48 protein-coding genes and 3 pseudogenes (1 of these 51 cut by a window edge) are annotated in these 56587 nt (G+C 63.2%); 25 read left to right on the top strand and 26 right to left on the bottom strand.

Translation table 11 applies throughout. From position 1 onward, the window contains the following. The 4 genes from DM872_RS10535 to DM872_RS10520 form a co-directional block, all read left to right on the top strand. Nucleotides 1–655: the 3' portion of a LysR family transcriptional regulator gene (locus DM872_RS10535; protein WP_179059442.1), read on the top strand. It extends 254 nt beyond the left edge of the window; only the last 655 of its 909 coding nucleotides appear in the window; the start codon falls outside the window, past its left edge; its stop codon occupies nucleotides 653–655. A 149-nt stretch (nucleotides 656–804) separates the two neighbouring features. Beyond that, nucleotides 805–1176: a hypothetical protein gene (locus DM872_RS10530; protein WP_179059441.1), complete on the top strand. Its 372-nt coding sequence runs from the start codon at nucleotides 805–807 to the stop codon at nucleotides 1174–1176. An 11-nt stretch (nucleotides 1177–1187) separates the two neighbouring features. Continuing rightward, nucleotides 1188–1415, top strand: coding sequence for a YMGG-like glycine zipper-containing protein (locus DM872_RS10525; RefSeq protein WP_179059440.1), 228 nt, complete (start codon nucleotides 1188–1190; stop codon nucleotides 1413–1415). Nucleotides 1416–1711: 296 nt separating this feature from the next. Next, nucleotides 1712–2209 carry a hypothetical protein gene (locus DM872_RS10520; RefSeq protein WP_179059439.1) on the top strand — a complete coding sequence of 166 codons (498 nt, stop codon included), beginning with the start codon at nucleotides 1712–1714 and terminating at the stop codon, nucleotides 2207–2209. Between the two features lie 335 nt (nucleotides 2210–2544). Here the strand turns inward: DM872_RS10520 and DM872_RS10515 are convergent, their stop codons facing one another. Further along, nucleotides 2545–3333: a helix-turn-helix transcriptional regulator gene (locus DM872_RS10515; RefSeq protein ID WP_179059438.1), complete on the bottom strand. Its 789-nt coding sequence runs from the start codon at nucleotides 3331–3333 to the stop codon at nucleotides 2545–2547. A gap of 135 nt (nucleotides 3334–3468) precedes the next feature. On the opposite strand from DM872_RS10515, the gene DM872_RS10510 reads away from it, so the two are divergent. Beyond that, nucleotides 3469–3738, top strand: coding sequence for a helix-turn-helix domain-containing protein (locus DM872_RS10510; RefSeq protein WP_179059437.1), 270 nt, complete (start codon nucleotides 3469–3471; stop codon nucleotides 3736–3738). A 576-nt stretch (nucleotides 3739–4314) separates the two neighbouring features. Continuing rightward, nucleotides 4315–4554, top strand: coding sequence for a hypothetical protein (locus tag DM872_RS10505; protein ID WP_179059436.1), 240 nt, complete (start codon nucleotides 4315–4317; stop codon nucleotides 4552–4554). A gap of 485 nt (nucleotides 4555–5039) precedes the next feature. On the opposite strand, the gene DM872_RS10500 is transcribed toward DM872_RS10505, so the two are convergent. Further along, nucleotides 5040–5273 (bottom strand): hypothetical protein, encoded by a 234-nt coding sequence (locus DM872_RS10500; RefSeq protein WP_179059435.1) that lies wholly within the window; start codon nucleotides 5271–5273, stop codon nucleotides 5040–5042. 364 nt (nucleotides 5274–5637) lie between these two features. Here DM872_RS10500 and DM872_RS10495 point away from each other — a divergent pair, with 364 nt between their 5' ends. Then, complete coding sequence (locus DM872_RS10495) at nucleotides 5638–7710, top strand: FG-GAP repeat domain-containing protein (protein WP_179059434.1); 2073 nt, start codon at nucleotides 5638–5640, stop codon at nucleotides 7708–7710. Nucleotides 7711–7912: 202 nt separating this feature from the next. Further along, complete coding sequence (locus DM872_RS10490) at nucleotides 7913–8854, top strand: GlxA family transcriptional regulator (RefSeq protein ID WP_179059433.1); 942 nt, start codon at nucleotides 7913–7915, stop codon at nucleotides 8852–8854. Nucleotides 8855–8929: 75 nt separating this feature from the next. Here DM872_RS10490 and DM872_RS10485 read toward each other — a convergent pair whose 3' ends face one another. The 8 genes from DM872_RS10485 to DM872_RS10450 form a co-directional block, all read right to left on the bottom strand. After that, nucleotides 8930–10372 (bottom strand): amidase family protein, encoded by a 1443-nt coding sequence (locus DM872_RS10485; protein WP_179059432.1) that lies wholly within the window; start codon nucleotides 10370–10372, stop codon nucleotides 8930–8932. Nucleotides 10373–10583: 211 nt separating this feature from the next. Next, nucleotides 10584–11030 (bottom strand): HvfA family oxazolone/thioamide-modified RiPP metallophore, encoded by a 447-nt coding sequence (locus DM872_RS10480; protein ID WP_179059431.1) that lies wholly within the window; start codon nucleotides 11028–11030, stop codon nucleotides 10584–10586. Between the two features lie 137 nt (nucleotides 11031–11167). Beyond that, complete coding sequence (locus DM872_RS10475) at nucleotides 11168–11986, bottom strand: SDR family NAD(P)-dependent oxidoreductase (protein WP_179059430.1); 819 nt, start codon at nucleotides 11984–11986, stop codon at nucleotides 11168–11170. Between the two features lie 410 nt (nucleotides 11987–12396). After that, nucleotides 12397–12759, bottom strand: coding sequence for a copper-binding protein (locus DM872_RS10470; protein ID WP_179059429.1), 363 nt, complete (start codon nucleotides 12757–12759; stop codon nucleotides 12397–12399). Beyond that, the gene (locus DM872_RS10465) at nucleotides 12756–15914 is read right to left on the bottom strand and encodes an efflux RND transporter permease subunit (protein ID WP_179059428.1); all 3159 of its coding nucleotides are present in this window, start codon (nucleotides 15912–15914) and stop codon (nucleotides 12756–12758) included. The genes DM872_RS10470 and DM872_RS10465 overlap by 4 nt, the downstream gene beginning before the upstream one ends. Beyond that, complete coding sequence (locus tag DM872_RS10460; protein WP_179059427.1) at nucleotides 15911–17389, bottom strand: efflux RND transporter periplasmic adaptor subunit; 1479 nt, start codon at nucleotides 17387–17389, stop codon at nucleotides 15911–15913. The genes DM872_RS10465 and DM872_RS10460 overlap by 4 nt, the downstream gene beginning before the upstream one ends. Next, nucleotides 17386–18642 (bottom strand): TolC family protein, encoded by a 1257-nt coding sequence (locus tag DM872_RS10455; RefSeq protein WP_179059426.1) that lies wholly within the window; start codon nucleotides 18640–18642, stop codon nucleotides 17386–17388. Before DM872_RS10455 ends, DM872_RS10460 begins: the two co-directional genes overlap by 4 nt. Nucleotides 18643–18731: 89 nt before the next feature. Further along, nucleotides 18732–19076 carry a hypothetical protein gene (locus DM872_RS10450; protein WP_179059425.1) on the bottom strand — a complete coding sequence of 115 codons (345 nt, stop codon included), beginning with the start codon at nucleotides 19074–19076 and terminating at the stop codon, nucleotides 18732–18734. Between the two features lie 342 nt (nucleotides 19077–19418). On the opposite strand from DM872_RS10450, the gene DM872_RS10445 reads away from it, so the two are divergent. Beyond that, entirely contained in the window at nucleotides 19419–20372 is a 954-nt protein-coding gene (locus tag DM872_RS10445; RefSeq protein ID WP_218649220.1) for a hypothetical protein, read from the top strand. Between the two features lie 238 nt (nucleotides 20373–20610). Here DM872_RS10445 and DM872_RS10440 read toward each other — a convergent pair whose 3' ends face one another. Together DM872_RS10440 and DM872_RS10435 are read right to left on the bottom strand one after the other, a co-directional pair. Continuing rightward, a complete protein-coding gene (locus tag DM872_RS10440) occupies nucleotides 20611–22104 on the bottom strand; it encodes a Ppx/GppA phosphatase family protein (RefSeq protein ID WP_179059424.1) in 1494 nt (497 codons plus the stop codon). Nucleotides 22105–22191: 87 nt separating this feature from the next. After that, complete coding sequence (locus tag DM872_RS10435; protein ID WP_179059423.1) at nucleotides 22192–22959, bottom strand: hypothetical protein; 768 nt, start codon at nucleotides 22957–22959, stop codon at nucleotides 22192–22194. Between the two features lie 574 nt (nucleotides 22960–23533). Here DM872_RS10435 and DM872_RS10430 point away from each other — a divergent pair. From DM872_RS10430 to DM872_RS10410, 6 genes and pseudogenes are all read left to right on the top strand, one after another. Continuing rightward, nucleotides 23534–24433: a hypothetical protein gene (locus tag DM872_RS10430; RefSeq protein WP_179059422.1), complete on the top strand. Its 900-nt coding sequence runs from the start codon at nucleotides 23534–23536 to the stop codon at nucleotides 24431–24433. A gap of 239 nt (nucleotides 24434–24672) precedes the next feature. Further along, nucleotides 24673–25425: a helix-turn-helix domain-containing protein gene (locus tag DM872_RS10425; protein WP_179059421.1), complete on the top strand. Its 753-nt coding sequence runs from the start codon at nucleotides 24673–24675 to the stop codon at nucleotides 25423–25425. 170 nt (nucleotides 25426–25595) lie between these two features. Next, nucleotides 25596–26369, top strand: coding sequence for an SDR family NAD(P)-dependent oxidoreductase (locus tag DM872_RS10420; protein ID WP_179059420.1), 774 nt, complete (start codon nucleotides 25596–25598; stop codon nucleotides 26367–26369). Between the two features lie 33 nt (nucleotides 26370–26402). Beyond that, nucleotides 26403–26498: pseudogene (locus DM872_RS30700) on the top strand (short-chain dehydrogenase); the annotation flags it as partial. A gap of 37 nt (nucleotides 26499–26535) precedes the next feature. Further along, nucleotides 26536–27372: an SDR family NAD(P)-dependent oxidoreductase gene (locus DM872_RS10415; RefSeq protein ID WP_179059419.1), complete on the top strand. Its 837-nt coding sequence runs from the start codon at nucleotides 26536–26538 to the stop codon at nucleotides 27370–27372. A gap of 73 nt (nucleotides 27373–27445) precedes the next feature. Continuing rightward, entirely contained in the window at nucleotides 27446–28354 is a 909-nt protein-coding gene (locus DM872_RS10410) for an NAD-dependent epimerase/dehydratase family protein (RefSeq protein WP_179059418.1), read from the top strand. Nucleotides 28355–28389: 35 nt separating this feature from the next. On the opposite strand, the gene DM872_RS10405 is transcribed toward DM872_RS10410, so the two are convergent. Then, the gene (locus tag DM872_RS10405; RefSeq protein ID WP_179059417.1) at nucleotides 28390–29292 is read right to left on the bottom strand and encodes a LysR family transcriptional regulator; all 903 of its coding nucleotides are present in this window, start codon (nucleotides 29290–29292) and stop codon (nucleotides 28390–28392) included. 125 nt (nucleotides 29293–29417) lie between these two features. Here DM872_RS10405 and DM872_RS10400 point away from each other — a divergent pair, with 125 nt between their 5' ends. Together DM872_RS10400 and DM872_RS10395 are read left to right on the top strand one after the other, a co-directional pair. After that, nucleotides 29418–30626, top strand: coding sequence for an MFS transporter (locus DM872_RS10400; RefSeq protein WP_179059416.1), 1209 nt, complete (start codon nucleotides 29418–29420; stop codon nucleotides 30624–30626). A 327-nt stretch (nucleotides 30627–30953) separates the two neighbouring features. Beyond that, the gene (locus tag DM872_RS10395) at nucleotides 30954–31835 is read left to right on the top strand and encodes a serine hydrolase domain-containing protein (RefSeq protein WP_179059415.1); all 882 of its coding nucleotides are present in this window, start codon (nucleotides 30954–30956) and stop codon (nucleotides 31833–31835) included. Between the two features lie 162 nt (nucleotides 31836–31997). Here the strand turns inward: DM872_RS10395 and DM872_RS10390 are convergent, their stop codons facing one another. The 7 genes from DM872_RS10390 to DM872_RS10360 all read right to left on the bottom strand — a co-directional run bounded on the left by DM872_RS10390 (nucleotide 31998) and on the right by DM872_RS10360 (nucleotide 37833). Beyond that, nucleotides 31998–32525, bottom strand: a complete 528-nt coding sequence (locus tag DM872_RS10390) for a cytochrome C (protein ID WP_179059414.1) — start codon at nucleotides 32523–32525, stop codon at nucleotides 31998–32000. A 17-nt stretch (nucleotides 32526–32542) separates the two neighbouring features. Continuing rightward, nucleotides 32543–33064: a methylamine dehydrogenase light chain gene (locus tag DM872_RS10385; RefSeq protein ID WP_077524623.1), complete on the bottom strand. Its 522-nt coding sequence runs from the start codon at nucleotides 33062–33064 to the stop codon at nucleotides 32543–32545. Between the two features lie 15 nt (nucleotides 33065–33079). Further along, nucleotides 33080–33691: a methylamine dehydrogenase accessory protein MauD gene (mauD, locus tag DM872_RS10380; RefSeq protein ID WP_179059413.1), complete on the bottom strand. Its 612-nt coding sequence runs from the start codon at nucleotides 33689–33691 to the stop codon at nucleotides 33080–33082. A 3-nt stretch (nucleotides 33692–33694) separates the two neighbouring features. Continuing rightward, nucleotides 33695–34234, bottom strand: a complete 540-nt coding sequence (locus DM872_RS10375) for a MauE/DoxX family redox-associated membrane protein (protein WP_179059412.1) — start codon at nucleotides 34232–34234, stop codon at nucleotides 33695–33697. A 12-nt stretch (nucleotides 34235–34246) separates the two neighbouring features. Further along, nucleotides 34247–35401, bottom strand: coding sequence for an amine dehydrogenase large subunit (locus tag DM872_RS10370; protein ID WP_179059411.1), 1155 nt, complete (start codon nucleotides 35399–35401; stop codon nucleotides 34247–34249). Between the two features lie 417 nt (nucleotides 35402–35818). After that, nucleotides 35819–36919 (bottom strand): polyamine ABC transporter substrate-binding protein, encoded by a 1101-nt coding sequence (locus DM872_RS10365; RefSeq protein ID WP_373273698.1) that lies wholly within the window; start codon nucleotides 36917–36919, stop codon nucleotides 35819–35821. A gap of 293 nt (nucleotides 36920–37212) precedes the next feature. After that, nucleotides 37213–37833, bottom strand: coding sequence for a LysE family translocator (locus tag DM872_RS10360; protein ID WP_179059409.1), 621 nt, complete (start codon nucleotides 37831–37833; stop codon nucleotides 37213–37215). Nucleotides 37834–37966: 133 nt separating this feature from the next. Here DM872_RS10360 and DM872_RS10355 point away from each other — a divergent pair, with 133 nt between their 5' ends. The 3 genes from DM872_RS10355 (at nucleotide 37967) to DM872_RS10345 (ending at nucleotide 41919) form a co-directional block, all read left to right on the top strand. Continuing rightward, nucleotides 37967–38413 (top strand): Lrp/AsnC family transcriptional regulator, encoded by a 447-nt coding sequence (locus tag DM872_RS10355; RefSeq protein WP_179059408.1) that lies wholly within the window; start codon nucleotides 37967–37969, stop codon nucleotides 38411–38413. 290 nt (nucleotides 38414–38703) lie between these two features. Next, on the top strand, nucleotides 38704–40773 hold the full coding sequence (locus DM872_RS10350; protein WP_179059407.1) for a putative bifunctional diguanylate cyclase/phosphodiesterase: 2070 nt from the start codon (nucleotides 38704–38706) through the stop codon (nucleotides 40771–40773). A 282-nt stretch (nucleotides 40774–41055) separates the two neighbouring features. Continuing rightward, nucleotides 41056–41919, top strand: coding sequence for an MBL fold metallo-hydrolase (locus tag DM872_RS10345; protein WP_179059406.1), 864 nt, complete (start codon nucleotides 41056–41058; stop codon nucleotides 41917–41919). Nucleotides 41920–41953: 34 nt separating this feature from the next. Here the strand turns inward: DM872_RS10345 and DM872_RS31050 are convergent. The 4 genes and pseudogenes from DM872_RS31050 to DM872_RS10330 all read right to left on the bottom strand — a co-directional run. Further along, nucleotides 41954–42148: pseudogene (locus DM872_RS31050) on the bottom strand (response regulator transcription factor); the annotation flags it as partial. Nucleotides 42149–42253: 105 nt separating this feature from the next. After that, nucleotides 42254–44464: pseudogene (locus DM872_RS10340) on the bottom strand (AAA family ATPase); the annotation flags it as partial. A gap of 133 nt (nucleotides 44465–44597) precedes the next feature. Beyond that, nucleotides 44598–45968, bottom strand: coding sequence for a DUF1329 domain-containing protein (locus DM872_RS10335; RefSeq protein ID WP_179059404.1), 1371 nt, complete (start codon nucleotides 45966–45968; stop codon nucleotides 44598–44600). 20 nt (nucleotides 45969–45988) lie between these two features. Beyond that, nucleotides 45989–47890: a DUF1302 domain-containing protein gene (locus tag DM872_RS10330; protein ID WP_077524610.1), complete on the bottom strand. Its 1902-nt coding sequence runs from the start codon at nucleotides 47888–47890 to the stop codon at nucleotides 45989–45991. A 281-nt stretch (nucleotides 47891–48171) separates the two neighbouring features. Between DM872_RS10330 and DM872_RS10325 the strand changes: the two genes are divergently transcribed. The 5 genes from DM872_RS10325 (at nucleotide 48172) to DM872_RS10305 (ending at nucleotide 53276) form a co-directional block, all read left to right on the top strand. Then, complete coding sequence (locus DM872_RS10325) at nucleotides 48172–48555, top strand: DUF2946 domain-containing protein (RefSeq protein ID WP_179059403.1); 384 nt, start codon at nucleotides 48172–48174, stop codon at nucleotides 48553–48555. Between the two features lie 100 nt (nucleotides 48556–48655). Continuing rightward, nucleotides 48656–49075 carry a DUF2946 domain-containing protein gene (locus DM872_RS10320; RefSeq protein WP_179059402.1) on the top strand — a complete coding sequence of 140 codons (420 nt, stop codon included), beginning with the start codon at nucleotides 48656–48658 and terminating at the stop codon, nucleotides 49073–49075. A gap of 54 nt (nucleotides 49076–49129) precedes the next feature. Next, nucleotides 49130–51256 (top strand): TonB-dependent copper receptor, encoded by a 2127-nt coding sequence (locus DM872_RS10315; protein ID WP_179059401.1) that lies wholly within the window; start codon nucleotides 49130–49132, stop codon nucleotides 51254–51256. A gap of 705 nt (nucleotides 51257–51961) precedes the next feature. After that, nucleotides 51962–52528, top strand: a complete 567-nt coding sequence (locus tag DM872_RS10310; RefSeq protein WP_179059400.1) for a hypothetical protein — start codon at nucleotides 51962–51964, stop codon at nucleotides 52526–52528. 130 nt (nucleotides 52529–52658) lie between these two features. Then, nucleotides 52659–53276: a LysE family transporter gene (locus tag DM872_RS10305; protein ID WP_179059399.1), complete on the top strand. Its 618-nt coding sequence runs from the start codon at nucleotides 52659–52661 to the stop codon at nucleotides 53274–53276. A gap of 297 nt (nucleotides 53277–53573) precedes the next feature. Here the strand turns inward: DM872_RS10305 and DM872_RS10300 are convergent, their stop codons facing one another. After that, nucleotides 53574–54986 (bottom strand): homospermidine synthase, encoded by a 1413-nt coding sequence (locus DM872_RS10300; RefSeq protein ID WP_179059398.1) that lies wholly within the window; start codon nucleotides 54984–54986, stop codon nucleotides 53574–53576. Beyond that, entirely contained in the window at nucleotides 54983–55639 is a 657-nt protein-coding gene (locus DM872_RS10295; protein ID WP_179059397.1) for a phosphoribosyltransferase, read from the bottom strand. Before DM872_RS10295 ends, DM872_RS10300 begins: the two co-directional genes overlap by 4 nt. Between the last annotated feature and the right edge of the window lie 948 nt (nucleotides 55640–56587).

Genomic DNA, 56587 nt, shown 5'->3' with positions numbered 1-56587 from the left:
TCACCAGCGGGTGGTGATGCTGAATGAGCAGTACCCGGAATTCCTGCAAATCGGCAGCGCCGATAACCTGCTTTCACATCCCGAGGCACCGCTACCGCGGGCCCTCAATCTGTTCCGCAAAGCGTCGCCGCGCACGCGGATAGACCTGCAGATATTGCGCGCCGATGAACTTGAGCAGGCGGTGCTCGAAGGGCGTCTGCACCTGGCAATCGGTTGTTTCAACCACCAGCTATCGGGCCTGCACTATCGGTCGTTGTTCGAAGAGGAACAGAACCTGTATTGCGGGCGCGGGCATGCGTTCTTCGAACGCCCGGATGAACACCTCAGCAATCAGGAAATCGAAACCGCAGACTATGTGGATCGCGGCTACATGCTCGAAAGCCGCAGGCCTTACGACTTGCGTTTTGGCCATTGCGTGAGCGCATTTTCAATGGAAGCGATTGCCACCTTGATAGCGTCCGGCACCTGCATCGGCTATCTACCGACGCACTACGCCGACATCTGGGTCGCCCGCGCAATGCTCCGTCCGATCGCGCCGCAGCGACTGGCGTACAGGGCAGCGTTCCATTGCATAACCCGCCAAGGTCAAACGCCAACAAACGCGTTGGCGAGGCTGCTTCAAGCTTTGGACGCCGTGCGGAAAACCACGTCCTGAGGGCGTGGCAGGCTGAAGCCGATCCGGGCTGCGGCGATTTGCATCCCGCCACCTACACTTACTGAGTCATCGATACGGCCTCCCTGTCAGCGGTCGGGCAGGGAGGCCGTGCCACGACGTGAGGTTCAGCCTGACGAGGAGAGGAGACGATGAAGACAGTTCGAATGGGCATGCTGGCATTGGCGCTGAGCGTGACCCTGGCGACGGCTTGGGGGGCTGACGAAGTGCCCATGATTACCGGCGAGCAATGGATGCAGTCATCGCCGGAACTCAAGAAAGCCTATCTCATCGGTATTGCCAACGCGTTCCAGGTGGAGGCGGCCTACCACGCAGCCAAACCGCCGTCCGATGAGCAGAGCCTGATTCCCCGTTTCGGCAGGGGCCTGAAGGGCCACACGCTCGACAGCGTGCGCGAAGGGCTCAACCAGTGGTACGCCGCCAATCCCGACCGCATGAAACGGCCCGTCATCGAGACGATCTGGTTCGAGATGGTCGTACCCGGTCTGCAGCAGAACAAGTAGCGGAGGTGAACATGAAACGGTCCCTATTGTTTGCCGCACTCCTCACCGCAGCGGGCGTGATCGGCTGCACCTCGATGAGCCCCCAGCAGCAGGGGACGATGAGCGGCGCGGCCATTGGTGCCGCGGCGGGCGCCGGCATTGCCGCGATCGCCGGTGGCAGTGGATGGACCGGCGCGGCGGTCGGCGCCGTCGCCGGTGGGGTTGTCGGCAACATCAGAGGCAGTAAGCAGCAGAAGTAGGCGGCCCAGTCCGCGCCATGGCACGGGCCTCCCGGTGACGAGGATTATCGGCAGGTCTGTTCAGCTTCGGTTTTTCGATGATCGCGATCAAAGGGAGCAACAATCTGCCGCGATCACCATTCCGGCGCAGTGATGAGTGTGGCAGCAGGGCGGGCGCTTTTTTGGCCGAAAGCAAGCGTTGAGAACACGAAAAATCTACCCTTTTGGCCGACGAACCTAACCAGGACTGAATACAATTCGTGCCCGATTACCCTCGGCCATGAACATGGCTGTATTCGAACAAGGAACTCGCCACCATGGCTTCCCCAACCAAACAGCAAAAACGTGCCCAGCGAGCCAAAGCCAAGGCCAAGCAGAACCGCTCGGGCAAAGCCAAAGCCAACGTCGTACATCCGCTGCTAGCCAATCCGCTGGTCAACGAGCCATTCGATGATGTCGAAATTGACCTGAGCACCTTCGACTTCAAAGACATCGAAGAGAACGGTTTCGACCCGGCACATTTTGACGACCTGTTCCAGGCGATGAGGGCCGGCGAAGGCATCAGCCTACTGGCGATGTGTTTGGTATTCCTGCAATACCCGGTATTGGAGCTGGTGATCGCGGAGGAATCGCAAGAGTCGGCCATCGACTTCATGATGGGGTTGCTGATTGTCTACCGCGGGATCTTCCATGATGAAGACGAAGACACGGCAGTGAATTGGATCGGTGGCGACGCTTTCCAGAAGGCCTACAACGAAGCCGCGGTGATCCTGGAAAAGAAAAACGCTCGCGGCATTCCGAACGCCCGTGTTTGAACCGGGTGCAGAGCAAGCGTAATCGGGTTGTAGCTTGCTGACAGAGCAGCTGCATCTGACTGGAAGCTGTCGTTGGTGAGAGGCAGCTACCGGCCAAACATGCCTGTTGGCCCCGGCTTGACCAATCCAAGGCTGCCGTCAGGGGGGCAGCTGTTTAGAGGAGAAGAAATAAATCTGTCCCCAATTTTGAACAAGTACATACCTCCCTCAGCTGCTGCCCCCTCGATCACGGCTTCGTTACACTGGATGGCGGCTACGATATCTGCAAGACGCTGCCATCAGCGGAATCTAGCTCGGTTCTTCCTGGGCCAGCGCAGTCAACGGGGTCGGGGTGATTACCCGCCCTTGAGCTCCCTGATAAACACCGCCAGCAACCCCGCCTGGCCGCCTATCTCCAGCTTGTCGTAAAGGTTCTTGCGGTGGACCTTCACTGTACCTCGCTGGATGCCCAGCAACTCCGCAATCGAGCAATTGGTGTACCCCTGCAACACCAAGCGGGCGACCTGACGTTCACGCGGGCTCAACACCTCCTGCCCAAACTGGTCGAACGCGTTGCGAACCCTCTCATCCAGATCTTCGACAACCCGCTGGTTCTTCGGCCGATGCACCTGCCAAGCCGTACGCACCACCTCATCCACCACCGGCACCGCACTACGCAGCCATCTCCTCTCCTCCTCACCGAACACGCCACTGCCCTGTCGCCGCGTCAGCGACAAAACTGCCCTGCACTGCTCACCTAGCGTCGTGATGAAGCCCAGCTCATCACACTGCTCCAAGTTGCAGTAATAAGTGCGAAAGTACTCAGAGAGGTGGAAGCGCTCAGGTGCCAGCCGACGCAAGCTGTACAGCCCATCGGCCTGTCCAAACTGGCAGGCGAGATAGAACGGATCCAGCTGATAGGCCTCTGCCTGGTATGTGTCTACGAACAAAGGTCGCAGGTTCAACGGGACAGTGTCGAACAGTGGCAACGGAGGGTTACAGCCCTCGTGGATGAAGAGCAGGAAGTGGTCGGCACAGCCGAGGCGTTGCAGCCAGTTGGTCAGCGCACGCAGTTGAGGGGGACCAGGAGGTTGCGCGAAGACGGCAGCAATGTGGCGAGTCCAGTCGGTGAGTTGTCCATGCATACATTGCCCTCACTGTCCGTAGCCAGTACATCCGTCGGAATGTCGGAAAAACTGTTAAGAACCAATAATACTCTTTCGAGTATAGATAAATGAAGCAGCGAAAGGCTTCATCGTTCCTTTTAGCGAGTGGGCGAAATGGAACTGAAGCAAGCATTCGGGTTGGCCTTTAAACAACTTAGGACCAGCAAGGGGCTTTCGCAGGAAGCAGTAGGAGCCAGCCAGAGCTACATTAGCGACGTCGAACGCGGCATCAAAAGTCCGACAATCGACAAACTGGCAGAGCTTGCCACGAACATGGGTGTTCACCCGCTGACGATTCTTGCGAAGAGCTACTTAATCGCAGGTAACCCAAAGACTACTGATGAGCTAATTGGCCAACTTCGGCAAGAGCTTGAAAGAGGTTAGAGCGAAGCGCCTCCTGAATGTAGGGATTGGGAATATGCTAGTAAGCGCAGGCGCTACTTCTCTTCGAAATAACCGAAGTACCCTCGAAAACTCGTTCTGGATCCGGCGGCAACAGAAATAGCCGGCTCGACGGATTCTCGAGCACAGCTGAGCTGCGACACGTCCCTTGGCCGAAGCTGAAAAATGCCTGTTTGGTGCGTTGCTACGCGAAATCTGAGGCAATCCAGTACCTGCATGGCTCAGATTCCAACGTAGGCCGCCTACTTTCGCAGGCAGAAATCGCAGAGAGACTTTTTCAACACAATCGGCCAGAAGGGAACAATAGAGTTGGAAGAAATAATTTGCCGCGCCTGCGAGATTCCCTCACTGCCCAGCGCGGCCAACCGAAGACAGGCGGACTGACAGGGTGTAGTGGGAGGGCCTGCGAAATCGTCTATGGCCTTCTCGTCATTGGCGGCGATTAGATGCCATTGGTCGATGTGACAAACGGAGAGTGCACAGCGTGGTGGGAGGGCTATACCGGTTAAGCCGTACTCGTCCTCCACTGCTGGCCGGGCGCCAACTAAGGATCTGCTAATGAATCAGGGCATTGCACAAAGCCTGCAAACGAAGCTTTGCAAGGTGCTGCCTCGCTGCCTGATTCAATGCTCGGCTGACCCCACGGGAGATCTGACGGTTGTGGCGAAACCGTTAGAGGGGGACGCGGGCTGGGTCATCACCGGCTTTAATGCCAAAGACCTTGATACGCCGGAAGCGCTCGATCAGGCCGTCTGGGAAATCTTCTGGGAGATTCGTGAAGGACTCCATGAGCAGTGAGGCCACCACGGTAAAGGGGACAACCGTGGCGGCCCCTGAGGCGTTCAGGATGATGCCCACTGAAGTGGTCCTGAATGCCCACAGAATTTGATGCTGACCCGCCCTGAGTGTTGGTTGATCGACCGGAATCGGCATAGAAAAGCCGCCATGTCGATGGGGAGGGGGCATGGCGGCAGTCGTGTTTTTGTTCTCGATGGGGCAGCCGCGCTTGGGGCATCTTTTGCCAGAACCTGCGCAGCCTTTGTCCCTCTGTGGGGACGCCTTCAGGATACTCCTCTCGACGAACTATGTTCGCTGACGCAGGCAAGAAAACGCCGCGGTAGCGAGCAGGTACCACGGCGAAAGTACTTCCAGCAAGGTAAGCCGTCCGGCTTCGCGCAGACCTGCGCCGAAGTACTTTGGCCAGTGCCCCATTGAATGGGAGGGCACAAGGTGAGCATAGGTCTGTATGTATACCAGCACGTATGTAGGTGACCGGCGGGCCGTCACTTCAATCCCGTCCTGGCGTACAAGCGTTCTCGTTTCGCCTGTGATTCAAAGTAAGCCGTGTATTCGTCAAGCGCAGCTGCACGAACAGCCGCAAGGCGTGCGAATTCGAATGCCTGCGCCTCTGACCAGGGCACCTCGTTTACCTCCAGGAAAGCGACCATAGAGATGTGCGCGGCGACGAGACTCTGTGCCAGTCGCTGCAGCTCGGGCCAGTCGCAAGCATCGACCATTGGTCACTCCCGGTACACTCGTTCAATAACGCGTAGAGCTAACCAATAGACCGGGCAGATGGTGACCGCTAGGCCCAAATGTGGGGGGGGAAGGCTCAATTTTCCGAGGGGCATCTACGGGCGTCAGCAACGTCGGTAGCCACCGGGAGGGCAGTAAAGTCCTCGCGACTTCGACCCCATGCCAACGGTCACAAGTACCTACGAACCCTGTGCGATTCAAGTGACGATTCGTTTGCCTCAAGGGCTCTAGCTGACCTTCTTGTCGACCGCACTCCTGCTACGCTGAGAAGGGATTGCCGTTGTTTTTTCAATCTGCAAACAACGTTCGACAGCCTAAGACATCCGCCTCTTTGGAGATAAATTCATGTCCAAATTTGCCTGTCTGGTTGTGACGCGGGAGCAGATCCATCTTGCGTTCCTGCTGATGCTCATCCTTGGGGCGAGTCTTGTTGGCGGCACTCTCGCCGTCGCTTCAACGCAGGCGCCGAGCTTCACCCGAACGGACTACCCGTTCATCGGAAACAATCACGTCGTCGGCGACTTCAATGGCGACGGAAAGCTTGATCTGGCGGGGATAGGGGCAATGTCCGCGAAGGTCCAATTGGCCAATGGCGATGGGACTTTTGGCGCGGCAGCCGAATACCCCGTAGCCAGTTGGTCCCAAGATATCGCGGCTGGAGACTTCAACGGCGACGGGAGATTGGATCTGGTCGCCACCATCAACGATCCGGATATCAGCCTCTCTTTGCTCACTGGCAGGGGCGACGGTACGTTCAACCCGGCGGTGAACTTCTCCAATACCTCCGGGTTCGACTCGCCTGCGGTCGTCGCCACTGACCTCAACAACGACGGCAGGCTCGATATCGTGATCGGCCATCAAATCGCCTGCTTTGCCGCACCTTGCCTCGTCGCGCGGACCATTACCGTGATCCTCGGCAATGGCAACGCCACCTTCCAACCCGCAGTCGAAGTCGATATCGGGACGGAGACGGCGAAGATAGCTGTCGGTGATTTCAATCGTGATGGCATCAAAGACTTGGCAATGGCCAGCTCCCTTGCGCGAGTCTGTCTCCTGCTGGGGCTGGGTAATGGCACGTTCAATCAGCTGCCAACGCTCACGCTGATCGGCGGAAACAATCTCGGCATGGATGCAACGGATATCGATGTCGCCGACTTCAACGGCGACACATTCCAGGATCTGGTAGTCGCGTTAGCCCTCAACTCGAACAGGACGGCCATTTTGACTGGCAACGGCGACGGCACGTTCCGGCAACCGCCTTTGCTGATTACCGACCCGAACGGCAATGTTCCTCATCTGCAAGCCGTCGGCGACTACAACGGTGACGGTTTCCTGGACCTTGCGCTCAGCATGGCTAATGGCAACCAAGGTCTGATGAACATACGGAACGGCAACGGCGACGGCACGTTTCAACCACGGGTGGCCTACCTGGTACCGGCCCCAGGATCGAGCGCTGGCGGTGCTGCCATCATTTCAGCGGATATCAACAACGACAACAAAGCAGACATCGTGCTGGGCCAATCGGGCGCCTTCCCCGGCCTGCGGGTATTGATCAATGCGACTGGCGTGACACCCCCTCCAACGCCCGCGGCGCCGACGCTGCTCCTTCCCGCCGCCGGCGCGACGCCGGCGCAACCCGTGGCCTTCGACTGGACCGACGTGGCAAACGCGACGAGCTATGAGATCCAGGTGGACGATTCCTCGACCATCGCAGCGCCCTTGAGGGCCAGCCAGATCGTCAACGTCTCGCAGGCGAGTGTCGGCGGCCTGCCAGCGCAAAGCTTGTGGTGGAGGGTGAGGGGGCGGAACTCGGACGGCCTCTTTGGTCCGTTCTCCGCCACGCGGCGCTTCACGCCGCAGGCCCCGGCGCCAGCCTTGGCGCTTTCGGCGATCACAGTCAGCCCGACCCTCGTTGTGGGCGGCAGCAACGCGCAGGGAACTGCAACGCTGACAGGCGCCGCGCCCTCGGGCGGCGCACTTGTGACACTGTCGAGCAGCAATCCGAGCGCGGCCACGGTTCCCGCGAGCGTCACCGTGGCGGCTGGCGCCACTAGCGCGTCGTTCATCGTCAACACGGCGTTGGTCACCACGGCGACACCCGTGACCATCGGTGGCACCTTCGCTGGGACCGCCCGCAGCGCAACGCTGACCGTGACCTCTTCGGCGCAAACAGCCGCGCTGAGCGTGACAGCGACCGGCCGCAGCGGCGAGCGGGTCTTGTCGAGCCCGGCCGGCATCAGCGTCACCGTCGGCAACAGCGGCTCTGCGTCCTTTACCACGGGGACGGCGATCACACTGAGCGCCTCGAACAGTCGCGATGTCATTTGGTCCGGTGCGTGCTCGAGCGGCGGCAACAAAAGGAAAACCTGCACATTCACGCTAAACGGAACGGCCTCGGTCACCGCTAACGTGCAGTAGGAAAGATCGCGGGCGCCTCGGTTACCGAATCGGAGCCCGCCTTACCCACACAGACCTCGACCTTCATGGTCCAGTCCGCTTGGGTGACCTCTTGGCTAATCAAGGGATCGGCGTTCTCTCTGGGGACGGAGTGGGATGCAAGATAATTGACCATGTCCTGAAATGCCGGTATAGCGCGTATCAGGTCGCAGAGGTTGGTCCCATGATTACGATTGGTTTTGTTTTGCCCCACGGCTTCCAAATCATGGGATTGGCAGCCGTGTCAGCATTCGAGCTCGCCAACGGCGCGGCGGACGAGCCGTTGTATGGCATCCGACTCCTTTCGGAGAGCGGTGGCGCAGTTCCCAACTCGTTTGGTTTTGCTGTTGAAACCAGTCGGCTGTCGAGGAGCAAGGTGGACACGCTGATCGTCACTGGGGTGATGCATCCGGCACCCTCTCCGGCTGGTTTGATCAAGCAGCTGCGTAGGGCATCCGAGACCACCCGGCGCACTGCATCAGTCTGCACGGGGGCCTTCATACTGGGTGAAGCCGGATTGCTCGATGGTCGACGAGTCACCACGCACTGGTTTCATGCGCGCGACCTTCAGAAGCAGTTTCCGCACGCACTGGTAGAGGACGATCGGATTTTCATCATCGATGGTCCCGTCTGGACCTCCGCCGGGATGAGCGCCAGCATTGATTTGGCGCTGGGCATGATCGAGAAGGATTTTGGCCCGGAATTGTCCCGCAAGGTTGCCCAGGACTTGGTCGTCTATCATCGACGCGCCGGCGGACAGTCTCAGCACTCGGCGCTGTTGGGGTTGGACGCCAAATCCGATCGCATCCAACGTGCACTGGCACACGCCCGCCAGAATCTGCGCGCCCCGCTTACCGTCGAGGAACTAGCAACGGCTGCGCACCTGAGTCCAAGGCAGTTCAGTCGAGCCTTTCGCGCCGAAACCGGGCAATCGCCCGCCAAAGCTGTCGAACACCTTCGTCTGGAGGCGGCGAGGGTGATGGTGGAGCAAAGCCGTCATTCAATGGATGAAGTCGCCGCCGAAACCGGCTTTATCGATACCGAGCGAATGCGCCGCGCATTCTTGCGTGCATTCGGGCAGCCCCCGCAGGTTCTGCGACGCAATTCGCGCTTGCGCGATGAATAGCCGGCCCGGACCGCTCAGGCCCGGGCCATGATTAACTGTCAGCCCCGTTCACACACGTGATGCATGTCCGAGCGTTCAAACCGAGCGCGCCACCAAACCTATTGCCGCCTCCACCCGACGAGCCAATACAAGGAGGTTTTGGTCGTCACCATTCTTGCCGTCCATTTCCAGTCCCAGAGGAAGCCCGTTGCTGGACATCCCCATCGGAATACTGATGCCCGGCAATCCTGCGATGCTGGCCGCGACGGTATGCCGCGCGAGAGCCAGGTCGTTGACCTCCTGCCCAGCGACCGTGAACTTCGTCTGTTGCTCAATGGTGGGGGCAGGGCAAGGTGTGGTTGGCATGAGGAGCGCCTGAGCCCCATGCCTGGAAAATGCCCTGTTGAATCGGCTCTGGATTTCCGGGCGATCATGATCAAGCGCGGCCTGATAGGTCTCATGGGAAATAAATCCAGCACCACTGGGCAATACAAGGTGGCCCCAGGTTTCTTTCAGGCCAGACTTCAACTCCTGGTAGATATCTTCGAATGAACTCGGCATCCGATTCTTTCGAAGGAAGCCTGCGACCGAGTCCATCGTTTCATGGAGGAAAACACCCCACGTCGACCTTTCGGTCAAGGTGAGGAAATCTTCACCGAGGTCTACTTCGACGACTTCCGCACCGGCGTCACGCAGCCGACGAATCGTCTCCCTGAAATGTGCCTCCACTTCATGGTCGATATGATCAAGATGTTGCCGGGGCGCATAAGCCAGTCGGATTCCGCTGAGGTCCGCCCAGTTACCCTGAAATGTCGCGGTGGTTTTCGTGACGACCTGATCGATCACTGCGCAATCCTCGACTGTGCGCGCGAAGACACCAGTGGTATCGAGCGTATGGGAGATGGGAGCAACCCCATCACCGGACCATCGCCCTGGGCTGGGCTTGAATCCCACGACACCACAAAGCGACGCCGGCACTCGGATAGAGCCAACGGTGTCGCCGCCAAGTGCCGCAGGAACGATTTGAGCGCCTACCGATGCTCCCGCGCCACTCGAAGAGCCTCCGGTCACGTGTTTGGGATTGTGCGGATTTTTCGCCTGACCGAAGTGGCTGTTGTGTCCGGTCAAGCCATATGACATTTCCACAAGATTGTTCTTGCCGAACACTATGCCCCCGGCATCCTTGATCGCTCTAACGACCTCTGCGTCTCGATCTGGCACGAAGTTCTCCAGATTGCGGATGCCGAGCGTGGTCCGCAGACCTTGGGTCAGATAGCTGTCCTTCACCGCAACCGGAACGCCCAGCAACGGCGCGGTAGAACCAGCAGCGCGAGCGGTATCAGAAGCTCTCGCTGCGGCAAGCACCGCGGTTTCATCGATCGTGATAAAGGCGCTCAGGCCAGAGAAGGCGCGCGCCCGCCGAAGTAGCGCCGCCGCATAGGATTCTGACGAAATGTCGCCTCTACGGATGGCGGCGGCCGCAGTAGCAACACCCAGCTCGTGGAACCCATCAGGTGATGTTCCAGTGTCAGTGCCCATAAGTATGTGAGCCTCGCGGTAGGTTGGATTGAGACGAGGGATGGTTCCTTCGCGACTAGAATCTACTCACACCGCGCAGCGTCTTAAATGTCGTATATACCTCGTTTAAGGACACTGTCGTCCGCCGGCCCAGCATACGGGCGGGCAGGGCGGTAGCCATAAAAAAACGCCCCTGCGTAAAGCAGGGGCGCATGCCGATGAAGTGAATGGCTCACTCCTTGGTAGAGAACAGGCCATCGGGCAGTTCCTTGCCGTTTTCGTTATAGGCCGCCTTGACGCTCAGGTACGACTCCATTTCATCAATGTACCCGTCGGTGTTGGTGTCCTTCTTCGCGAACACGGCTTGCCCCTTCGGCTCAACGACGAGGAACTCGGCCTGCGAGATTCGCGCATCATCGTCAGTATCGATCGCGTTGAAGATCGCATCACCGCACTGACCTTCACCGCACTTTCCTTCGGCAGTCTTTGCCTGTGTCTTGGTTTCCGTGCCACCGCACTTACCTTCACCACACTTCCCTTCGGCTCCGGTGTGCGATGCGGCAAGCATGTAGCCTTGCGGCAGCTGTTGTACGGCAAAAGCCGATCCACTCAGAACGATCCCGGCCAGCGCGACGCTCATCAGTCCAATGCTCTTGTTACGGACGGTTTTGTCAGGCATTACATTTTCTCCAGGTGGGGTGCGGCGTGGCCGCGGGGTAGCACTGCGAGATGCAGTAGCAATTCAGGATTTGGAAAGCGGTATGTGATCGGAGCCGGGTTGGCGGATTGGCGCCGTCCGCCTCTCCGGGCCGCTGTTCAGTCGTCTGCCATCGATCCGGCATCGAGATATCGCGGTGCCGGGACGGAGCGGGACAGCTGCGGTGAAAGCGCCTTGCGCGCGTTCTCGAGCGTTGTCCAGTCATCCAGCTCAGCCAGCGCCGGAATGGTGACAATCTCCCCCTGCGCCAGGCCCGCCAGCGCGGCATCAACCAGTGCGTCTACCGGCATGACAATCTCTGGCGGCAAATGACTGACCGGGAGCCCCGCGACGTTCCAGAAGTCGGTTTCTGTTGCGCCTGGCAGGACCACTTGAACCCGCACACCCTTGTCCGCCAGCTCGTGCTGAAGGGACTGGGAAAACGCCAGGACGTATGCCTTGCTGCCGCCGTAAACACCATTCAGCAACTCCGGCGCCAGAGCGACGATTGAGGCGATGTTGATGATCGTGCCGGTTCCGCGCGCAACAAACGCGGGCGCGGCGGCGTAGGCCAGACGAGTCAGCACCTTCACGTTGAGCGCGATCATCTGCTCCATGTCCGCCACATTCGATTGCAGTAGCGGGCCGGTTGCGCCGATGCCGGCATTGTTGACGAGCAGGGTGATACTGGCATCGGTTCGAAGGACGCCCTCGACACGGGCCAGATCGTCAGCGTCGGTGAGATCGGCTGCGATGGTCTCGACTGAGCGGCCGCTGCGGGTGGTAATCGTGCGCGCCAGTTCGCGAAGCTTTTCGGCGCGGCGAGCAACCAGGATCAGGTCGTAGCCTGCGCGGGCAAGCCGCTCGGCGTAAACAGCGCCAATGCCAGAAGATGCGCCAGTTACCAGCGCGGTGCCTTGGTGGGTGCGAGAGTTCATGGCAGTTTCCTTTAACCGGCGGGGTACCGGGTTCGGAAGCAAATCTACGCTGACGGGCTTCTGACCTAAATGACGTATATCCCTCCTTTTGTGTCGTGGCTTCGGCCGCATTTTCCGTTGCAGTCCGCTCGTTTTAGCTCGCAATGAACCCCGGGGCCGCAAGCTGAGGCATCCCGCGCCAGACTCTGGCGAGCTAAGCGAGGCGTCGTTCGTGTCCACCGACAAAAATTGCCGGTTCTGCCACCTCCCGCCGGCGGCCGATAGCTGCCGTTCACGGTGGGGCAGTTTCCGGCCAGGTGCAGCCTTTCCCTTTTTGACAACGGATTCGGATGGCAGCGAAAGCGCTTAGGTTGCGTCTGAGGCGGGGTCGACATCCCTTGCGGACACATCGTCCCCTGCTGTTCTTGCCGTTACTCCTGAGCCGGCTTGATCGACACAATCGTCGCATTCATACCGTTAGCCCGGAATTCGAAGGTCACTCGGTCGCCAACCTTCAGCCCCTTGAGCTGGTCGGTTGTGGCCTTGAAGCCCATGGTCATCGGCGGCCACTGAAGGGATGGCACGGCGCTGTGGGCGAGGGTCACGATCTGCTTCTGGTTGTCGATGGCTTTGACCGTTCCGGTGGCCTGGGCAACTGGAGCCTCCGCTGCATGCTGCTGCGGCATTCCTGCCGTGGGCTTGGCATCCATGTTCATGTTGGGCATGTCCTCGGCCTGTGCAGCGGAGGACAGGGCAGCGAACAGGCTGGCGAGGGCAATCAGGGTAGTCTTCATACAGCTTCTCCTTGGCGGATAGTGGATACAGCAGAAAGGTGGCGGCGCCGCATCAGTCGGTAGGCGGCCGGCAGTACGAATAGGGACAGTAGAGGCGCGGTGACCATGCCGCCGACCATGGGGGCGGCGATGCGGCTCATGATCTCGCTGCCGGTGCCGCTGCCCCAGAGGATTGGCAGCAGACCGGCGATGATCACTGCCACTGTCATGGCTTTGGGTCGTACGCGTTGCACGGCGCCTTCGCGAATTGCGGCAAGCAAGCCACGCTCGGTCGTGTCGCCATTGTCCTGGCGCCCAGCCCAGGCATTCTTCAGGTAGAGCAACATGATCACGCCGAACTCGGCGGCGACCCCGGCCAGGGCGATGAAACCGACGCCGGTGGCCACCGACAGGTTGTAATCGAGCAGGTAGAGAAACCACACGCCACCGGTAAGCGCGAACGGCAGCGTGGCCATGATCAGCAAGGCTTCGTCGAATCGGGCGAAGGTCAGGTAGAGCAGCACGAAAATGATCAGCAGAGTGGCCGGTACCACCAGCTTGAGGCGCGCGTTGGCCCGTTCGAGAAACTCGAACTGGCCCGAGTAGGCGAGACTCATGCCTGGTTGCAGCTTGACCTGCTCGCTCACAACCCGGCGCAGATCGGCCACCACCGAGGCGATATCCCGACCACGCACGTCGATGTAGACCCAGCCGGACGGCCGTGCATTCTCGCTTTTCAGCATGGGCGGGCCATCGCTGACCCGGATGCGCGCCACGGACCCTAGCGTGATCTGAAGTCCCTGGGGTGTATAAATCGGCAGTTGCTCCAGGGCGCCGGGTGAATCGCGCCACTCCCGTGGATAGCGCACGTTGATCGGAAAGCGTGCCAGGCCCTCGACGGTTTCACCAATGGTCTCGCCGCCGATGGCGCCGGCAACGATCGACTGCACATCGGCGATGTTCAATCCGTAGCGCGCGGCGTCCTGGCGATTGATGTCGACATCGATGTAGCGTCCCCCGGTCAGGCGTTCGGCCAGCGCCGAGCTGACGCCCGGCACCGTTTTGGCTGCGCGCTCGACGGCTTGTGTGGCCGCGTCGATCTCCGCGAGGTTGGAGCCAGCGACCTTGACCCCGATGGGGCTCTTGATGCCGGTGGCGAGCATGTCGATGCGGTTGCGTATCGGCGGTATCCAGATATTGGTCAGCCCCGGGACCTTCACCACCCGGTCCAGTTCTTCCACCAGCTTTTCCGGGCTCATGCCGGTCCGCCACTGCTCGCGTGGCTTGAACTGGATGGTGGTTTCGAACATCTCCAGGGGCGCCGGGTCGGTCGCGGTTTCGGCGCGTCCGGCCTTGCCGAAGACGTGCTCGACTTCAGGCACCGTCTTGATGAGGCGATCGGTGATTTGCAGCAACTGGCTGGCCTTCTGCGCCGACAGTCCAGGCAGTGCCGAAGGCATGTAGAGAAGGTCACCCTCGTCCAGTGGTGGGAGGAACTCGCCGCCCAGTCGCGAGATCGGCCACAGCGCGCTCAAGAAGATGAGCAAGGCGGCTGTCATGGTTAGCTTGGGATGGCGCAGCACCCAGTCCAGTGCAGGTTGGTAGAGTCGAATCAGCCAGCGGTTCAGCGGGTTTTGCTCCTCCTTGGGGATATGCCCGCGAATCCAGTAGCCCATCAGTACCGGTACCAGGGTCACCGACAGCCCGGCGGCGGCCGCCATCGCATAGGTCTTGGTGAAGGCCAGCGGGCCGAACAAGCGGCCCTCCTGGGCTTCCAGGGTGAACACCGGAATGAACGACAGGGTGATGATCAACAGGCAGAAAAACAACGCCGGTCCGACTTCGGCGGCGGCCTCGGTCATCACGTGCCAGTGGTGCTCGCCCTTCAACGTCTCATCGGGGTGAGCGGTATGCCAGGCCTCGATTTTCTTGTGGGCGTTCTCGATCATCACCACGGCGGCGTCGACCATGGCGCCGATGGCGATGGCGATCCCACCCAAGGACATGATGTTGGCATTGATGCCCTGGTAGCGCATGACGACGAAGGCGATCAGCACGCCGATCGGCAGGGAAATGATCGCCACCAGAGAGGAACGCAGATGCCAGAGGAATACCGCGCAGACCAGCGCCACCACGATGAACTCTTCGAGCAGCTTGTGGCTGAGGTTCTCCACTGCGCGATCAATCAGCTGGCTGCGGTCATAGGTAGTGACGATCTCCACCCCAGCCGGCAGGCTCTTCTGTAGTTCGCCCAGCTTGGCCTTGACTGCCGTGATGGTCTCGCGCGCGTTCTTGCCGCTGCGCAAAATCACCACGCCGCCAACGGTCTCACCCTCACCATCGAGCTCGCTGATGCCCCGGCGCATCTCCGGCCCCTGTTGGATGGTTGCCACGTCGCCGAGGGTGACCGGCACGCCACCAATACCGAGCTTGAGCGGCACCGCACGGAAATCGTCCAGAGTCTTCAGGTACCCGGAGGCACGCACCATGTACTCGGCTTCGGCCATCGCCAGCACGGCGCCGCCAGCTTCCTGATTAGCTTTGCCGATGGCTTCGATCACAGCGTCCTGGGTGATCCCCAGGCTGGCCAGCCGTACCGGATCGAGTTGCACCTGATACTGCTTGACCATGCCGCCCACGGTCGCCACTTCGGCGACATTGGGCAGGGTCTTCAGCTCGAACTTGAGGAACCAGTCCTGCAGGGCGCGTAGTTGCGCCAGGTCGTGTCCGCCAGTGCGATCTACCAAGGCGTACTGGTAAATCCAGCCGACTCCGGTGGCGTCTGGTCCCAGGGCCGGTTTGGCTGTGCTCGGCAGCCGGCTCTGAACCTGGCTGAGGTACTCCAGCACCCGAGAGCGGGCCCAGTACAGGTCAGTACCATCCTCGAAGATCACATAGACGAAGCTGTCACCGAAGAAGGAGTAGCCGCGCACCGTCTTCGCGCCCGGTACCGAAAGCATGGTGGTAGCCAGCGGGTAGGTGACCTGGTTCTCGACGATCTGCGGGGCTTGGCCCGGATACGGCGTGCGGATGATCACCTGGACGTCGGAGAGGTCCGGCAACGCGTCGATCGGCGTGCTCTGCACGGACCAGACGCCCCAGGCAGTCGCGAGCAGGGTGGCCAGTATGACCAAAAAGCGGTTGGCCACCGACCAGCGGATCAATGCGACGATCATGGCTGGCCTCCGAGTTTTTCCAGGCGCTCGACCAGCAGTCCCTCGTCGGTCTGGCGCACGGCCACGCGCACTTTGTCGCCGGCCTTGATGCCGACCATCAGGGCCGGGTCGGCCAGCGGGAAGGTCATGGTCATGCCGGGCATACCCAGCGTCTTGAACGGCCCGTGGGCCAGGGTCACCCCGGCCTTGTCGATGGCCATGACCTGACCTTCGGCTTCATGCAGGCTGATCGGCGCTTCAGTCATTGGCGCCTCGATCTCAGCAGCGGTCAGCCCTTTGAGGCTGGCTTCGGAATCGAGAAGGAACTGCCCGGAGGCGACCACCTGTTGGCCTTCCGTGAGCCCTTGGGTCACCACCGTCTTGCCGGCGCTTTCCGGCCCGAGGCGGACCTCCACCGGCCGGTAACGCCCACCGTCTTCGGCGAGCATGACCAGGGCGCGCCGGCCGGTACGAATGACGGCTTCGCTGGGCAGCCAAAGGACGCTCTGTGACGTGGACCGGTCCAGACGGACCTGTGCGGTCATGCCGGGCCGCAGGCGAGCGTCCGGGTTGGGCAGTTCCACTCGCACCCGTAGTGTGCGGCTGTCCGGATTGGTTTCCGGCAGGATGGCATCGACAGTCCCGGTAAGGGCTTCACCGGGAAAGGCCGGCAGGCGGGCTTCGACCGATTGGCCCTGGGCGATGGCCCCAGCTTCGGATTCCGGTACCGCCAGGCTAAGCCAGACGCTACTCAGACCGTTGATCCGGGCCAGAGTGGCGCTTTCTGCCACCGTCATGCCGGTGCGCACGTTGAGTTCCTGAACAACACCGCTGATGGGGCTGGCCAGGGTCAGGACTGCTTGCGCCTTGCCGCTGCGTTCCACTTGGCGAATCAGCGCCGCCGGCATACCGAGCAGGCGCAGACGCTGTCGGGCCGCAGCCAGCAGCTCGGCATCACCGCTGTGCTTGAGCGCGAGGAACTCTTCCTGAGCGGCGGCCCAGTCCGGTATCAGCAGGTCAACCAGTGGCGCCCCGGCCTGTAGCACGTCTCCCGGTGCACGAGCATAGACGCGCTCGACGAAGCCGGCTGCGCGGGTCTGCACCACGGCGACTTCGCGTTCATTGAAGGCGAGCACGCCAACCACTTCCAGACTGTTGGCCAGCGGGCCACGGCTGACGGTGGCCAGGCGCAGGCCCAGGTTTTGCGTGAGGCTGGGGTCGATGCTGATGGCGGCGCTGTCGGCAGCGTCGGCATACTGCGGCACCAACTCCATGTCCATGAAGGGCGACTTGCCCGGTTTGTCGAACTTCTGCTGCGGGTACATCGGGTCGTACCAGTACAGCACTTTGCGCCCGCCCTGCGGCACGGATTCGGCCTTGGTGCTGGTCGTCGGCATCGCAGTCATGGGGCGTTGCGCGAACCAGTAACCACTAGCAGCCCCCAGGGCCAGGGACAGACCTGCCAGTGCCAGTCCGCTCCAGATACGCGTGGTCATGGGTGAGTTTCCCCGTAAGTGAAGTAGAGCTTGGCGCTGGTCAGGGCACGCTGGCCTTCGAGATCGACCTGCTTGAGGCGCGCGTCGATCTGTTCACGGCGGGCTGCGATCACGGTGGCCAGCTCGCCTGTACCGGCGCGGTAACTGGCCGTGGTCAGGTCGACCTTTTCCTGGGCCAGGGGTAGCAGGCTGTTCTGGCTGCGACGGACGGCACGGTCCAGGCGCTGATACTCGGCCAGGTCCGCCTCCAGTTGCTCGGCATGCTCTCGGACGAGCGCCTCGCGCTCGGCCTCCAACTGATTGAGTTCGGCATGTCGGGCAGCGATCTTGGGGTTCTGCCGCGAGCCGGGAAACAGCGGCAGGTCGAAGGTGAACTGCACGCTAACCATGTCGCCGAACTCGCGACCACGGCGCTGGTAATCGACCTCCCAGCTCCAATCGGACTGCTTCTCCGCCTCGGCCTCACGTACCTTGGCCTCCGCTTCGCGGGTAATCGGCGCGAAGGCTGTCAGCTCGGGATGCACTTGCAGCTTGTGGGCATAGCCTGCGGGGGCAATCGGCCAGGTTGGCAGGTCGCCGGCCAGCGGCTCGTCGGCGGCGGGCCCGATCCAGCGGCGCAGGGCGGCGCGGGCTGTGGCTTGCTGAGTGGCCAGTTCATCCTGACGCTCAGCCAGGTCGGCCGCCTCCTGCTTGGCCGTGACCGAGTCGGCGGCCGATGCCCGTCCCCCGGCGATCTGCGCCCTTACGGTGGCGGCCAGCAGACGGTTTTCCCGGAAAAACGCCTCGAACAGTGCCTGCTTGCGTTCCACGGTGTGGCGACTGATCCAGGCCAGCGCGGCGGCTTGACGTACTTTCAGGCGTACGACGCGGCGTTCGGCCTCGGCGCGATCGACGGCGGCTTCGGCCACTTCCGTGCGGGCCTGGCGCTTGTCGCGGTTGGGCATTTCCTGCATGACCCCGACCATCTGCATGGTCATGAAGTCGCGATCCAGGCTCCAGCGGTCTTCGCCCTCGATGGGAACGTTCTGCATGCCCAGGGCGAGCTTGGGGTCCGGCAGTTCGCCGGCAGGTATCGCGGCATTTTTTGCCGCGTCCAGCTTGGCCGCTTGAGCGACCAGGGACGGTGCATTGCGCTCTGCCAATTGCAACGCGTCGTCCAGCGACAGCGAAGCACCGTGGCTCGGCACGGCAAACAGCATCATTGCCAGGGCGGCCGCAACAGGCAGCCCGAGGCAAGGACTCAAGGAAGTCATCTGACGATTCCTCTGAATATTCAGCGCATAGGCGCGTGCCCGCCCGCAGTCGCAAACGATGCAGGTGGGAGTTCAGACAGGGAGAGGAATCAGGCGCAGGGAGGTCGCCAGAGGTCGGCGGGGGAGCGGTCGGGAACGGCTACTGGGTGAGTCTCGGCGAGCACGGGGCCGGTCAGGGTGACCGGTGGTTTCATGATCGAAACCTGGAGCATGCTGCCGGTCTTGCATTCCTGGCCCGGCTTGCAGGCCTTCTTGCCATGCTCGGCCATCTTGCCGTGGTCCTGGCAGCAGTCCATATCCATGTCGGCCATCATGGTCATGCCGGCGGCCTGCATCGGGCAGGGTTCGGTCGGCGCCTCGATGCCCGCCATCCCGCTCAGGGGAAGCGTCAGGCTGATTAGAAAGATAAGGAGGAGCCGGAGCTGGCCTTTCATGCAGCGGAGTTTAGTTGTTGCCTGGGAGGAGGGGCAATTACGGAATGCCAACTTTTCGTCGAGGCAAGCGACGCGATCCGTCCGCTTTCGAGCGAATTCATGACTAATGACAACTACTTCTCACCGACATTCGGTCGTTGACAGCAGAGGGGTCGGAACTAGCCTCATTGCGTGGGAAAAATTCCCGCGCAACAGACAGTGCTGACTGGTTTGGAAGGATGGTGCGGAACCGCAGTTGCCTCTTCTTGTGGGGGTATTAATCGTGCTGGTTAGCTGCCTGCTCCCGCAGAGCAGACAGGTATGGACTGGTTGGCGTTCCCATGTGTGCACGAGGATCACATCATGAACAGCCACTTGAAGTTGCCGGCCACGGAGGCTCCATGTGCCTTCACTAAGTCCCTGCTGGCGCGAGCCAGTTTGATTGCCGTTGTCTCCCTCTCGTCGGGACTTATCGTCGAACACGCTCAAGCCGCAAAGGATGAGGGTTGCGAAGGAGGCGGTTTCACTGTCGAGCTTCCGGGAGGTCCTGTCAGTGGACTCACCGAAACCACAATCCCCGCAGGTGGTCTGGGTTCCAGTTTTCTCGTTCGAGGCAAGTTCGTAGTGTTTGAGGTGGATGCCGCCACTCTTGGTATTCGCAACTACACGTTGACGGGCGCGCCCAATCCCCAGGACATGACGGGTGGTGTACCGACGACAATCTTCGCCAGCAAAACGCCTGATCTTCAGGGTGTGACGCTGAACGGGAACCTGGCGCTTGAGCTGGATGGCCCGGACGTCCTACTGGCGAGGAGTGGCCCCGGCGTCGGGATGAAGATTCAAGCCAAGGACTGTGCTCAGGGCGGGATATTCCAGATGGAGCCGGAGCGAGCTGATGGTTTGACCACTGACTTCACCCACGTATTGGCAGATGGAATTTTCTACTTCGACAACCCCAACTTCAGAAACGTGAGCCTTCCGCTGTGCACCCCTCCGAACTTCAACCCCAGCTGTGCGCCAGTGCCGGTGACGCCACGCGTCAACTTCGCCAATGACCTGTCGCCCAGGTTTGTTGGGCGAGACAGTACTCAAGTTGCCACGCGTGTCAGCCAATTCGGCGGTGTCTCAGTCTGGCGGGTTGCCAGCGGCGGTCGAATGGGTGGAGTGCTGGGTGAAGACTCCGTGGAAGTGGCTCCACCGTCCACAAACTGCACCCATAAATGCCAAGCTCAGAATCGTGTGCGCGGCAAATTCCCCGTGCTTGGGTTCCCCTTCCCTGTACCGCAGGAAAGTAGACTGACGCCGCGTTTGCCGTGAGACGGGAATCGCGGAGTCGAGCCAATCCCGGCAAGGAAAAGAGCCACGGCGACACCAAGTGTCGCCGTGGCGGATTTCCTGTCCTCACGCAGGAGGTCAGGTTCCCATTACAAAGTCGCTCTGGTTGATCGTGGAGACGTTAACCCCAACCAGCGTGATGCTGTCGCAGCCGATGGTACCGAGATCCACGCCCGAGACTCGAGGAGCCCGCCGGCCATCCGCGCCGAATCGGGACAGGTCAATTGCCGAAACGCTCGACGAGCAGGCCATGTCGCAGGCCGCGATCGCTGACCCGCAGTGCGTCCTGGCGGAGCTTGTCCATCACGGTCCTGACGATGCAGGCACCAGCCAGGATGACATCCGCGCGTTTCGGCTGAAGGCCGACGATCGTACGACGCTCCGCTGCACTGCGGGAGCGGTACAGTTCGATCTGGCGATCGATCTCGGCGCGATCGAGGACAGTGCCCTGCACGATGTCAGGATCGTAGGTCTTCAGAGCATGCTTCACGGCGGCGAGGTTGGTGATCGCGCCCCCCATCGCCACGAGCAGGTCGGGCGCCGGCCGCCCCTCGATTCGCGCCAGATCCGCGGCGATGGCGGCAAGTGCGTCACCGAGCACCTCGGGGGAGACGACGTTGTCGAGCCCGAAGCGTTCGGTGTAACGAACCGCTCCCACGTCGACGCTGAAGCGCTCGTCGACGCGCGCCCCACGGCCGAAAGTGAACTGCGAACTGCCACCGCCGGTGTCGAACACGACCAGCGAGCCCTCGGGGAGCTCCAGCCCAGCCTTTACGGCAAGATAGGCCAGACGACCTTCCTCCTCACCGGAGATGACTTCGATCGCTACCCCGGTGCGCGCGCGGATCGTCGCGATCACGGTGGCCCCGTTGCGCGCCATGCGCAAACCGGCCGTGCCCACGGCCGCGATCGCCAGGACGCCGTTCTGCTTCGCCTCCTCAACCATCTTCTCAATCGCTCTCACGGTTCGCTCGATTGCGTCGTGCCCGATCTCGCCACTTTCCTCGAGCCCCTCACCGAGGCGCGTCATTTCGGCCCGATCGACCACCGTGCACATGCTGCCGTCGGCAGCACGCTCGGCGATGTGGAACTTGATTGAGTTCGTGCCTGCGTCGATCACCGCATACCGCTCTGGCGCCGCATCCAGCAAGGCCCGCAAGCCGCGGGTATAGCTCATGTTGCAGTAATCGGCGAGACCGACCGATGCGACCGCCGCGATGACCGCGGCGGCATCCTCCGACTCGATTGCAATCGACCGCGTGGCCTTGCCCTCCGCCGTGATCTCGGTGACTTCTGCAGTACAGCCGCCGACCTTATAGCGCACCCGGTGCTTGTGGACGGTCAGCGGACGCAGCGCGCCGCTTGGCACGACCAGCTCAGCGAGGAACTGGTCGAGCGTATAGGCATCCCGCTCGAGCGGGGGCGCTGGCAGATTGAGCGCGGCGATCACGTTTCGCATGTCGGCCGCCGCCAGGGGGAAGCCCTGCTTCATCACCGGCTCCCAGCGCTCCAGACCGTCCGGGGCGACCTCGCGCAGCACCTTGATGTCCATCAAGGCGTCCCGGATCTTGACGTTGTCGGCGCTACTGGCGAGCAGATAAAGCTCGTCGCTGTCCTGGACAGCCGTCGGTTGCAGCCCAGCGAACCGGGTCTCCGCAATGCCGAACCGGCGACCGAAAGTTCGCCACTCCCAGCGTGGAATGATCGTGGTCATCGTAGAATCCTGCTCTCAAGTCCTGGTGCTGTCGCTACGGGCGCGGCGGATGCGCGGCTCGTCACGAGGTGCGCGCTACCATTTCGCTTAGCCCTGCGCCTTGGCAAAGTAGTTCAGGGCAGTGCGCGTCTTGGTCTCCTGCGCCCCCATCGGATCGAGGCCGAGTTCGCGCAAGTGCTGCTCGAAGGCCATCCTGGCCTGGAGTGCCTCTCCCGGCGGCGTCTTGATCGAAACCTCGACAAGATCCTCACCATTCGGGAGCCTCCATTCCTCAAGTGTCAATTCGTAGTCAAAGTCCTTTTCCTTGAGCTTCCAACGCAACACGCGAATCGGACCGAGGACGCGCAGAGCACTGAAGTCAACTGTGCCTTTATAGAGTTCGCCGAGGAGCCGTTCCTGCTCCTTGGAGAAGAGCTTCTCGATCGGCCGCTTGCCCTTCGCGACAGCATCTATTTCGTCACGTTTCTGCCGAACCGTAAGCGATGCCGAGCAGACCACCCGGTCGCCGACACAATCGGCCTCCAGTTTGAAGCCCGGCTGTTGCTTCCAGGACTCGGCGATGTTCGTGGCCTCCACCTCCCGGAACTTGACGGTGGAATCATCGGCGTCCCCCTTGACGAGGCGGGTGCGCAACGCAACCCCAGCCTCGAACAGATCGAGCTGGGGGGTATCGTAAAAGTAAAGCTCTCGGACTTCCGCAGTGTCTTCGTTGAGTGCCATCGCCCGCTCCGCGAGCAGTTCCTGATCGGGACGGATCGTGACCTTGATCTCGACCGCATCCATGTCGGTCATCGCATGCGCGAACTGTTGGTGATTGGTGGGCATCACGTCTTTTCCTCCTTGCATAGCGGCCATTGCTGCCTCCGGGGAAGCGGACTGGATGCAGCGGAGGCGACGGCTACCTATGCAGGCTGCAAGCTGGGGCCCGGAGGGGTCAAGGCAGTATAGTCCCCGCGCCAGGATGAACACTTAGGGCGGGGCCCGGGTGCCGCAGGTCATTCCGCTCGACGAGCCGACCTTATCCCTCGCCCGGTCTGGAGCGGGTGTGCCTGGGCGTTATCCTCGACTGCGCAGGTACCGTCGACCTGCTGCAGGCCAGCTGCGAGTGGCGGGTTGATGCCTGTTTTCGCAGGCGCTAGCCTCAAGCAGGTCAGTGCACCAAGAGCCAGGGGAAATACCGACACTCTTCAAGTCACAGCAGTGGCGGTCTTCTACTCTGCTTGACTGTTCGGGTTGTCCTGGAGCGGACCGTGTGATGCGGTCCAACGAGGTTTTCGCAGCCACCAGTAACTTGCTGCAGTCATCTATTGGTATGTCGGAAATGGACTAAGAAGTTCCACCCGTAGTTGCAGTGGGCGGCTAAAGATTCAAGCTGAAGCCTTACCGTCGTGGACTTAACACCAAGGGGCGTGCCCTGGAGGAGTCATTGATGCTGCAGCGTATATTCGGGAGCTATCGCGTAGCCGCCGAAACGGTCGTGGTAGTGGCCGTCCTGGTCGCGATTAGGGCACTGCTCTGGCAGATCGGGATCGAGGGGATGTCGGTCAGCGCGCTTGCGTCGAGCATCGTCGGCGGCGGCGTCTTTGTCATGGGCCTCGTGGTGGCCGGCACATTGGCCGACTACCGCGACGCGGAGCGGGCACCGACCGATCTGGCCGCCGGCTTGTACGCGATCCTGCGCGAATGTGAGTCCATGCACACCGTGTGGGGCAAGCCTCACCTTCCGACCTTACGCAAGCAACTCATCGCCGTGGTCACGAACCTGCGCCTGGACATCAACGCAGGCAACAGCCGCGATTGCCAAGCCGCCATCGAGGATCTTTCGCAGTCGTTCCTTGAATTGGAGAACACTGACGTACCGGCCAACTATATCGTTCGGCTGCGGGGGGAGCAGGCGGGACTCCGCAAGTCATTGCTGCGCATTTACCATATTCAACGCGAAGAATTCCTGCCGTCGGCATACGCCATGATCGTCAGCCTCGTGGTCGTAATCCTTGGGATGGTCCTGTTCACCAACTTCGAGGGGTTACCTGAGTCGCTGGTCACGCTCGGTTTCCTATCATTCTTCTTCCTGTATCTGCTGCGGTTGCTCAACGTCATCGACAGGCCGTTCAAGGTAGGGAGCGAGCGCACCGACGACGACGTCAGTCTGTTCCTGCTGCATGAGTTCGTCGTGCGCGCGCAGCTAGGCGATGCGGCAGTGGAGGAGGCTGAGGCCATGGAGGAGCAGGTAGCTCAGGTCGAGGCCCAGATGATAGAGGTCGAGGAGCAGGAGACCGAGGCCGCGGCCAAGGATGGGAAGTCGATCAGCGGTGAGCGAACTGACTAGGGGCGCCCGGACGAAGCCCACTCGGGGCAGAGGCGAAACACGAGCGGCCTTTCTTTCTTGATCACCGTAGCCCTGGTAACGCCGTAGGTCTCGCGGCGGGCGTGCAGGCGGGTGCGCATTACCTACTCAGCTGCGTTGGCGGGGGATATAGTGCGTGCCCACCCTTCATACCCACCGAACAGCGCAACTTGGCACGGCGTTGCGAGCGTTCCGAACATGCGACTGGAAGACGCCCGACAATGCATCCGAAGAACCTCGATGGCACCACCGATGAAACGCTGCTGCTCGCGGAACTGAAGCGCTTGTTGAAGGATCGCAATATCCGCTATTGCGACATCGCCGAGCAGTTGAACGTGAGCGAGACGACCATCAAGCGCAAATTGACCGGGCATGGTCTGAGTGTCTCGATGCTCGAGTCAGTCTGTTCCATTGTGGGCGTGCGCCTCATCGACCTTGCCGAGCTGGCGGCGCGGCGAAGCGATACCAAGACTCACGTGTTGAGCATCGAGCAGGAGCAGGGATTGGCCGATGCCCCGTTCACTGCGTTCATCTTCCTGTTGTTGCGCTATGACTGGTCCCCCCGGGAGATACAGCAGGAGTTCGATCTGGACGAGGCGGGCATCTTCCTTCACTTGCGGCGACTTGAAAAACTCCGTTTGCTCGATTTGTTTCCGGGCAACCGTGTGCGTCTGCTGACCGTACGGCATCCGGAGTGGATTCCGGGAGGCCCGTTGCGACGAGCAGTGAACGACGCAATGCGCCGGCATTTTGAAGCGATGGACTTCCAGGACCCACAGTCAGTCTGGCAGCTCGAAACCGTCAAGTTGTCGCGCGGGTCCATGGACCAGCTGCGCCAGATGATGACGTCACTTTCGCAGCGCATGCGCGAGCTCGCGACCGACGATCGCTCTCTGCCTGACGGGCAGACGGACTGGTACAGCATGCTTTGCATGGCTCGCCTTACCGACCCCCGAATTTTCTGGGCCAAGTGACACCGGCCGTCGTGCCGCCGTTCGTGCCGCGTACCGCTACACGCCACCGCAAAGTATCACCTGGGGATACTTTCTATTTACACCTGAATTGAGCGATCAGTGCGGGATCTATTGCTGATACTTTTTCTCGGCGACAACGTGTCGACCAACCGAGAACAGGAGAAGCAAAGATGAGAAAGAGCGGATTCCCAGGGGGCGCCACGTTGGTCTTTGGCGGTAGCGGTGGTATCGGACAAGGCGTTGCCCTTGAGTTCGCGCGTGCGGGTGTCCCGGTCGCAGTCGCTTACCGGAGCAAGGTCGAGGTGGCACAGCGTGTCGCCAACCAGATCCGGGAAGAGGGCGTCGACGCGAGCACCCACCAGGTCGACGTCACCGATGTTGCCCAGGTCGAGCAAACGCTGGACGCAGCCATTGAGATTCACGGTCGCGTGCACACCGTTGTGTGGGCGGCTGGCCCATTCGTGAACCAGCTCCACATCAGCGAAATGAGCCGTGACGACTGGAAGCGCGCCATCGATGTCGAAGTCATGGGCTTCTTCAATGCCGCCAAGGCTGCGCTACCGCACCTGCGGGCCGCGGGGGGCGGTTCGTTCGTTACGCTGGGCTCTGCCGGCCATCTGCGCTGGCCGGACCGTGATGGCCTGTCGGTTGCGCCGAAGGCCGCCAACGAGTCGCTGATAAAGGGACTCGCCCGCGAGGAAGGCCGCTACAACATCCGTGCGAACTCCGTCCTGGTCGGTGTCATCGAGGCCGGCATGTTCCCGCAACTCCTGGAGCAGGGGCAGTTCGACCAGCGGTGGATCGACGAAACGCTGCAGATGCTTGCACTCAAGCGCTGGGGTAAGGCCGAGGAAATCGGTCGTGCCGCCGTGTTCCTGGCCTCCGACGACGCGGCCTACATCACTGGGCAGCAGCTGAACGTGTCCGGCGGGTACGGCATCTAGGGCGTCTTCTCGCATCAATCGAGAGTCCCTGCCGCGAATCTCGTGCTGTTCCTCGCATCCGACGAATCGCGCTTCGTGACCGGCGCGGAACTGCGGATCGACAACGCGCAACTGGTGTCGTCGCTGTAATGCGGCGCAATGCTTTTCCACTCGAAGGAGTACATCGATGATTTCATTTACCGGTAAGACGGTGCTGGTCACCGGCGGCGGCGCGGGTATCGGCCGAGCGTGCGCTGAAGCGTTCGGTGCGGCGGGCGCACGCGTTGCGGTGGCCGAGATCGACGCGGCTCGCGCGCAGGACGTGCGGCACGCGCTCGAAGCAGCGGGCGTCGACGCGCTCGTCGGCATCGTGGATGTCACGCGTCGCGACGAGGTCGACGCATTCGCGCGGTCGGTCGACGCGCGTTTCGGCGGGCTCGATGTGCTCGTCAACAACGTCGGCGATTTCCTGCAGATCGCGAAGCCGTTCGACAATTACACCGACGACGACATCGCGCGGTTGTTCGACGTGAACCTGCGCCAGGTGTTCATCGTCACGCAAGCAATGCTGCCGTTGCTGCGCAAGCGCGGCGCGGGCAGCAGTATCGTCGGCGTGTCCTCGATCGAAGGCTTCCGCGCGATTCCGAACTGCACCGTGTATGCGTCGTTCAAGGCTGCGCTGACCGGCTTCACGAAAAGCCTCGCGCTCGAACTCGGGCCGGTCGGCATCCGCGTGAACCAGATCGCGCCCGAAACCACCGAGACGCCGCAGGTGCCTGTCAGCGCGATGGTGGCGGCGGAGCACCAGGACCACATTTCGCGCTGGATTCCGCTCGGACGCTTCGGCGAGGCCGGCGACGTCGCGGGGGCCGCGCTGTACCTTGCGAGCCCGCTCGCCGCGTGGGTCACCGGCACGACACTGCACGTCGACGGCGGCGCGCTCGCGGCGGCCGGCTGGTACCGCGACCCGAACGGCTTCTGGACCAACATTCCCGTCGTCACGGGCAACGGCTTCAATTTCTGAGCGCCAGCCGCACGCAGAAGCGGCTTCATCCGTTCATTTCTCGCGGCGTGCCTGCGCCGCTACCGGAGATACTATGAAGATCCTGATCGTCGGCGGTACCGGTCTCATCGGCGGCCATGCCGCGCTGCACCTGCACGCGCAGGGCAACCAGATTACGCTCGCCGCGCGCAAGCCGCCCGCGGCCGACAGCGCGCTCGCGCAGTTCGACGTGCTGGCGCGTGACTACGTGGCTGGTAACTTCACGCGCGATGACCTGGCGCCGTTCGACGCGGTCGTGTTCGCGGCCGGCAACGACATCCGCCACCTGCCGCCCGGCACCGACGAAGCCGCGCACTGGGAGCGCGCAAACGTCGACGCGGTGCCGCGCTTCTTCGCGCTTGCCCGTGACGCGGGCGTGAAGCGCGCCGTACTGGTCGGCAGCTTCTATCCGCAGGTTGCGCCGGCACTCATCGAGTCGGTACCGTACGTGCGCTCGCGCCATCTGGCCGACGAACGCGTGCGCGCGCTGGCGACGCCGTCGTTCGAGGTGTGCAGCATCAATGCGCCGTTCGTGGTCGGGTCGGTGCCGGGGCTGCGCAACGAGATGTTCGCCGCTTACACCGGCTACGCGGAAGGTAAGCTTGCGGGGCTGCCCATATTCGGACCGGCCGGTGGCAGTAACTTCATCTCGACGCAATCGCTGTCGGAAGCGATCTGGGGTGCGCTGCAGCGTGGTGAAACCGGCAAGGCGTATCTCGTCGGCGACGAGAACCTCAGCTTCGCCGACTACTTCGCAGCGTTCTTCCGCGCGGCCGGCCATCCACAGGATGTGCCGTCGCTCGACCAGGAGCATCCGCTGCTGCCCGACTTCGCGATCTACACGGGGCGCGGCAACGTGGTGTCATACGAACCCGACGCTGCCGATCTCGCGCTGCTGCGCTACCGGCGTGGCGACGTGCAGCGCGCGGTCGACGAAGTCGTCATGCATTGCCGCGCGCAGTAGAGCAAACGGCGCGGAGGTGATGCACGGCCTTCAAGCTACTCGCTCCCGGCCAGCGCTTGTGTGAGGCGTTCGGCCGCAAGCGCCAGAAAGCAACGCGTCTTTGCAGGCAGCCTTCCCTGGCGCGCATAGAGCAGGTTCACCGGGGATGGCGTGGGCTCGTACTCCCTCAGGAGGCGGACCAGTGAGTTCTGCGCGAACTGGGAAGCGGCCTGGTAGCACAGCACTCGGGTGATACCAAGGCCGTCCGTAGCGGCGGCCACGGCCGCATCGGCGGTGTTGACGGTCAAGCGAGAGCGGATCGGCACCCGCGTCGTGCCCTTCGAGCAGGAAAACGACCACGCGTGCGATGACGAGAGTCCGGCGAAGGTCACGCACGCGTGGTTGCGCAGATCGGACGGGGTCTTCGGCTTCCCATGCTTCTCAAGGTACGCGGGACTGGCGCACACGACCCGGGTGATCTCGCCCACCTGTCTCGCCGTCAGGCCGCTGTCGGGAAGGGACCCAATGCGCACGGCCACATCGATGTTCTCTTCAAGCAGGTTCGCGTTGGAATCGCTGAGCACCAGGCGAACGTTGACATCGTCGGACTGACTCAAGAGCTCCATGACAATCGGCAGCACATGATGGCGCCCAAACATCAACGGTGCGGCGATGACCAGCTCGCCCCGCGGGCTCATGTTGCCGCCGATGGCCGTTCGTTCGGCTTCGGCCACACGATCCAGGATCTCGCGAGACGCGACCAGGTAGTCGCGCCCCGCATCTGTCAACGTCAGTTGCCGCGTCGATCGGGTCATCAATCGCACACCCAGGTGAGCCTCCAGATCAGCCAGTTTTCGGCTGACCGAGGGCAGTGGCATCTGCAGTCGCCGTCCGGCGGCTGAAAGGCTTCCTTCATCCGCTGCGGCAACGAAAACAGCCATGGCTTCTATTCGATCCATATTCTCATTTTCCGAGATACTGACTCTTGAAGCGGCAGTCTAGTTCTCCATGTTGAGAGTTTCTACATTGCGCGGGCCGAGCTTCTCTCGGCATTGCAGCTCTCTCGACGACTTGGAAAACTTCAATGACGGACAAAACATTACAGCTCGATGGTGAGCTGATAGACCTGAATGCGGATGCGCCAACCACGTGGAGCCTGGCCACCTGGTTCGCCGTCCTTTCGATGGCGGCTACCAGCTTTGCATTGGTGTCAGCCGAGTTTTTGCCGGCGGGCCTGTTGACACCAATGGCGCGCGATCTCGGCATCAGCGAGGGAACAGCGGGACAGGTCGTCACTGCCACGGCTTCTGTCGGCGCCGTGATGGCCCTGTTGAGCAATGTTCTCATCGGTAGGTTGAACCGCAAGACGGTGCTGATGGGGCTCAGCGCCTTGGCGATCATCTCCAACATTCTCGCGGCTGTGGGGACAGAGTTCTGGCAAGTGTTGTTAGGTCGGGCCGGGCTGGGCATTGCCCTCAGCGGTTTCTGGGCGCTTTCGTTTGCCGTCGTAGCGAGGCTGGTGGGTAGCAATGCGACGGGGCGGGGGATGGCTATGGTTACCCTTGGCGTCTCGCTCGCCACCATAGCCGCACCGTCGATGGGTGCATTGATCAGCGATTGGCTGGGCTGGCGCAGCGCCATGGCCATGACAGCGGGGCTGGCCGGACTTGCAATGGTGCTGCAGTGGCTCGCCCTGCCGACATTGCCTGCAACCACAAGCAACAGTCTTGCCGACGTCCTGCGGCTGACACGCCGACGTGGCATCCAGCTCGGCATGCTGGCCATCCTCTTGCTGATGACGGGGCATTTTGCGGGATCGGTCTATTTGCGCCCGTTCCTCGAACAGGTTACGCACCTGGCAACCGGACCGATTGCCCTGGCGCTGCTCGGTTTCGGTATCGCCGCTGTGATGGGCAATGTCGTGGGTGGCCGCATGGCCGACGCCAATATCCACATGGCCGTCACGACCACAGCCGTGTTGATGACGTTTGCGGCGCTCGCTTTGGTGCTTTGGGGCGTGCGCTTCGACGTTGCTTTCGGCTTCGCTACGCTGTGGGGCCTCGCCTTTGGCATGGCGCCGGTGGTGCTTCCGATCAACCTGTCCCGTGCGGCGCCTGACGCGCTGGAAGCAGCGGGGAGTTTGATGATCACGTCCTTCCAGGTCGCCATCACCATCGGCGCGGTTGTCGGCGGCTACGTCGTGGATACCTATGGCGCCATGGGGCCCTTGACGCTTACCGCCATACTGGCTGCGTTGACAGTCGTGCTGGCCCTCTTGCAGCCCCGCAGCTAGTCCGCTGCGTGGGGTTGGGCAGCCAGACGACCACAATCCAGCGGCTTGCCAGAGCAAGCAACGCCGCTTGATCGCTGATCAAACGTGCATAATCTCCGTCGCCCGGTGAAACGATTGGCTATGCCTGCGTTAGCTGTTGCCAGAGATGGGCCATCGGTCCAGGAGCCTTGTAGGAGCTGGCTTGCTAGGGAAACGGGGCCATTCGCTGGCAAGCCAGCTCCTACGGGCAATGCAGCTACTTGCAACACGTAATGCAGACACAGCCAAACGATTTGCCGCAGGCATCTGGAAGCACGGCTTTGCTTACCAAATAAGGACATGTATCCAATGCTTTTTTCCGTCGTCTCGAACGGTGATCTGCTAGCCCCCACGCAGCCTGACGCAGTAGTGCCCTGGTGGAGCTTCACCAAGACCGTGTTGGCTGCTGCTGCCTTGTCACTCGTGCGTGACGGCCTGATTGAGCTTGATGAAGTAGTCCCGGAAGGCTCGTTCACTTTGCGTCAGTTGCTGCGCCATCAGGCGGGGTTGGCGGACTACGGTGAGCTGGCTGAGTACCACGCAGCCGTTGCTCGTGGTGATACGCCCTGGCCGGCTGAGGAGATGTTGACTCGGCTTGACGCCTCCAGGTTGCGTTATCCGCCCGGAACTCAATGGCGATACTCCAATGTGGGTTACCTGTACGTGGGACAACTGCTCGAGTGCCTGACCGGCCTTTCGCTGCAGGAGGCGTTGAAGCAACGAGTCTTGGCGCCTCTCGCCGTGCCGCATGTGTCGCTCGCAAGGTCAGGCGAGCAACTGGGCGGTATCTGTCGGGGAGTAATGCGCGGTTACGATCCGGGCTGGGTCTATCACGGCTTGCTGCTCGGCACGCTTTCGGACGCGGCCTTATTGCTGGAACGGTTGTTGAGTGGGCAACTGCTCCCTCATTCGTTGCTTCAGGAAATGCAGGCGGCGCTCGTCCTTGGGGGACCGATTCCTGGTAGACCCTGGACCGCTCCCGGATATGGCCTCGGCTTGATGATTGGTGCTGTGAGCGACGGTCTGACGCTTTGCGGACACACGGGAAGCGGACCGGGCAGCACAGTCGCGGTCTATCGCTGTGCCCACGCGGGCAACTCTGCAAGCTGCGCCGTTTTCAGCGAAGGCGATGACCAGGGGGCCGTGGAAGCGGCCGTCTTGAGTCGTCTTTTGGATGTCCTGGGCAGTTAGCCAGGTAGTTGAGCCACGAGGTCGAAGGATTGATCGCGGCTTCGGGCCTCGATCGTTGGGTTTCGCTTCGCTCTAGCGGAACGCCGCCCGCACCGACCTACAAGGTGCACGCAAAAAAAAAGCCCGCCATAAAGGCGGGCTGCAAGCCGTCCAGCATAAAACTCAGTAGGCGTTGTCCATGCCATCGTCGATGGCGATGCCTTTTTCGCGCATCTGCTTGATCAGGCCGGCGCGGGTGTCCGGCAGGTTGAGCAGGGTGACGCTGCGGATTTTCGCGACTTCGGCCTCGGTGTAGGGCTTGTAGTCGTCAGGCACGCTGCTGCCGGCAATGCCGTCCTTGCGCATCATCCAGTTGATCAGTTCGGCCAGTTGGGCGTTGTTCAGCGCCGACTGGGACATGCCCGGTACGCGCACCAGGAACTCACGACCGCCTTCCACTTTGAGGAAGTTGCCGACGAAGCCTTTCATCTTCGGCGTGTCGTTGGCCTTGGAGCCGGTTCCGTCGCCCAGGTGGCAGCCAGCGCATTGCAGCTGGTAGTTCACCGGGGTGCTGTAGCCGGCCTGGGAGATGGGCGTTTGCGGCGCTTCGTTGCCCGGCGCGTGCTTCTGGTTCGGGTCCGGAATGGCGCGCGCCATGGCCAGCGGGGCCGCCATTGCGCACATCAGTCCGGCAATCAACAGGTAACGCATGGCAGCCCTCCGGCGGGTCAGATCGCGACGCCGCGGATGATGGAAACGGTGCAGTGGTAGATGTGCGACTTGGCCGCCAGGCACCAGTTGACGTCGTTGTTGTTGAACGGACGGTACGCCGGTTCCTCGCTGTCGTTGCGGGTACAGGCGCACTGGGCGCAGCTGTGCTTACCGCAGCAGTCGTTGTAGGAAATGATGTAGTCCTTGTTGTCGGCCGGGTTGCGGCAGGTGCCGATCCAGGTCACCTGGGAGGCCTCGGTGCCGGGCGGGCAGGAGGTCACCGAGCCGCCGCAGCAGCTGCACAGGAAGCCGTCGACGGAGCAGTAGCGCCAGTAGTCGCAGCTGTTGGGATCACCCGGGTCGCCGGCCATCGGCTTGTCGGCGGCCAGGGCCTTGCTGGTGCGGTCGATCGGCAGCAGTACCGGCAGGGCGGCGCCGGCCACCATCAGGGAACCGATGCGGCCGAGGAGTTTGCGCCGGGAGGTGGTGTCGGCGACATGGCGCGTGGAGCGCTCGAAAAGGCGGTCTAGCAGTTTCATGGAGGGCTCCCTTCCTTAGTGGTTGTGCGCGCCGTGGTCGTGCGCGTGGTTGTGCAGGTAATGCTGCAGAGTGGCGCTGCCCAGGTGTTCGGCCTCGAACAGGCTGTCCAGGTGCTCGCGGGAGTTCACCAGGCCTTTGGAGCGCAGCACACCGGCCTTGTCGACCAGGGCGGCGTAGGGGAGCTTGCCGATCTGGTAGGTCATGCCGACTTCCGGGCCAACCACGTAGGTGGCGTCTTCCAGCTTGTGCTCGGCGATCAGTGCTTGCTGGGCGTCCATGTCGCCGTCGCTGACGTAGATCACGTCGAGGCGGTCGGCCTGGTCCTTGGCGATGGACTTGATGGCCGGCAGCAGGGATTTGCAGATCGGGCAGGTGGGCGAGAGGAAGAACAGCAGTTGGGCTTTCTCGCCGGCGTAGCCGAAGTTCACCGGACGGCCGTTACGGTCGGCAGCGGTGACTTTCGGGGCGGGTTCGTTGACGGCCACGCCTTTGTCGACCATCAGCGCGCCGGCCGGGGCCAGGCGGCCGTGGAGTACACCAATTTGACGCACCAGGCCCATGACGGCGAAGGCCAGAGCGATCAAGAGGCACCAGAGCAGGACGTTGGAAACGATAAGGGCTTCCATGATTCACCTTCCAATGAGTTTGAGCAGACGGGGAGCGTTGGCCATCAGGCCATCCGCAGCGGCATACAGGAGCAGGGTCGCTGCGCTGGAGGCGATCACGACGAAGATGTCGAATGCACCCAGCTCGCGGCTGTGGGGGGCGACGCTGGCGACCAGCGCCAGGCCTACCAGTACGGCGTTGCGTGCCAGCAGCACCGGGCGGATCGGCTGGGCCTGTTCAGGGCCTGCGCAACCGCAGTCGATGTCGCGGCGGCCGCGCCACAGGTTGATGGCGATGGCCCCGGCGTAGCCGGCCAGCAGCGCGGCGGCGGCCAGTGCTGCAGCGTGACGGCTGGCGGGCACCAGCAGGGCGAAGGCCACGGCCACTTCGATGAAGGGCACGAGACGCGACACCGGGCGTACCAGACCGCGCGGCAGCAACTGGTAATCCTCCACCTGGTTGGCGAAGCGCGCTGGCGCACGCAGCTTGTGGGTCGCCGCGCTGGCCAGGATCACCGCGACCGCGAGGGCGGCGGCGATGATGAATATGGGATCAAGTTGCATGGCTGCACCTCGTCAGTGGCTGAGGATCTGGGTCGCGGTCTTCTGGATGCGTTCCATGGTGCCGGTGTGCTTGCCGCTCTTCAGGTCGAATACTTCCAGACCGCCGGCGATGTTGGTGCCCAGTAGCAGGGGGTTCTCGTCGCTGGTGGCTTGCAGGCTCCAGATCGGGTTCGGCGCTTCCAGGGTACCGATGCGCTTGTGCGTCTTGAGGTCATAGACCCAGACGATCGGGCTCGGGTCTTCCCACTTCATCGCTTCATGGGCGTCATGCATCAGCACATACAGACGATTCAGCTTCGGCGCGACGGTGATCAGCTGCCAGCCGCCAGGCGCCCAGCCAGCCTTCTTCTCGGCGGCGTCGGTCACCAGCTCCCAGGCTTCCAGGACTTTCGGCTGCTTGCCGGAGAAGTCCACGCCGCGCACGGTGCCGGTGGTGGTGACGAAGTAGTAGATGTCGCCCACGGCGTAGGCGCGCTCAACCAGCTTCTCGGCGTTGGGGTCGAAGAAGGCGGTGTGGGTGCGGGAGACTTCCTTGCCTTCGTCGTTCAGCGTCACCAGTTGCACGCTGCCGTCACCGCACAGGGAGGCGAAGGAACGCTTGCCCACCGGGTAGTTCAGCACGCAACCAGGGATGGCGATTTCGCCGGCCACGGCCTTGGCCTTGACGTCGACCACGGTCACCGAAGTGGACGGGGTGAAGTTGTAGACGTAGACGAAGCGGTCATCGGTGCTGGTGCCCAGGGAGTAGCGCTGGGTCAGGGCCTCGGCGCGCTTGGTGGGGATCAGCACTTCATAGGAGGGGGACAGGGTGCTGGTGTCCCACGCGGTCAGCACGTCGGTGCGGGTGCCACGGGTGCCACGGGAGTAGAACAGGTCGGCAGTGAACAGCGTCTTGCCGTCGCGGCTCAGGGTAGAGGGCGCGGCGAAGCCGGTGGGCACCATGCCGAGCATTTTCTTCTTCTCGGGGTCGACCACAGTCACGCGACCGGCGACGAAGCTCTCGAACTCGACGTCGACGATGTACGCGCGGTGCGGTTCCGGCGGGAAGGGCAAGGTGGTCTGGCCGATGCCTGTATCGGCCGGCAGCTCGGCACTGGCATTGCCGAGGCCGATGAGCGAGACGCCCAGGGCCAGCGTTGATTGGGCGAGGATCCTGGTTATTCGCATTGGGGCGGCTCCCTGAATTATTGGACTTTGTTGCGGGTGCAGGGCAGAAATCTGCAGTCCTAGTCTGCCCCTGGCCGTCGGCGGGGAGCTTGTTGTCCGTGCCAACCCCTTGTGTGCCTGTGCCACTTCTTTTGGCAGGCTGCCAACGCTTTGGAGAACGCGCCAGAAAGCATAGACCGGGTGCGGGAGGAGGTGGGGGAGGGTGCTGATCGGGTGCGGGGCGCTGGATCGCAGCGATGGGGCAGCTGCGCTGCCCTTGGCGAATGAATTCGCCCCTACAGGGCTCGGTGCTGCGGGGGAAACCTTGTGGGGGCGACTTCAGTCGCTGAGCAGGCAGAAGGCCTGCCGTTGGGAATCATAGGGGGGCAGCTGCGCTGCCCTTGGCGATTGAAATCGCCCCCACAGGTTTTTCGACCGTCAGGTCCCCGACTTCAGCTTCGTCCAGGCACGGGTGCGGGCGCGTTCGGCATTGCGCTCCAGTGGCAGCAGGGTGAAGAGGGTCGCCTGGGCCTCGGCGGTGGGATAGAGGTTGGGGTTGTTGCGGATTTCCGGGTTGACCAGGGCGGTGGCGTCCTTGTTCGGGTTCGGATAACCGACGAAGTCACTGACCGGCGCGATCACCTGGGGCTGCAGCAGGTAGTTGATGAAGGCATGGGCGTCCTCGGGGTTCTTCGCGCCTTTGGGGATGGCGAGCATGTCGAACCACACCGGTGCACCTTCCTTGGGCAGGCGCATGTCCACCACCACGCCGTTGCCCGCTTCCTTGGCACGGTTGGCCGCCTGGGAGAAGCTGCCCGAGTAACCCACGGCTACGCAGATGTCGCCGTTGGCGATGTCGGCCATGTACTTGGAGGAGTGGAAGTAGGCGACGTTGGGACGGATTTTTTGCAGCAGCTCGCCGGCCTTGTCGTAGTCCTTCGGCTGGTTGCTGTTGGGCGGCAGGCCCAGGTAATGCAGGGCGATGGGCAGGATTTCCGACGGCGAATCCAGCAGGGCCACACCGCATTGCTTGAGCTTGGCGATGTTCTCTTCCTTGAAGATCAGGTCCCAGCTGTCCACGGGGGCATTTTCGCCCAGGGCTGCCTTTACCTTGGCCGGGTTGAAGCCGATCAGCACCGTTCCGTACATGTAGGGCACGGCGAAGCGGTTGCCCGGATCGTTGGCCTCGATCAGCTTCATCAGCTGCGGATCGAGGTGATTCCAGTTGGGCAGCTTGCTGCGGTCCAGCGGCTGGAACACGTCGGCCTGGATCTGCTTGGCGAGGAAGACGTTGGACGGCACCACCACGTCATAGCCGGAGTTGCCGGTGAGCAGCTTGGCTTCCAGCGCTTCGTTGGTGTCGAAGATGTCGTAGATCAGCTTGGCGCCGTTTTCCTTCTTGAAGTTGTCCAGCGTCTGCGGGGTGATGTAGTCGAACCAGTTGTAGACGCGCAGGGTGCGTTCTTCGGCCAGGGCCTGGGTGGCGAGCAGGCCGCACAAGGCGGCGCCCAGGAGGCGGGGGAGTCTGTGCTTGATCAATTGCGGCAACCTTTGGGTGGGCTTGAGTTGGGCCTAAATCGATATCTATCTGTTTAGGTCGCAAATATGAAAGCAAATGCCGCGCCATATAAATGGAAAGGCCGATATAGATCGGTTAATTGGCCGAAAGACCGAGGATTGGGGAGCGTGGGGATTACCGGGCGTAACGACCAGTGGCACCGGGCTACCCAGCTGAGTTGCTGTAGGAGCGAGCTTGCTCGCGAAAGATTGCGCTCGGACTATTCGCGAGCAAGCTCGCTCCTACAAGTTAAGTGATGAGTCAGGCACCAGATTCAACCGGCAGCCACTCGGGCCAGCTGCCAGGCGGCGAAGCCCAGCAAGAAGACGCCGGCAGTACGGTCGATCCATTGCATGGCGCCTACACCCAGACGGTGGCGAACGGTGGATACGCCCAAGCTCAGTGCCAGCCACCAGAGCGCCGAGCCGCAGAACACGCCCAGCACCATCACCAGCCCGCCCGCACCGGACAGGGCCTCTCCGCCGGACAGGGTGGCGAAGATGGCGACGAAGGACAGGATGGTCAGCGGGTTGCTCAGGGTCAGCAGGAACACCGAGACGAACGCCGGCATCGCCCGGACCGGGTCACTGGCACTGGCCGCGCGTTCCGGCGGCTTTGCACGCAACATCTTCAGGCCCATCCAGGCCAGGAACAGGGCGCCGACTATGGCCAGCGGGGTGGCCAGCGCCACGAAGGCGCGGGTGATGGCGCCGATGCCGAAAGCTCCCAGTGCCCCGTAGCAGGCATCCGCCGCCGCGGCGCCCAGGCCGCTGATGAAACCGATGCGTGCGCCATGGCCCAGGGTGCGCTGGATGCACAGCAGGCCGATGGGGCCGACAGGCGCGGCGATGGACAGGCCGATCAGGACGGATTTGAGAAACAGCAGGGCCGCCATGATCAGGCTCCGGAGGCAGTGGACGTGGGCAATATTTTGCGTTGCACTGCATTGAGGCTGAATGCAGGGATTACGGAAGTTTTGGGTGATCGCCTGAATAATTTACGAAGTTGGCCCGGGAGGCCTGAGAAAAATGGAGCTCGATGCCAAGTCCTGGAAAATCCTGCAAGTGGTGCAGCGGGAAGGGCGCATTTCCCTGACGGACCTCGCCTCGCGAGTGGCGCTGTCCTTGCCGGCCACCTCCGAGCGGCTCAAGCGCCTGGAGGAGGCCGGGGTGATCGAGGCCTATTGCGCCACGGTCTCGCCGGAGAAGGCCGGTTACGGGGTGATGGCGCTGATCGGCATGACCACCCCGCAGCCGGACAAGGCGCGACTGATCGCCCAGTTGCAACAGATGCCGGAGGTGCTGGAGTGCCTGCATGTCACCGGGCAGGACTCCTTCATCCTGCGCGTGGTGACCCGCGATATCCGCCACCTGGAACGCTTTGTCGGCAGCATCAACCACTTTGGCGAGACGCGGACGTCCATCGTCATGTCGGCACCCATCCCCTTGCGTGGCGTGGAGCCGCCGCGTGACTGACCGCTCGATGTGGGGCAGCTGCGCTGCCCTTGGCGATTGAAATCGCCCCCACAGGTCACGGTATTGCCGGTGGATACTTGTGGGGGCGAATTCATTCGCTGACCGGACCGCAGGTTCGGCCTTCGGATCTGCATTGAAATCGCCCCTACAGGTAAAGGGGGCACAGCGGTGCTTGTCCTGTCATATACCGGCAATCTGCCATACGGTGCCGCCGCCCTTCGCTGAGTTTGTTTAGAATGCGTCCCGTTTTGCCGCCCGTCTGGGGCGGCTTTCCGCTTGATAGGTTTTCCATGCTCACGGGCAGCTACGACTACTCCCTCGTTCTCATTTCCCTCCTGGTGGCCATCCTCGCGTCCTACACGGCGCTGGACCTGGCCGGACGGGTATCCAGTAGCCAGGGACGTGGCGCGATGCTTTGGATTGGCGGCGGTTCCATCGCCATGGGCATCGGTATCTGGTCCATGCATTTCATTGGCATGCTCGCGTTCAGCCTTCCGATTGCGCTGGGCTACGACTTGCCGCTCACCTTGCTTTCGCTGCTGATAGCGGTGCTTGTATCCGGCTTCGCCCTTTGGCTGGTGAGCCAGCCCGAGCAGCCACTCTGGCAGCTGATCTGCGGCGCAGTGACCATGGGCGCCGGTATCAGCTGCATGCATTACCTGGGCATGCACGCCATGCGCATGCTGCCGGGCATCGATTACGACCCCGGCCTGTTTTATCTCTCCCTGGCCATAGCGGTGGCCGCGTCGGGTGCGGCGCTGTGGATCGCCTTCCGCCTGCGCCACGACACGCCCTACGTGCGCCTCGCGCGGGGCGGGGCGTCGCTGGTGATGGGGGTGGCCATCGTCGGCATGCACTACACCGGCATGGCGGCGGCCAACTTCCCCCTGGGCAGCATCTGTGGTGCTGCAATCACCGGCCTCGACAGCCGCTGGCTGGCCAGTCTGGTGATCGTGGTGACACTGGCGATCCTCGCCATCGCCCTGCTGACGTCGGTGCTGGACGCCCGTCTGGCGGCACGTACCGCACAGCTCACCGATTCGCTGGAGCAGGCCAATCAAGAACTGACTCACCTGGCCCTGCACGACAACCTCACCAAGCTACCCAACCGCACCCTGCTCGAAGACCGCATCGACCAGGCGATTCACAAGGTCAATCGCAACGGCGGCTATTTTGCTGTGCTGTTCATGGACCTGGACGGCTTCAAGCCGGTCAATGACGCCTTCGGCCACCACGTCGGCGATCTGCTGCTACGTGAGGTGGCGCAGCGCCTGCGCGAGCACTTGCGCGCCGAAGACACGCTGGCGCGTATTGGTGGCGATGAGTTCGTGCTGCTGGGCAGCCTGGGCGAGCCGAACGATGCGGTGACCCTCGCCAGCCAGCTCGTCGCGCTCGTGGGCAATGCCTTCAACGTGGCCGGCCAGGAGCTGCGGGTGTCGACCAGCGTCGGCATCGCCCTTTATCCCGGCGATGGCGTGACCCGCGAAGAGCTGCTGATGAATGCCGACGCCGCGATGTACCACGCCAAGGGCGCGGGCAAGAACGGCTACAGCTTCTTCGAGCAGTCGATGAACACTGATGCCCGCGACCATCTGCAGCTGCTCCATGACCTGCGCCAGGCGCTGGATGCCGGGGAGTTGTTGCTGCATTACCAGCCCAAGTTCGCCGCTGGCGGCACGCAACGGGTGATCGGCGCCGAGGCGCTGCTGCGCTGGCAGCACCCGCGCCGCGGCTTGCTGATGCCGGACCAGTTCATCAGCCTGGCGGAAAAGACCGGCTTGATCATTCCCATCGGCAACTGGGTGCTGAACGAGGCCTGCCGGCAGATGAGCCGGTGGCTTGCCGAGGGCCGGCGTGACTGGCGGGTGGCGGTGAACCTGTCGGCCCTGCAGTTCTGCCACGCCGGGTTGATCGGCAGTGTGCAGTCGGCCCTGCAACGCTATGCATTGCCGGCGAATTGCCTGACCCTGGAAATCACCGAAACCACCGCCATGCAGGACGCCGACACCAGCCTGGGTATCCTTCGCCAACTGGCTGACATGGGCGTGGACCTGTCCATCGACGACTTCGGCACCGGTTACTCCAGCCTGCTGTACCTCAAGCGCCTGCCGGCCAACGAGCTGAAGATCGACCGCGGTTTCGTCCGCGACCTGGAACGCGACAGCGACGACGCGGCGATCATCTCCGCCATTGTCGCCCTGGGCCAGGCACTGGACCTGCGCATCGTCGCCGAAGGGGTGGAGACCGAATCCCAGCAGGCCTTCCTGACCGGGCTCGGTTGCGATTCCCTGCAGGGCTTCCTGTTCGGCAAACCAGTGCCGGCGGAGCAGTTCATGCACGGCGTGGAGGCGATGGCCTGACGGGGTGCGATCTCCAATGGCAGGCCTTCGGCCTACTTAGCGAATGAATTCGCCCCCACAAAAGAAGCGGCCTTCAGGAAACACTCCGTTGTAGGGGCGATTTCAATCGCCAAGGGCAGCGCAGCTGCCCCCATAGGGTTCAACGCAGGACCCACGGCCCGGTTGGCGAATGAATTCGCCCCTACAGAAAAGCGGTGGCTTCAATCGCTATGGGCCGCGCAGCTGCCCTCAGGGTGAGGGTCCATACTTCAGGGCGAACCCAGTCGCAGGAGAGCGACCTCCATGAGTCCCCAGGTACAGGCCTTCTTCGACGAGGCCACCTGTTCCTACAGTTACGTCGTCAGTGATCCGGCCAGCCGCCATGGCGCCGTCATCGACCCGGTGCTGGATTATTGCGCCGCCAGCGGACGGACCTCCCACGCCGGCGCCGAGCGCATTGCCGAGCATGTGCGGGCGCAGGGGCTGACGATCGATTGGCTGCTGGAAACCCATGTCCACGCCGATCATCTGTCCGCCGCCCCCTGGTTGAAGCACGAACTGGGAGGTCAACTGGCTATTGGCGGGCTGATCACCCAGGTGCAGCAGCGCTTTGGCGCGTTGTTCAATGTCGGGCCGGACTTCGCCACCGACGGCCGCCAGTTCGACCGCCTGCTGCAGGACGGCGACCGTCTGGCCATCGGTAATCTGGAGCTCCTGGCCATCCATACGCCGGGTCATACCCCGGCCTGCATGACCTACCTGATCGGCGATGCTGCGTTCATCGGTGACACGCTGTTCATGCCCGACTACGGCACCGCCCGCTGTGATTTCCCCGGTGGGGATGCCCGCGCCCTGTATCGCTCCATCCGCCGACTGTTCGAGCTGCCGGAAGCGACGCGGCTGTTCCTCTGCCATGACTACAAGGCGCCGGGGCGGGACGAGTACCGCTACGAAACCACGGTGGCGGAACAACGCGTGCAGAACGTGCATGTCCACGTAGGCATCGACGAAGACGCCTTCGTCGCGATGCGCATCGCGCGGGACGCCACCCTTTCGATGCCGGCGCTGATCCTGCCGGCGGTGCAGGTGAACATGCGCGCCGGGCAATTGCCGCCTGCCGAAGGCAATGGCATCCGCTACCTGAAAATCCCGCTGGACGTGCTCTGAGAACCAATCGGTGAAGCTAGCGGGGCAGGGTGCCTCAGTTGGCCAGGCCCAGCTCCTTAGCCCGGGCGATGGCCTGGGTGCGGCGTTCCACGCCCAGCTTGAAGTTGATCCGCTGGGCGTGGGTTTTCACCGTGTGCAGGGAGATGAACAGGCTTTCGGCGATCTGCTGATTGGAGTGGCCGCGCACGATCAGCCGCAGCACTTCCAACTCGCGCCGGCTTAGCAGGGACGCGGGTGCGCTGTTGTCGCCTCCGGCGCTTTCGCCAGCCCAGCGCATCATCGCCGGGTTGCGCAAGGCGAAGGCCCGTTCGACGCTGGCCAGCCCCATTTGCCGTGCGAGCGCCAGGGCGTCGAGCAGGGCCTGGCGGGCCCGCGCCTGGCGGTTGTCTGCGTATAGCCCTTCGGCCAGGCTGAAACCGATTTCGCAGGCCAGCGGGCGGCGTCCTTGTGCCGTAGCCTGTTCGAGCATGGCCTCCAGTTCGACCAACGACTCGCCCACCGCGCCATTGGCCAGGCGCGCCTGCACCAGCAGCAGGCGCAGGCGAAGATGCAGGTCTGGTGCACCATAAGGCGCTATCTCGAAGGCCTCGGCAGGCAGGGCCAGCAGCGCTTTTTCGGCATGGCTGGAACGTCCCTGGCGCAACCAGAGCCGCGCCTTGGCGCGTGCCAGCAGGGGCTGGTAGAGCGTCGGGCTGATGCGTCCGTACTGCATCACCCGCTCGGCGTCTGCCACACGGGCGAAGGCACTGGCCAGGTCGTCCTGCAGGGCATCCAGCTCGGCCAGGCCGAGGAAGCCCCAGAAGGCCGCTGGGTCCGCGCAGTTCTGGCACTCCTGCAAGCCGGCGCGATAGGACGCTTCCGATTCATCGAAGCGCCCCTGCTGCATCAGGATGGCGGCCCAGCGCAGCTGGACGCGGCCACGCATTGGGCTGGCCTCTTCGCCCCAGGCGGCGGTCAGTTCGCTGAACAGGCGCTTGAGCAGGGTTTCCGCGCGCAACAGCTCGCCGCGCAGCTCCAGCAGTTTCACGTGGCCCAGGGCGAAGACGCTTTCCATGGCCAGGCTGGCGTGTTCACGGGCCTCCCTGATGGCATCGCGGTTGAGGTCCTGTGCCTCGTCCAGCCGACCATCGATCAGCGCCAGCTCGATCTGCAGGGTGCTGCAGAACAGGCGTTGGGCCCAGGCGCCTTTCGGTAGTTCAGCGATCGCTTCCTGCAGCAGCACGGCAGCGGCTGTGAGTTGGCCGCGATGGAAGGCCAGGTTGCCGGCCAGGGCTTTCCATTGGGCCAGCAGACCCTGCTGGCGGCGTCGGTCGGGCTGGGGCAGGAAGCGTGCGAGGTTGTCGGTCAGTTGCTGCGACTCTTCCAGGCGGCCGCAGAGCAGGAGTGCCCAGGCGTTGAGCAGCACCAGGCGTGGCGTGCTCTCCAGCAGGCTGTCGGGAAGTTCGGCGCGCCACTGCATGAGCAGGGCGAGGCTGCGACCCTGCAGCAGGCGGTCGCGGGTGTAGTGCTGCATCAGGCTCGCCGCCACTTCCGGTTGGTCCGCCTTGAGGGCGTACTCCAGCGCCGGCCGAATCTGGTCCTGGCTCATGTACCACTGGCAGGCACGGCGATAGAGGGTTCGCGTCATGTTCGTGGGCAGCTGAGCGGCGAGGCCGGGAGCGACGGCGGGCAGGATGCACAGGGTGCGTTCGTCGTTGCCGGGCGCCTCGATGAACAGTCCGCACTCGCGCAATTGGGCCAGCAAACGACCGCCTTCGCCGGTGCCGAAGAGCTGCTCGCAGAGCGGCAGGTCGAAGTGTGGGAAGTGCGCCAGGGTGAACAGCGCCTGCTGCCAGTCGCTCGGCAGCGCGTCGAGCAGCTCGTGGCGCAGGTAGTCCTGCAGCAGCGAGCGGTACAGCTCCGCCGCCTGCTGAGGGCCAGCCTTGAGGCCCAGCATCCGCAGCAGGGTGCCGGCACACCAGCCGCGCATTTCCTGGTGCAGCGCCTGGGCGGCCGACCAGGAGGCGCCCTGGCCGGCGCGCTGGAGCAGTTCAGCGGTTTCTGTGGTGCTGAATGCCAGTTCGCTGTTGCCCAGTTCGAACAGGTCGCCATCGAGCAGCATGCGCGCCAGCTGGAGTTGCGGCCTGCGGCGGCTGGCGATCCACCACTGAACTTGGCGCGAGCCGGCCTGGACCAATTCGTTGAGCAGGCGGTCCAGTTCCACCGCGGGGAAGCGCGAATAGTCATCCAGCACCAGCCACAAGGGCTGGCGCTCCTGGGCCAGCAATTGGCGCAGGGGGGCGAGTTCGGACGTGTCGCTGCCCAGGGCAGCGGCCAGGCGTCGGGTGAAGTCGCTGGGCGAGAGTGTTTCGCCGCGCAGGTCGAGGTAGGCCAGGCGCGTGCCTTCCGGGAGGTGCTGGAGACATTCGGCCAGCAGCACGCTCTTGCCGTAACCGGCGGGGGAGCAGAGCAGGCGCAGGCGGCAGTCGCCCTGAAGCAGCGCTTCATGCAGGCGCGGGCGGGGCAGGTGGCCGGGAGGCAATCGCAGGGGGTGTCTGGACGGCATGAAGGCGCTCGAAGACGTCACGCAGGGTGAACTCATCCTTGCAGAGGAAAACGCAGTACGCAAAAAAAGGCGGCCCTGGGGGCCGCCGAGTTCAGGAGTACATCGATGACACAACGGTGCGTTCGCTGATTGCTCAGCGCACACCCGTCTGGCGCAGGGCTGCCGGGGTGTAGTCGGCGGCCGAGGCCGTAGCGCCGAAGACGAAGCTCTGCTTCTCCTCGTTCTTCAGGCCCAGGACCGAGTAGCGACCGGAGATCAGGTCGTACAGGGATTCGGCGGTGTAGCCCGGCACCTTGTGGTTGTAGTACTGCTGGGCGTGGCCTTCACCGACGCGCCACAGCTGGCCACGGCCGTCGTAGTGGTCGACTTCGGCGAGCTGCCAGGTGTCTTCGTCGAAGTACATGTCGCGCTTGGCGTAGATGTGCCGTTCGCCCGGCTTCAGCGTGGCCACCACGTGCCACACACGATGGAGCTCGTAGCGGGTCAGGTCCTGGTTGATGTGGCCGGCCTTGATGATGTCGTCGTACTTGAGCTTCGGATCATCCAGCTTGTAGCTGTTGTAGGGGATGTACAGCTCCTGCTTGCCCACCAGCTTCCAGTCGTAGCGGTCCGGCGAGCCGTTGAACATGTCGTAGTTGTCGGAGGTGGCCAGGCCGTCGGCGGCGGTGGCGGGGCCATCGTAGGCCACCTGCGGGGCGCGACGGACGCGGCGCTGGCCGGCGTTGTAGAGCCAGGCCATGCGCGGCTCTTTTACCTGGTCGATGGTCTCGTGGACCAGCAGCACGTTGCCCGCCAGGCGCGCCGGGCCGGTTACGCGCTGGATGAAGTAAAACAGCACGTTCTCTGCCTTGGCCTTGTCGAGGTCCGGCAGGTCGGACGGGTAGGACACTTCGTCTTCGAAGTGAACCATGTTGAACGCGCCGTTGGCCTGAGGCTGCACGCGGGTCATGTAGCGGTGGATATTGCCACCGCGGTAGCGGGTGGTGTGGTTCCAGACCACTTCGACGCCTGATTGCGGGATGGGGAAGGCGTAGTAGCGGCCGTCGAAGTTCTTCAGGCCATTGCCACCGCCCAGGGTCTCGGTCTTTTCCGCGCTGGTGCGGATGGCTGCATAGAGATCGTCGGGCAGGGCTGCGGTGCGATGGGTCTTGTATACCGGGATCTTGTAGGTGTCCGGGTAGCGCTTGAACATCGCCAGCTGGCCGGGAGTCAGCTTGTCCTTGTACTGGTCGACGTTCTGCGCGGTGATGGTGAACAGCGGTTGCTCGCCGGCGAAGGGGTCGGCAAGGAAGCCCTTGGCATCGGCATTACCGGCGCTGGTGGGCAGGCCGCCGGTCCATTCGGGGATGCTGCCGTCGGCGTTGCCGGCCTTCTCGGCGCCCATCGGAGTCAGGCTGGTGCCGAGTCTGGCCACCTGGTCGGCAGGAACTGCCGCCATGACGCTTGCGGCCAGCAGGGACAATGCCAGTACGCCCGATTGCAGGATGCGCTTGTTGTTTTTCATGGGGTTCGCCTCCGGGGCTGTCAGAAGTTCACGCCGACGCTGAATGCGAGGAAGTCGCGGTCGATCGAGGTGTTGAAATCGCCACCGAAGAAGTCGGTGTACGACAGGCTGGCGGTGTAGGTGTTCTGGTAGTCGGCATCCAGGCCAAGGCTGACGGCCTTGCGGCCTTCCTCGAAGTTGCCGCCGGGGCCGGGGGAGTAACCGTCGACGTCATGGGACCAGGCGATGCTGGGCTTGAGGTTCACCCCGGCGAACACGTCGTTGTAGTCCCACACGGCGCGGGCGCGGTAACCCCAGGAGGTGCTGGTGGTGAAGCCGTCGTCGGTGCAGTACTTGCTGACGTTCTCGCCGTTGGCGCCCACGGCACCGGCATTGATGGTGCGGCAGGTGTTGTTCGGCAGTTCGCCCGGGCCAAAGATCGGATCGCGGCCGTAACGCGCCTGGTTGGTGCTTTCCAGGCCGCCGACATGGGTCACGCCCACTTCGCCCACGACCGTCAGGCGCTCGGCGCCCATCACCTGGTCGAAGAAGTGCACGAAGGTGGTCTGCAGCTGGGTGATTTCCTTGCGGTCATAACCGTTGAGCGTGCTGCCGGGAATGGACGCCGGGGCGCCGCCGAGGATCGAGAAGTTGGAGAACGCCGCGAACGGACCGCCGAACTGCGCCAGGCCGCGCACGCCGCCGTAGAGCAGGTCGGTGGTGTTCAGTTGCACCGGAGCGTTGGGCCGGTAGCTGACCTCGCCGCTCCAGGCCGTGCCGGTGGGCAGGGTGGTGGAGAAGCTCAGGCCATAGAGGCGGATGTCTTCCGGGTATTCGATGAAGTAGTTGCTGCCCGCCGCCACGTTGGCGATGGCCACGCCTTGGCGGGCCTGGGCTGGTACTGCCGGGGTCGAGGCGCCGGCAAGGATGCCGAGGGATTCGCGGTAGGTGGCCTGGTTCGCGGCCTGGACGCTGAAGATCGGCGCGCGGGAGTGGTAGTTCATGAAGTAGGCGCCGAACTCGGTGTCCAGCGGCTCGAACATGTAGCGCAGGGCCACGCCGAACTGGCCATCGTCGCGGGCATCGCGGTCCGCGCCACGGGGCACGATCACCCCTTCGCCGGTGGTCTGGTAGCCGAAGGCGCGACCGAAGGGCGCCAGGGCTGGGGTCAACACGGCCAGGTTGCCGTCGCAGCCGTCGGCCACCACGTCCGGTTGGGAGAAGAAGGTGCCGCAGTTGTCGACCACCGTCTGGTCCCATTCCAGCTGGTAGAAGGCTTCGGCCGACAGGTTATCGGTCAGGCTCTGGGACACGTAGAACATGTTCACCGGGATCAGGCCTTCCTTGATCTCGGCACCGGGACGGCGGAACGCGGACACGTCGATGGGGTTCACCGCGTTGATGCCGTTCTGGATGAAGGTGCTTTCACCCCAGCTCACTACCTGCTTGCCCAGGCGCACGCTGCCCGGCAGTTCGGCGAAGTCGTAGTTGTGGTAGACGAAGGCGTCCAGCAGTTGGGCGCCTGCGGACTTGGCGCCTTCCTTGCGGTTGTGGTCGTCGATGTCCTTGAACAGACGGCTCTCGTCTTTCAGCTCGAAGTCGTACCAGTACTTGCCACGAACGAAGACGCCGGTGTCGCCGTACTTCAGCTCCAGATCATGGATGCCCTTGAATATCTTCGAGAAGGTCTCGCCCTTCTTGAAGTTCAGGTGGGCGTCGTCGGAAGTCTGGGCCAGGCCGTCGCCGCCGTTGTTGGCACCGATCAGGTCCGGGTCGGCGCTGCGCATGGACCAGCTGGCACCTACCGAGAGGGATGAGTCGAACTGCCCTTCGATCTCCCCGATATTGAAGGTCACCGCCTGGGCTGTGGCGGAAAGACCCAGTGCGATGGCGGCTGCCAGCGCGTGGGGTCTGAAGTCTGCGTGCCTTGTTCTTGTAGTCATGGGGCCACCCTTATTGTTCTGTTGGCGGCCGAACGTTAATGAATCCTCCCAAGGCGGGTAACGGACGAAGTAGTGATATTCAAAGTCATACTTTGTAGTGAGAAGGCGCGTTGGCCGCTCTGCAACGGTGGTTCTGGCCGGCGGCTTGGGGCCGGGCAGGGGGAACCCGGACCGGCGGCCCACTTCGCGGATGTTTCGGCCAATGGCGTCTGGCGTGCGGCAATGCACCACACGGCATTGACGCTTCCTGATCTGGAACGCCGGTGCTAGAGTCCCCGCCCATGAAACTCGTCCGCCAAGACCGCTCACTGATTGCCTGGATGCTGTACGCCTGCGTCCTGTTCAATCTGTTCGCCTGCGGCCTGCACCACGGCCAGGCGATGGGATTGGAGCTGAGCGGCATCGGTGGGCAGTTCTGCTCCGGCGATTCCGCCAGCGGCACGGCCCTGGTCGGCGACCTCGGCGGCAGCGCTTCTGGCGATTGGTCCGGCATCTTCAAGTGCCCGCTCTGCTCCGGCGTCATCCTCGGTGCCGTCGCCGTGGTGCTGCTGTCCTGGCTGCTCGGTGTGGGCAGGGCGCCTTTCCTTCCTCGCGCCGGCGGTGACCAACACCCGCCGCGCCATGCCTGGCCTTCGGCCAATCCTCGGGCATCCCCGCCCGCCTGACATCGTTCCAGACCCGGACTCTTCCGTCTGAACCCTGCTGCTGGCATCCCTTTCTCGGGGTGCTGCTGTGGCCCGATCGTCCATGCAACCGGATTCACCGATGCCCATGGCTGCTCCACGCATCCGCCATCGTCACGCCCATTCCACGACCTTGCCCGTGCGGATGCGGCTGGGCCTGTGGCTGGGGCTGTTCGCGATGCTGGCGATCTATTTCGGTGCTTTGGCGTCCCAGGTTCGCGTGGCGCAAGCGGAGTTGCCCGGCTGGATCACGGAACTGGCCTGCGACCACGGTGAACAGTCGTCTCCGATACCCAGCCACCATGGGCCGGCATCGCCCCTGGATGCCTGCGGCTATTGCAACTTGCTGGCGGCAAGCCCGGCCCTGGGCAACACGCTGCCGGCTGCCGCCCTGGCGGTGCCCGTCGAAGATACTCCGGGGCGGCCCCGGTTCATCGGCCTGCCGGCGCAGGCGCCGCTGTTCCCCAGCGCCCGGCCGCGCGCGCCACCCCGTACTTCCTGATTCGCCCACGCACTGCCCCGGAGGGGCAGCCTGACCATCGATTCTGGAAGACTCATGAAACAGCCCAACCAACCAGGCCGCGCTGCTGCGCGCCACTGCACCCGTCCTTTCACCCCGACCACTGCCCGCCTGCGCTGGCAGCAGGGTTTCGCCCTGTTCCTCGGCCTCTCCCTGTGCGGAGTCGGCGTGGCTGAGGAACGACTGCCGGAGGAGATCGAGCCCACGGTCGTCACCGCCGTGCAACAGAGTTCGCCCCTGACTGTGGTGACGGACCCGAGAGACCCCCGTCAGCCCGTTCCTGCCAGCGACGCGGCCGACTACCTGAAGACCATTCCCGGCTTTTCCGTCATCCGCAACGGCGGCACCAATGGCGACCCGGTGCTGCGCGGCATGTTCGGCTCGCGACTCAACCTGCTCACCAACGGCGGCCTAATGATCGGCGCCTGCCCGGGTCGCATGGACGCGCCGAGCTCCTACATCTCCCCGGAAACCTTCGACCGTCTCACCGTGATCAAGGGGCCGCAGACCGTGCTCTGGGGGCCCGGCGCCTCTGCCGGCACCGTGCGCTTCGACCGTGAGCCGGAGCGCTTCGGTGAACTCGGCAGCCGCCTGCGCGGCAGCGTGCTGGCCGGCTCCAACGGCCGCTTCGACAAGGTGCTGGACGGCGCCCTGGGCAGCGAACTCGGCTACCTGCGCGTGGTGGGCAACCAGGCCCAGGCGGACGACTACGAAGATGGCAACGGCGATACCGTGCCGTCGCGCTGGAGCAAGTGGAACGGTGACGTGGCCCTGGGCTGGACGCCGGATGCGGACACCCTGGTGGAGCTCACCGCTGGCAAGGGTGACGGCGAGGCACGCTACGCCGGTCGCGGCATGGACGGCAGCCAGTTCCTGCGGGAAAGCCTCGGCCTGCGTTTCGAACGCAGCAATCTGGGCGGCGTGCTCGACAAGCTGGAGGCGCAGCTTTACTACAACTACGCCGACCACGTGATGGACAACTTCCGCCTGCGTAGCCCCGATCCCACCAGCTCGATGCCCATGCCGATGGCTTCGAACGTCGACCGCCGCACGGTGGGCGGGCGTTTCGCCGCCACCTTCAGCTGGACCGAGGTGGAATGGGTGGCGGGCCTGGACCTGATGCGCAGCGAACACCGCAAGCGCAGCTCGCGTTTCGACATGATGAGTGGCCAGTACACCGACGCCGACCAGTTCCCCTGGAGCAAGGACGCGCTGTTCCACAACTACGGTCTGTTCTCCGAGGCCACCTGGAACTTCGCGCCGCGCAATCGCCTGGTGGCCGGCGGCCGCCTGGACCGCGCCTCTGCCGAGGACTTTCGCGCCACCAGCGGCATGATGGGCCGAGCCAACCCTACATTCGGCGAAACCCGCGCCGACACTTTGCCCAGCGGTTTCGCGCGCTTCGAACACGATCTGGCCGATTCGCCCACCACCCTCTACGCCGGGCTGGGCCACGTGCAGCGCTTCCCCGACTACTGGGAGCTGTTCTCGCCGGGACGCAGCCCGGTCGGCTCAGTCAATGCCTTCGACGGGGTGAAGCCGGAGAAGACCACCCAGCTCGATTTCGGCGTTCAGTACCAGAGTGGCGACCTGGAGGCCTGGGCGTCCGGCTACGTCGGCCAGGTGCGCGACTACATCCTGTTCATCTATACGCCGGGGATGATGGGCCCCACTTCCCGCGCCGAGAACATCGACGCCCGCATCATGGGCGGTGAGCTGGGTGCGGCCTGGCGCCTGGATCGCCACTGGAAGACCGATGCCACCCTGGCCTACGCCTGGGGCAAGAACAGCTCGGGCGACGAGGCGCTGCCGCAGATGCCACCGCTGGAAGCGCGCCTCGGCCTTACCTACGAGCAGGACAACTGGAGCACCGGCGGCCTGTGGCGCGTGGTGACAGCGCAGAACCGCGTGGCCGAGGGCAAGGGCAACGTGGTGGGGCAGGACTTCGGCAAGAGCGCCGGTTTTGGCGTGTTCTCCCTCAACACCGCTTTCCGCCTGAGCCCGGAGCTCAAGGTCAGCGCGGGCGTCGACAACCTCTTCGACAAGGCCTACGCGGAACACCTGAACCGAGCGGGGGACGCCGGGTTCGGCTTCCCGGCCGATCCGGTGGCCATCAACGAGCCGGGGCGCACGCTCTGGACCAAGGTGGATTTCAGCTTCTGAACCCGGACGCCATGCCCTTGGGCGGGGCATGGCCACAGGACGCTGGCGCAGAGACCTGTTTGCTGTTGGTTGCGCATCCGGGGGGCCGAAGGGCGCTGATCGTCCGATGGAAGGCCTGGGCTTCTGCGGGGTGGGACATAACCTTGCTGTAAGACCTACGTCGGCACCAACGGGTGACCGACGATCCCCGGGGCCGTTGGCCGGGAGCAGTGCCTATGAGGAGTCGTGCGTCTGTCCCGCATGGCCGGCGGCTTCGCCGGAGTAACCGATGGCCATTGGCCGGCGCCTGCCTCTGGCTGTTCCTGATGACGCTGCTGGGGGCCGAGGTGGCCGGGGGCGAAGCGCAGGGCATCCCCGACGAGGGGTACCAGCAGGAGGAGGGTAAGGGACGGACGGACGGGGGGCACAACGGCAGGGGCTTATAATCGCCAGTGCAGTACTAGCAGAGTTCAGCACCCCCGCCTTCCTTTCGCGCTCGTGCCAGCTCTGACGGACGGTTGAGGCCTGCGGGCCCACACACCACCGGAGGAGAAAGGCGGTTCGCCCGGCCACCACGGCCAGCGCCAGTCCAGCGACCCATCCATTTCGCGGCTTCTCACCTGCCGCCCGGTCACCGCCCTCGCGACAGGGTTGCGACCGCCTCCTTTCTCCGCTCAGTGGCTACCTGCCTCCTCCCGGGGCAGGTGCCTGACAGGAGTTACGGATATGAAAAGAACAATCGCGCTTACCATTCCCATGTTGTTGCTTGCCGGCGCATTGGCTTCCATGGCCCTCGCTGAAGACAACCTGCTGCGCTTCAGGGGCGGCATTGGCGTACTGCCGGTTTCCAGCGGCCAGGGCACCGAAGACATCGCCACGGTCGTCAATCGCAACCTGGTGCGTGGCGTACAGCCGGCCGGGCAGATCTGGGTAATCCGCGCCTTCGAGGCCAGAGTCAGCGTCGCGGGTGCTTTCCGGGCCGAAGGGCGGGGATTGATCCTGGGCGGTGGCAACAACATCGGCAGGGCTACCGGGCAGTCGGTATTCGCCACCCTGTTCTGCGGCAGCGTCGCGCCCTTCACTGAAAGCAGCACCGACCTGGTGGGCGTGCCGCTGACCGAAGAGGGTGATTTTTCGATCAACGATGTCTTCGATCCCGTGCCGCCCAATCCCTGCGTCAGCCCGGTGCTGCTGATCCGCAATGCTGCCAATTCCAGTTGGTTCGCGGCAGGCATTCCGCGCGTCCTGAACAATCAGCCGGATGATCGCGGCGTCGATACGCTCATGCCGTAAATGCCCTGAGGCCCTGCGCGCCTGACCCCTCTCCCGGCCGGGAGAGGGGCGACCTTCGGCCATCGCTGCCGGGTCGGCGCACGGATATACTCGCCGGCATCTTCCCCGACCTAAACGACAGGAGGGTGCCGTGGACTACCTCGGCGCGTTGCTGGCCATCTCCGGCGTCCTGGTGCTGAGCGTCATCAGCCCCGGTCCCAACTTCGCCATCGTCACGTCCACCGCGACTCTCAGCTCGCGCCGTGCCGGCGTGGCCACCGGGCTTGGCCTGGCCGCCGCCTCCGCCACCTGGGCGCTGCTGGCCGTCGCCGGGCTGGGGCTCATCGTGTCGCAGGTGGAATGGCTCTATCTCGGCATCAAGCTGGCGGGGGCCGCCTATCTGATCTGGTTGGGTTTACGCATGATCCTCGGCGCCCGCAAGCCCACCGTTGCCGCACCCGACCGGGTCGAATCCAGTGCCTTTGCCGCTGCGCGCAAAGGCTACCTGGTGAGCATGACCAACCCCAAGGCGCTGGCCTTCTACGGCAGCATCTTCGCGGTGATGGTGCCGGTGCACGCGCCGGCCTGGTTCTACGCGGCCATCGGGGTGATCGCCGCCGCGGTTTCCGGCCTCTGGTACTGCGGGATGGCGATGCTCTTCTCCAACTCTGCGGTGCGCGGCGGTTTCATGCGTTTCAAGGCCGTGTTCGAGACCCTGATGGGCGTGTTCCTGCTGGGCCTGGGTGGCCGGTTGTTGTTGAGCCGTTGAGGGGCGCGCCATAGCCTGGCCGACTTGTCGGTCCAGGAGCGTTGTAGGAGCTAGCTTGCTAGCGAAAAGGAGCCATTCGCTGGCAAGCCAGCTCCTACGGGCAATACAGCAACACTTGATGCAGACACAGCGAATGAATTCGCCCCCACAGGAGAGTTCCCACCCCCACGATCCACGAACCGTAGGATGCGGTGGAGCGGAGCGATACCCATCGGTGTGATCGAAGGGCGAACCTGCGGTCCGCTTGGCGATTGAAATCGCCCCTACAGCGAATCGTCCGCGCCTCGCTCTGCGAAATCAACGGTAGCGGACGTTCACGAATTGCCAGGGATCGTTGAGGTCCAGCTCTTCGGGGAACAGCCGTTCGCGGTCCTGCAGGGGCGTCCAGTCGCTGTAGTAGCCGGCCAGCTCGCCCAGGTAGGGGCGGCAGAGTTCGAGTATCTCGTCGTGGGGCAACTGGTCGGGTTCGAGAATGCCGCGGTCGGGGTTGACCAGGGTCCAGATCACCCCGGCCATCACGGTGGCGCTCACTTGCAGGCTGGTGGCGCTGTTGTGCTGGCACAGGGCGCGGGCCTGCTCGATGGTGAGTCGCGAGCCATACCAATAGGCGCCCCGGGCATGGCCCAGGAGGAGCACACCGAGGTCGTCCGCGCCGGCCTCGATGTCGGCGGCGTTCAGCAGACGCTGGCGAACCTGTGGGCGCCAGTTGCGCGCCGCCAGTTCGTGCAGCGACAACACCGCGTCATCGCAGGGGTGATAGGCGTAATGGACCGTGGGTCTGTACTCAGGCTGCTCGCCGCGCCCGACGGTGAGGTAGTCGGCGATGGAAATCGCCTCGCTGTGGGTGATCAGGAAGCCCAGGGTCGGCCCGGTGCCGGGCGTCCAGGTCCGCACCAGGGTCGCCGCGCCGGGGCGTTCCAGGTAGATCGCCGCCTGGCAGCCGAACGCGTGGCGCCTGCCGTCGGGCGGCAAGTCCTTTTCATGACTGCCCCAGCCCAGTTCCGCCGGCTGGCAGGCTTCGCTGATGAAGCCGTCCACCGACCAGGTGTTGACGAATTCGTCGGCCGACTTGCGCCGGCTGCCGTACTGGGAATCCCGTTCGGCGATATGGATGCAGCGCACCCCCAGTTGCTGGGCCAGCGTGGCCCAGCCCAGCCGATCCAGGGGCGCAGCCTGGGGTTGGCCCAGGTCTGCCGCCAAATCCAATAGCGCCTGCTTGAGCAGATGGGACACCAGGCCGGGGTTGGCCCCGTGGGTGATCAGCGCGGTGCTGCCTCCGGCATCGCCACGGCGTCGCGCCAGGGTCCGCTCGCGCAGGGCGTAGTTGCTGCGCTCCGATGGCGACTGGCTGGGGACTGTGTAGCTGCCGGCCCAGGGTTCGGTGCAAGTGTCCAGGTACAGGGTGCCGCGCTCCTGGCACAGGGCAATGAGCGCGGCGCTCTCCACCTGCACCGAGAGGTTGAGGAGAAAGTCCCCCGCGCCCAGCAGCGAGTCGAGTTCGGCGCGATGGTTCTCTTCGGTCAGGCGCAGGACCTTGAAGGGCACCTGGAAGCCCGCTGCCACGGTGGCGTCTTCTTCATCGGGGCTGATCACGAGCAACTGGCCGGGTTGCATGTCGATGTGCCGCAACAGCAGTGGCAGCACGCCCCGACCAATGCAGCCAAAGCCGATCATCACCAGGCGGCCGTCGAAGGGGTAGGGGAGCTTCATGGCTGCCACCCTGGGGCCAGCAGGTCGATGACTTCCTGATCGCTCACCTGGCGAAAGTTGCGGTAGTGATGGCCGACGGCGCGGAAGTAGGGGGGAATCGTCAGGCAGATCAGCTCATCCACCTCGGCTCGCAGCCGCTCCACGGTGTCCGCCGGGCCTACCGGGACCGCAAGGATCACCTTGCGCGGATGCTGCGCGTGCAGCGCTTGCAGGGCGACGCGCACGCTGCTGCCGGTGGCCAGCCCATCGTCCACGAGCACCACGTCGCGGCCCTCCGGGGAAATCGGCACGCGGGAGCCGCAATACAGTGCGCGGCGGCGTTCGATCTCGCGCAATTCTTCCTCCAGCTGCTGTTCGAACCAGCCGGGCGGCGGGTCGAACAACCGCATCGCTTCTTCGTCCATCACCCATTGCGGGTTCGCGCCGTCCACCACCGCGCCGAGGGCGAATTCCTCATGGCCCGGCGCGCCGATCTTGCCTATCAGGAGGATGTCCAGCGGCGCTTGCAGTTCCTTGGCGATCTCATGGGCGACCGGCACGCCGCCACGAGGTAAAGCAAGGATCAGCGGATGGTCCAGGGGGAGGTCGCGCAGCACCGCGGCGAGGGCGCGTCCGGCGTGGAGCCGGTCATCGAATTCAGGAGCGCTTGGCATATCAGACTCCAAAGAGAAAGGTTTCGGCCTCCTGGCCTGGGCGATACCGCGCGAGGGGACTCGAAGTATTCGAAAGCCATCTACCGCTTGCTGTTCGAATTAATTTGTCCTGCGACAGCGTGGCCGGCTTTTCCTTGTGGGGGCGAAGTCATTCGCTATGGGTGGTGAAGCTGCCCACTGCAAGATCGAGGGGCGCACCTGCGGTCCGCTCAGCGATTGAAATCGCCCCCACAGGGTTTGTGCCGGGAATCGGATTTCTTTTCCTTGTGGGAGCGAATTCATTCGCGAAAGGGCAGCGAAGCTGTCCTAGGGACAACGAGGCAGATCGTTGACCTGCATCGCGATTGAAATCGCTGTTGTGGGGGCGAATTCATTCGCTATGGGCGGCGAAGCTGCCCTCTGCAAGATCGAGGGGCGCACCTGCGGTCCGCTCAGCGATTGAAATCGCCCCCACAGGGTTTGTGGCGGAAACCGGATTTCTTTTTCCTGTGGGAGCGAATTCATTCGCGAAAGGGCAGCGAAGCTGTCCCAGGGGCTACGAGGCAGATCGTTGACCTGCATCGCGATTGAAATCGCTCCCACAGGATCAGCACAGTGTCGCCGATTGTTGTGGGGGCGAATTCATTCGCTATGGGCGGCGAAGCTGCCCTCTGCAAGATCGAGGGGCGCACCTGCGGTCCGCTCAGCGTTTGTGCCGGGATTGGCTTTTCCTTGTGGGAGCGAATTCATTCGCGAAAGGGCGGCGAAGCTGTCCCAGGGACTACGAGGCAGATCGTTGACCTGCATCGCGATTGAAATCGCCCCCACAGGATCAGCACAGTGTCGCCGCTTGTTGTGGGGGCGAATTCATTCGCTATGGGCGGCGAAGCTGCCCTCTGCAAGATCGAGGGGCGCACCTGCGGTCCGCTCAGCGATTGAAATCGCCCCCACAGGGTTTGTGCCGGGAAT

Origin of the sequence: Pseudomonas taiwanensis, from assembly GCF_013393345.1 — a bacterium.
GTDB lineage: Bacteria > Pseudomonadota > Gammaproteobacteria > Pseudomonadales > Pseudomonadaceae > Metapseudomonas > Metapseudomonas resinovorans_C.
Note: the sequence above shows the minus strand (reverse complement) of the source record. Positions and strands in the feature narration are given on the sequence as shown.

Excerpts from the sequence above, each read along its gene's own strand:
- DM872_RS10530 (WP_179059441.1), top strand. The coding sequence starts at position 805 with ATGAAGACAGTTCGAATGGGCATGCTGGCATTGGCGCTGAGCGTGACC.
- DM872_RS10525 (WP_179059440.1), top strand. The coding sequence starts at position 1,188 with ATGAAACGGTCCCTATTGTTTGCCGCACTCCTCACCGCAGCGGGCGTG.
- DM872_RS10520 (WP_179059439.1), top strand. The coding sequence starts at position 1,712 with ATGGCTTCCCCAACCAAACAGCAAAAACGTGCCCAGCGAGCCAAAGCC.
- DM872_RS10515 (WP_179059438.1), bottom strand. The coding sequence starts at position 3,333 with ATGCATGGACAACTCACCGACTGGACTCGCCACATTGCTGCCGTCTTC.
- DM872_RS10510 (WP_179059437.1), top strand. The coding sequence starts at position 3,469 with ATGGAACTGAAGCAAGCATTCGGGTTGGCCTTTAAACAACTTAGGACC.
- DM872_RS10505 (WP_179059436.1), top strand. The coding sequence starts at position 4,315 with ATGAATCAGGGCATTGCACAAAGCCTGCAAACGAAGCTTTGCAAGGTG.
- DM872_RS10500 (WP_179059435.1), bottom strand. The coding sequence starts at position 5,273 with ATGGTCGATGCTTGCGACTGGCCCGAGCTGCAGCGACTGGCACAGAGT.
- DM872_RS10495 (WP_179059434.1), top strand. The coding sequence starts at position 5,638 with ATGTCCAAATTTGCCTGTCTGGTTGTGACGCGGGAGCAGATCCATCTT.
- DM872_RS10490 (WP_179059433.1), top strand. The coding sequence starts at position 7,913 with ATGATTACGATTGGTTTTGTTTTGCCCCACGGCTTCCAAATCATGGGA.
- DM872_RS10485 (WP_179059432.1), bottom strand. The coding sequence starts at position 10,372 with ATGGGCACTGACACTGGAACATCACCTGATGGGTTCCACGAGCTGGGT.
- DM872_RS10480 (WP_179059431.1), bottom strand. The coding sequence starts at position 11,030 with ATGCCTGACAAAACCGTCCGTAACAAGAGCATTGGACTGATGAGCGTC.
- DM872_RS10475 (WP_179059430.1), bottom strand. The coding sequence starts at position 11,986 with ATGAACTCTCGCACCCACCAAGGCACCGCGCTGGTAACTGGCGCATCT.
- DM872_RS10470 (WP_179059429.1), bottom strand. The coding sequence starts at position 12,759 with ATGAAGACTACCCTGATTGCCCTCGCCAGCCTGTTCGCTGCCCTGTCC.
- DM872_RS10465 (WP_179059428.1), bottom strand. The coding sequence starts at position 15,914 with ATGATCGTCGCATTGATCCGCTGGTCGGTGGCCAACCGCTTTTTGGTC.
- DM872_RS10460 (WP_179059427.1), bottom strand. The coding sequence starts at position 17,389 with ATGACCACGCGTATCTGGAGCGGACTGGCACTGGCAGGTCTGTCCCTG.
- DM872_RS10455 (WP_179059426.1), bottom strand. The coding sequence starts at position 18,642 with ATGACTTCCTTGAGTCCTTGCCTCGGGCTGCCTGTTGCGGCCGCCCTG.
- DM872_RS10450 (WP_179059425.1), bottom strand. The coding sequence starts at position 19,076 with ATGAAAGGCCAGCTCCGGCTCCTCCTTATCTTTCTAATCAGCCTGACG.
- DM872_RS10445 (WP_218649220.1), top strand. The coding sequence starts at position 19,419 with ATGAACAGCCACTTGAAGTTGCCGGCCACGGAGGCTCCATGTGCCTTC.
- DM872_RS10440 (WP_179059424.1), bottom strand. The coding sequence starts at position 22,104 with ATGACCACGATCATTCCACGCTGGGAGTGGCGAACTTTCGGTCGCCGG.
- DM872_RS10435 (WP_179059423.1), bottom strand. The coding sequence starts at position 22,959 with ATGGCCGCTATGCAAGGAGGAAAAGACGTGATGCCCACCAATCACCAA.
- DM872_RS10430 (WP_179059422.1), top strand. The coding sequence starts at position 23,534 with ATGCTGCAGCGTATATTCGGGAGCTATCGCGTAGCCGCCGAAACGGTC.
- DM872_RS10425 (WP_179059421.1), top strand. The coding sequence starts at position 24,673 with ATGCATCCGAAGAACCTCGATGGCACCACCGATGAAACGCTGCTGCTC.
- DM872_RS10420 (WP_179059420.1), top strand. The coding sequence starts at position 25,596 with ATGAGAAAGAGCGGATTCCCAGGGGGCGCCACGTTGGTCTTTGGCGGT.
- DM872_RS10415 (WP_179059419.1), top strand. The coding sequence starts at position 26,536 with ATGATTTCATTTACCGGTAAGACGGTGCTGGTCACCGGCGGCGGCGCG.
- DM872_RS10410 (WP_179059418.1), top strand. The coding sequence starts at position 27,446 with ATGAAGATCCTGATCGTCGGCGGTACCGGTCTCATCGGCGGCCATGCC.
- DM872_RS10405 (WP_179059417.1), bottom strand. The coding sequence starts at position 29,292 with ATGGATCGAATAGAAGCCATGGCTGTTTTCGTTGCCGCAGCGGATGAA.
- DM872_RS10400 (WP_179059416.1), top strand. The coding sequence starts at position 29,418 with ATGACGGACAAAACATTACAGCTCGATGGTGAGCTGATAGACCTGAAT.
- DM872_RS10395 (WP_179059415.1), top strand. The coding sequence starts at position 30,954 with ATGCTTTTTTCCGTCGTCTCGAACGGTGATCTGCTAGCCCCCACGCAG.
- DM872_RS10390 (WP_179059414.1), bottom strand. The coding sequence starts at position 32,525 with ATGCGTTACCTGTTGATTGCCGGACTGATGTGCGCAATGGCGGCCCCG.
- DM872_RS10385 (WP_077524623.1), bottom strand. The coding sequence starts at position 33,064 with ATGAAACTGCTAGACCGCCTTTTCGAGCGCTCCACGCGCCATGTCGCC.
- mauD (WP_179059413.1), bottom strand. The coding sequence starts at position 33,691 with ATGGAAGCCCTTATCGTTTCCAACGTCCTGCTCTGGTGCCTCTTGATC.
- DM872_RS10375 (WP_179059412.1), bottom strand. The coding sequence starts at position 34,234 with ATGCAACTTGATCCCATATTCATCATCGCCGCCGCCCTCGCGGTCGCG.
- DM872_RS10370 (WP_179059411.1), bottom strand. The coding sequence starts at position 35,401 with ATGCGAATAACCAGGATCCTCGCCCAATCAACGCTGGCCCTGGGCGTC.
- DM872_RS10360 (WP_179059409.1), bottom strand. The coding sequence starts at position 37,833 with ATGGCGGCCCTGCTGTTTCTCAAATCCGTCCTGATCGGCCTGTCCATC.
- DM872_RS10355 (WP_179059408.1), top strand. The coding sequence starts at position 37,967 with ATGGAGCTCGATGCCAAGTCCTGGAAAATCCTGCAAGTGGTGCAGCGG.
- DM872_RS10350 (WP_179059407.1), top strand. The coding sequence starts at position 38,704 with ATGCTCACGGGCAGCTACGACTACTCCCTCGTTCTCATTTCCCTCCTG.
- DM872_RS10345 (WP_179059406.1), top strand. The coding sequence starts at position 41,056 with ATGAGTCCCCAGGTACAGGCCTTCTTCGACGAGGCCACCTGTTCCTAC.
- DM872_RS10335 (WP_179059404.1), bottom strand. The coding sequence starts at position 45,968 with ATGAAAAACAACAAGCGCATCCTGCAATCGGGCGTACTGGCATTGTCC.
- DM872_RS10330 (WP_077524610.1), bottom strand. The coding sequence starts at position 47,890 with ATGACTACAAGAACAAGGCACGCAGACTTCAGACCCCACGCGCTGGCA.
- DM872_RS10325 (WP_179059403.1), top strand. The coding sequence starts at position 48,172 with ATGAAACTCGTCCGCCAAGACCGCTCACTGATTGCCTGGATGCTGTAC.
- DM872_RS10320 (WP_179059402.1), top strand. The coding sequence starts at position 48,656 with ATGCCCATGGCTGCTCCACGCATCCGCCATCGTCACGCCCATTCCACG.
- DM872_RS10315 (WP_179059401.1), top strand. The coding sequence starts at position 49,130 with ATGAAACAGCCCAACCAACCAGGCCGCGCTGCTGCGCGCCACTGCACC.
- DM872_RS10310 (WP_179059400.1), top strand. The coding sequence starts at position 51,962 with ATGAAAAGAACAATCGCGCTTACCATTCCCATGTTGTTGCTTGCCGGC.
- DM872_RS10300 (WP_179059398.1), bottom strand. The coding sequence starts at position 54,986 with ATGAAGCTCCCCTACCCCTTCGACGGCCGCCTGGTGATGATCGGCTTT.
- DM872_RS10295 (WP_179059397.1), bottom strand. The coding sequence starts at position 55,639 with ATGCCAAGCGCTCCTGAATTCGATGACCGGCTCCACGCCGGACGCGCC.